Origin of the sequence: Streptomyces sp. NPDC002935, from assembly GCF_040611295.1 — a bacterium.
Lineage (GTDB): Bacteria > Actinomycetota > Actinomycetes > Streptomycetales > Streptomycetaceae > Streptomyces.
The window spans coordinates 230687-287538 of record NZ_JBEXNW010000004.1 but is presented as its reverse complement, the minus strand read 5'-3'; the positions used below and the strand labels follow the sequence as shown (position 1 = coordinate 287538).

The 56852-nt window shown below is 70.5% G+C and carries 48 protein-coding genes, 2 tRNA genes and 3 pseudogenes (2 of these 53 running past the window's edge); 30 read left to right on the top strand and 23 right to left on the bottom strand.

What is annotated here, in order from left to right; translation table 11 throughout:
* Positions 1-227, top strand: partial view of a VOC family protein gene (locus ABZX90_RS07150; RefSeq protein WP_351122562.1) — the 3' portion only. The gene continues 133 nt to the left of window position 1, outside the view; only the last 227 of its 360 coding nucleotides appear in the window; its start codon lies off the left edge, out of view; it ends in the stop codon at positions 225-227.
* A 51-nt stretch (positions 228-278) separates the two neighbouring features.
* Here ABZX90_RS07150 and ABZX90_RS07145 read toward each other — a convergent pair whose 3' ends face one another.
* Together ABZX90_RS07145 and ABZX90_RS07140 are read right to left on the bottom strand one after the other, a co-directional pair.
* On the bottom strand, positions 279-788 hold the full coding sequence (locus tag ABZX90_RS07145) for a levansucrase (RefSeq protein WP_351122559.1): 510 nt from the start codon (positions 786-788) through the stop codon (positions 279-281).
* A 77-nt stretch (positions 789-865) separates the two neighbouring features.
* Positions 866-1375 carry a hypothetical protein gene (locus ABZX90_RS07140; RefSeq protein ID WP_355202165.1) on the bottom strand — a complete coding sequence of 170 codons (510 nt, stop codon included), beginning with the start codon at positions 1373-1375 and terminating at the stop codon, positions 866-868.
* A gap of 207 nt (positions 1376-1582) precedes the next feature.
* On the opposite strand from ABZX90_RS07140, the gene ABZX90_RS07135 reads away from it, so the two are divergent.
* Positions 1583-2542 carry a helix-turn-helix domain-containing protein gene (locus ABZX90_RS07135; protein ID WP_355202162.1) on the top strand — a complete coding sequence of 320 codons (960 nt, stop codon included), beginning with the start codon at positions 1583-1585 and terminating at the stop codon, positions 2540-2542.
* Between the two features lie 149 nt (positions 2543-2691).
* Here ABZX90_RS07135 and ABZX90_RS07130 read toward each other — a convergent pair whose 3' ends face one another.
* The 10 genes from ABZX90_RS07130 to ABZX90_RS07085 all read right to left on the bottom strand — a co-directional run bounded on the left by ABZX90_RS07130 (position 2692) and on the right by ABZX90_RS07085 (position 16635).
* A complete protein-coding gene (locus tag ABZX90_RS07130) occupies positions 2692-2994 on the bottom strand; it encodes a hypothetical protein (protein WP_351122550.1) in 303 nt (100 codons plus the stop codon).
* A gap of 324 nt (positions 2995-3318) precedes the next feature.
* A complete protein-coding gene (locus tag ABZX90_RS07125) occupies positions 3319-4671 on the bottom strand; it encodes a DNA cytosine methyltransferase (RefSeq protein ID WP_355202159.1) in 1353 nt (450 codons plus the stop codon).
* Between the two features lie 9 nt (positions 4672-4680).
* The gene (locus tag ABZX90_RS07120) at positions 4681-6525 is read right to left on the bottom strand and encodes a DUF6339 family protein (protein ID WP_355202156.1); all 1845 of its coding nucleotides are present in this window, start codon (positions 6523-6525) and stop codon (positions 4681-4683) included.
* Entirely contained in the window at positions 6525-7352 is an 828-nt protein-coding gene (locus ABZX90_RS07115) for a hypothetical protein (protein WP_355202153.1), read from the bottom strand. Before ABZX90_RS07115 ends, ABZX90_RS07120 begins: the two co-directional genes overlap by 1 nt.
* A gap of 65 nt (positions 7353-7417) precedes the next feature.
* Complete coding sequence (locus ABZX90_RS07110; protein WP_355202150.1) at positions 7418-9406, bottom strand: hypothetical protein; 1989 nt, start codon at positions 9404-9406, stop codon at positions 7418-7420.
* On the bottom strand, positions 9403-10425 hold the full coding sequence (locus ABZX90_RS07105) for a PD-(D/E)XK motif protein (RefSeq protein WP_355202147.1): 1023 nt from the start codon (positions 10423-10425) through the stop codon (positions 9403-9405). The genes ABZX90_RS07110 and ABZX90_RS07105 overlap by 4 nt, the downstream gene beginning before the upstream one ends.
* Positions 10422-12974 carry a Z1 domain-containing protein gene (locus ABZX90_RS07100; protein WP_355202144.1) on the bottom strand — a complete coding sequence of 851 codons (2553 nt, stop codon included), beginning with the start codon at positions 12972-12974 and terminating at the stop codon, positions 10422-10424. The genes ABZX90_RS07105 and ABZX90_RS07100 overlap by 4 nt, the downstream gene beginning before the upstream one ends.
* Before the next feature lie 270 nt (positions 12975-13244).
* Complete coding sequence (locus ABZX90_RS07095; protein ID WP_355202141.1) at positions 13245-13637, bottom strand: very short patch repair endonuclease; 393 nt, start codon at positions 13635-13637, stop codon at positions 13245-13247.
* A gap of 154 nt (positions 13638-13791) precedes the next feature.
* Positions 13792-14802 (bottom strand): SEC-C domain-containing protein, encoded by a 1011-nt coding sequence (locus ABZX90_RS07090; RefSeq protein WP_355202138.1) that lies wholly within the window; start codon positions 14800-14802, stop codon positions 13792-13794.
* A 357-nt stretch (positions 14803-15159) separates the two neighbouring features.
* Entirely contained in the window at positions 15160-16635 is a 1476-nt protein-coding gene (locus ABZX90_RS07085; protein WP_355202135.1) for a glycoside hydrolase, read from the bottom strand.
* Between the two features lie 398 nt (positions 16636-17033).
* On the opposite strand from ABZX90_RS07085, the gene ABZX90_RS07080 reads away from it, so the two are divergent.
* On the top strand, positions 17034-17861 hold the full coding sequence (locus tag ABZX90_RS07080; RefSeq protein ID WP_355202132.1) for a class E sortase: 828 nt from the start codon (positions 17034-17036) through the stop codon (positions 17859-17861).
* 107 nt (positions 17862-17968) lie between these two features.
* On the opposite strand, the gene ABZX90_RS07075 is transcribed toward ABZX90_RS07080, so the two are convergent.
* The gene (locus ABZX90_RS07075) at positions 17969-19378 is read right to left on the bottom strand and encodes an MFS transporter (RefSeq protein ID WP_355202129.1); all 1410 of its coding nucleotides are present in this window, start codon (positions 19376-19378) and stop codon (positions 17969-17971) included.
* 312 nt (positions 19379-19690) lie between these two features.
* On the opposite strand from ABZX90_RS07075, the pseudogene ABZX90_RS07070 reads away from it, so the two are divergent.
* From ABZX90_RS07070 to ABZX90_RS07055, 4 genes and pseudogenes are all read left to right on the top strand, one after another.
* Positions 19691-20209: pseudogene (locus ABZX90_RS07070) on the top strand (helix-turn-helix domain-containing protein); the annotation flags it as partial.
* A 216-nt stretch (positions 20210-20425) separates the two neighbouring features.
* Positions 20426-20734 (top strand): DUF6412 domain-containing protein, encoded by a 309-nt coding sequence (locus ABZX90_RS07065; RefSeq protein WP_355202126.1) that lies wholly within the window; start codon positions 20426-20428, stop codon positions 20732-20734.
* Positions 20735-20901: 167 nt separating this feature from the next.
* Complete coding sequence (locus ABZX90_RS07060) at positions 20902-21660, top strand: YidC/Oxa1 family membrane protein insertase (protein ID WP_355202123.1); 759 nt, start codon at positions 20902-20904, stop codon at positions 21658-21660.
* A 197-nt stretch (positions 21661-21857) separates the two neighbouring features.
* The gene (locus tag ABZX90_RS07055; RefSeq protein WP_355202120.1) at positions 21858-22715 is read left to right on the top strand and encodes a fumarylacetoacetate hydrolase family protein; all 858 of its coding nucleotides are present in this window, start codon (positions 21858-21860) and stop codon (positions 22713-22715) included.
* Between the two features lie 368 nt (positions 22716-23083).
* On the opposite strand, the gene ABZX90_RS07050 is transcribed toward ABZX90_RS07055, so the two are convergent.
* Positions 23084-23557, bottom strand: coding sequence for a heme-degrading domain-containing protein (locus ABZX90_RS07050; RefSeq protein ID WP_355202117.1), 474 nt, complete (start codon positions 23555-23557; stop codon positions 23084-23086).
* A complete protein-coding gene (locus ABZX90_RS07045; protein WP_355202114.1) occupies positions 23554-24639 on the bottom strand; it encodes a Gfo/Idh/MocA family oxidoreductase in 1086 nt (361 codons plus the stop codon). Before ABZX90_RS07045 ends, ABZX90_RS07050 begins: the two co-directional genes overlap by 4 nt.
* Before the next feature lie 87 nt (positions 24640-24726).
* On the opposite strand from ABZX90_RS07045, the gene ABZX90_RS07040 reads away from it, so the two are divergent.
* The 13 genes from ABZX90_RS07040 to ABZX90_RS06980 all read left to right on the top strand — a co-directional run bounded on the left by ABZX90_RS07040 (position 24727) and on the right by ABZX90_RS06980 (position 37744).
* Positions 24727-25869: an ROK family transcriptional regulator gene (locus ABZX90_RS07040; protein ID WP_355202359.1), complete on the top strand. Its 1143-nt coding sequence runs from the start codon at positions 24727-24729 to the stop codon at positions 25867-25869.
* Between the two features lie 335 nt (positions 25870-26204).
* On the top strand, positions 26205-27092 hold the full coding sequence (locus ABZX90_RS07035; protein WP_355202111.1) for a hypothetical protein: 888 nt from the start codon (positions 26205-26207) through the stop codon (positions 27090-27092).
* 45 nt (positions 27093-27137) lie between these two features.
* Positions 27138-27896, top strand: a complete 759-nt coding sequence (locus ABZX90_RS07030) for a GntR family transcriptional regulator (protein WP_351122483.1) — start codon at positions 27138-27140, stop codon at positions 27894-27896.
* A gap of 156 nt (positions 27897-28052) precedes the next feature.
* Positions 28053-29177, top strand: a complete 1125-nt coding sequence (locus ABZX90_RS07025) for a TIGR03364 family FAD-dependent oxidoreductase (RefSeq protein WP_355202108.1) — start codon at positions 28053-28055, stop codon at positions 29175-29177.
* Positions 29178-29182: 5 nt separating this feature from the next.
* Complete coding sequence (locus ABZX90_RS07020) at positions 29183-29896, top strand: phosphonatase-like hydrolase (protein WP_355202105.1); 714 nt, start codon at positions 29183-29185, stop codon at positions 29894-29896.
* Positions 29893-30945, top strand: coding sequence for an ABC transporter ATP-binding protein (locus ABZX90_RS07015; protein WP_355202102.1), 1053 nt, complete (start codon positions 29893-29895; stop codon positions 30943-30945). Before ABZX90_RS07020 ends, ABZX90_RS07015 begins: the two co-directional genes overlap by 4 nt.
* Positions 30946-31120: 175 nt before the next feature.
* Complete coding sequence (locus ABZX90_RS07010) at positions 31121-31915, top strand: 2-aminoethylphosphonate ABC transporter permease subunit (RefSeq protein WP_355202356.1); 795 nt, start codon at positions 31121-31123, stop codon at positions 31913-31915.
* Positions 31902-32699, top strand: a complete 798-nt coding sequence (locus tag ABZX90_RS07005) for an ABC transporter permease subunit (RefSeq protein ID WP_355202099.1) — start codon at positions 31902-31904, stop codon at positions 32697-32699. Before ABZX90_RS07010 ends, ABZX90_RS07005 begins: the two co-directional genes overlap by 14 nt.
* A 58-nt stretch (positions 32700-32757) precedes the next feature.
* Positions 32758-33849, top strand: coding sequence for a 2-aminoethylphosphonate ABC transporter substrate-binding protein (locus ABZX90_RS07000; protein ID WP_355202096.1), 1092 nt, complete (start codon positions 32758-32760; stop codon positions 33847-33849).
* Between the two features lie 145 nt (positions 33850-33994).
* Positions 33995-35476 carry an alkaline phosphatase family protein gene (locus ABZX90_RS06995; RefSeq protein ID WP_355202353.1) on the top strand — a complete coding sequence of 494 codons (1482 nt, stop codon included), beginning with the start codon at positions 33995-33997 and terminating at the stop codon, positions 35474-35476.
* A 138-nt stretch (positions 35477-35614) separates the two neighbouring features.
* Positions 35615-36394 (top strand): HAD-IIA family hydrolase, encoded by a 780-nt coding sequence (locus tag ABZX90_RS06990; protein ID WP_351122465.1) that lies wholly within the window; start codon positions 35615-35617, stop codon positions 36392-36394.
* A gap of 131 nt (positions 36395-36525) precedes the next feature.
* A complete protein-coding gene (locus ABZX90_RS06985; RefSeq protein ID WP_355202093.1) occupies positions 36526-37077 on the top strand; it encodes a hypothetical protein in 552 nt (183 codons plus the stop codon).
* A gap of 1 nt (position 37078) precedes the next feature.
* Entirely contained in the window at positions 37079-37744 is a 666-nt protein-coding gene (locus ABZX90_RS06980) for a class F sortase (RefSeq protein WP_351122459.1), read from the top strand.
* A gap of 326 nt (positions 37745-38070) precedes the next feature.
* Here the strand turns inward: ABZX90_RS06980 and ABZX90_RS06975 are convergent, their stop codons facing one another.
* Complete coding sequence (locus ABZX90_RS06975; protein ID WP_351122456.1) at positions 38071-38424, bottom strand: ANTAR domain-containing protein; 354 nt, start codon at positions 38422-38424, stop codon at positions 38071-38073.
* A gap of 339 nt (positions 38425-38763) precedes the next feature.
* Here ABZX90_RS06975 and ABZX90_RS06970 point away from each other — a divergent pair, with 339 nt between their 5' ends.
* Positions 38764-39780 (top strand): glycoside hydrolase family 6 protein, encoded by a 1017-nt coding sequence (locus ABZX90_RS06970; protein ID WP_351122453.1) that lies wholly within the window; start codon positions 38764-38766, stop codon positions 39778-39780.
* 85 nt (positions 39781-39865) lie between these two features.
* On the opposite strand, the gene ABZX90_RS06965 is transcribed toward ABZX90_RS06970, so the two are convergent.
* The 3 genes from ABZX90_RS06965 to ABZX90_RS06955 all read right to left on the bottom strand — a co-directional run bounded on the left by ABZX90_RS06965 (position 39866) and on the right by ABZX90_RS06955 (position 44254).
* Positions 39866-41803, bottom strand: coding sequence for a kelch motif-containing protein (locus tag ABZX90_RS06965; RefSeq protein ID WP_351122450.1), 1938 nt, complete (start codon positions 41801-41803; stop codon positions 39866-39868).
* On the bottom strand, positions 41800-43746 hold the full coding sequence (locus ABZX90_RS06960; protein ID WP_355202088.1) for a glycosyltransferase family 2 protein: 1947 nt from the start codon (positions 43744-43746) through the stop codon (positions 41800-41802). Before ABZX90_RS06960 ends, ABZX90_RS06965 begins: the two co-directional genes overlap by 4 nt.
* A 434-nt stretch (positions 43747-44180) precedes the next feature.
* A tRNA-Lys gene (locus ABZX90_RS06955) sits at positions 44181-44254 on the bottom strand.
* A 185-nt stretch (positions 44255-44439) separates the two neighbouring features.
* Here ABZX90_RS06955 and ABZX90_RS06950 point away from each other — a divergent pair.
* The 8 genes from ABZX90_RS06950 (at position 44440) to ABZX90_RS06915 (ending at position 54019) form a co-directional block, all read left to right on the top strand.
* Entirely contained in the window at positions 44440-45801 is a 1362-nt protein-coding gene (locus ABZX90_RS06950) for a peptidoglycan-binding protein (RefSeq protein ID WP_355202085.1), read from the top strand.
* A 60-nt stretch (positions 45802-45861) separates the two neighbouring features.
* Entirely contained in the window at positions 45862-47046 is a 1185-nt protein-coding gene (locus ABZX90_RS06945; RefSeq protein WP_355202082.1) for an SPFH domain-containing protein, read from the top strand.
* Positions 47047-47183: 137 nt separating this feature from the next.
* Positions 47184-47822 (top strand): lytic polysaccharide monooxygenase, encoded by a 639-nt coding sequence (locus tag ABZX90_RS06940; protein WP_351122438.1) that lies wholly within the window; start codon positions 47184-47186, stop codon positions 47820-47822.
* Positions 47823-47955: 133 nt separating this feature from the next.
* Positions 47956-48426 carry a DUF3592 domain-containing protein gene (locus ABZX90_RS06935; RefSeq protein ID WP_351122435.1) on the top strand — a complete coding sequence of 157 codons (471 nt, stop codon included), beginning with the start codon at positions 47956-47958 and terminating at the stop codon, positions 48424-48426.
* Positions 48427-48498: 72 nt separating this feature from the next.
* On the top strand, positions 48499-50193 hold the full coding sequence (locus tag ABZX90_RS06930; protein WP_355202078.1) for an AMP-binding protein: 1695 nt from the start codon (positions 48499-48501) through the stop codon (positions 50191-50193).
* Between the two features lie 120 nt (positions 50194-50313).
* Positions 50314-51609 carry a sensor domain-containing protein gene (locus tag ABZX90_RS06925; RefSeq protein ID WP_355202075.1) on the top strand — a complete coding sequence of 432 codons (1296 nt, stop codon included), beginning with the start codon at positions 50314-50316 and terminating at the stop codon, positions 51607-51609.
* Positions 51603-52247: a response regulator transcription factor gene (locus ABZX90_RS06920; RefSeq protein WP_351122428.1), complete on the top strand. Its 645-nt coding sequence runs from the start codon at positions 51603-51605 to the stop codon at positions 52245-52247. Before ABZX90_RS06925 ends, ABZX90_RS06920 begins: the two co-directional genes overlap by 7 nt.
* 470 nt (positions 52248-52717) lie before the next feature.
* Entirely contained in the window at positions 52718-54019 is a 1302-nt protein-coding gene (locus ABZX90_RS06915; protein WP_355202071.1) for a M18 family aminopeptidase, read from the top strand.
* 78 nt (positions 54020-54097) lie between these two features.
* Here ABZX90_RS06915 and ABZX90_RS06910 read toward each other — a convergent pair.
* From ABZX90_RS06910 to ABZX90_RS06900, 3 genes and pseudogenes are all read right to left on the bottom strand, one after another.
* Positions 54098-54171, bottom strand: a tRNA-Lys gene (locus tag ABZX90_RS06910).
* Between the two features lie 180 nt (positions 54172-54351).
* Positions 54352-55110, bottom strand: coding sequence for an IclR family transcriptional regulator C-terminal domain-containing protein (locus ABZX90_RS06905; protein ID WP_351122425.1), 759 nt, complete (start codon positions 55108-55110; stop codon positions 54352-54354).
* Between the two features lie 253 nt (positions 55111-55363).
* Positions 55364-55498: pseudogene (locus ABZX90_RS06900) on the bottom strand (L-cystine ABC transporter ATP-binding protein YecC); the annotation flags it as partial.
* On the opposite strand from ABZX90_RS06900, the pseudogene ABZX90_RS06895 reads away from it, so the two are divergent.
* Positions 55497-55655 (top strand): annotated as a pseudogene (locus ABZX90_RS06895) (DUF3830 family protein); the annotation flags it as partial. The pseudogenes ABZX90_RS06900 and ABZX90_RS06895 sit on opposite strands and share 2 nt — an antisense overlap.
* Positions 55656-55679: 24 nt before the next feature.
* On the opposite strand, the gene ABZX90_RS06890 reads toward ABZX90_RS06895, so the two are convergent.
* Positions 55680-56852: the 3' portion of an amidase gene (locus ABZX90_RS06890; protein WP_355202068.1), read on the bottom strand. 234 nt of this gene lie beyond the right edge of the window; only the last 1173 of its 1407 coding nucleotides appear in the window; its start codon lies beyond the right edge, outside the window — the gene reads right to left on this strand; the stop codon is at positions 55680-55682.

Sequence of the window (56852 nt, the reverse complement as noted above, 5' to 3'; positions counted from 1 at the left end):
CGTCCAACCCCACCGCCCAGATCAGCTTCCTCACCGAGGAACGCACCGCCCCCGTCGTCCCCGACCTGAGCGTGGAGGTCGAGGACGTCGACGCCGTGTACACGCAGGTGATCGCGTCGGGTGCGGAGATCCTGCGGGAGCTGCGGGACGAGGAGTGGGGCGTACGACGATTCTTCGTACGGGATCCGAACGGGCGGGTGGTGAATGTGCTGGGGCATCGGGAGTGAGGGCGCGACGGTGCGGGCACGTGCGCGTCGCGCCGGGCAAGTCCCCTGCTCTCACTGGCCGTAGAAGTAACGCGAGCCCTTCTCGTTGAAGTACGAGGCGTAGACGCGTCCGAGGACCGGCTTGCCGCGGTACATCCCCACGTACTGGCGCGAACTGTCGACCACGACGGGCCGGGTCATGCAGGCGAACTTGACCCGCTGCTGCGCCTCCGCCCACTGCACGGCCGCCGGATCGACCCGGTCGCTGACCATGAGCGGGAAGGCGCCGATGCCGTTCTGCATGCCGACGGGCAGACCGCCCTTGGTGTCCTTGGCGTACCGCATCACCTGGTCGGTGAAGGCGGAGATGGCCGGCACGGTTATCTCCGGGACGGCCGCGGCCACCGTGAACAGGTGCAGCTTCGTCGCCATCCAGCGCATCCGGAACTCGGCCCGCCGCCCGACCAGCACGGGCACCCCGGCCCAGTCCTCCCACCGCGTGGCGCATCCGTCCGCGGTCAACTGGCGTTCCACGAGGGCCAGGTAGGTGCCCGGCGCCGACTGATCCTGGTGTGCGTCCATGCGCGGGATCCTAAGCCCCGGGGGTGGGCTCCGGGAGGAGCTCGGGGCGGGCGAGCGGAATTCTCGGCGGGGTCGCGCTAGGCCCCTGTCGTGGACCCCGGCCGGATGATCATCAGGACCGTGACGGTGGCCCACAGCAGGTTGAAGATCCCGGTGAACATGGCGAGCCGAACGGTCGCCGCACGGTCTCCAGCCCCCTCCGGCACCGCCTCCTCCGGAACCGCCCCCTCCGGGGTCACCCGCTCCAGGCTCGCCCCCTCCAGGATCGCGCTCTGCCGGGGCAGCACCAGCGCAGCGAGGACCACGGCCGCGAGCCCGGTCAGGGCGATCGAGACGATCAGCCAGGTGTCGCCGAGCACGCCCATGTTGCTCGCCGTGGCGAACCCGAAGACGGGGACGACGACGCCAACGACGGCGTACGCCCGGCAGACGCGGTGCAGCAGCCGGGTCGTGGCGAGGGCGTCCGCGTCGTCCGGCGCGTCGAGAAGCTTGCGGGCAGCCGGCGGGAACATGCTCGCGGCGACCGTGACGGGCCCGATGGCCACGATCGCGGCGATGACATGAACGGCGAGGAGGAACTTGGTCACGAGGCGACGGTAGGAGCCGCGCGGATCTTGGAGAAGTGGCACTTTTGCCATGCAATAACGGATTCCGGCCAATGCCTGATGGCTGGGTCCAACTGGGCTCCATGTCCGGTCCGACCTGGGTTTGGTTCTGTTCGTACTGGTGTGCGCTTGGTTGCTCGGTAACTTTGCCGGGATGACGGGAATCCGGTGTAGGCCTACGCTCCAGCCATGCACACCGTGGCCGTTCTGGCACTCGACCAGGTCATCCCGTTCGATCTCTCCGCCCCGATCGACACCTTCGGCTGGGCCCGGCTGCCCGACGGCCGGCCGGCGTACCGGACCCGGGTGTGCTCGGTCACGGCCGACGCGGAGGTGAGCGCGGGCCCGTTCACGCTGCGGGCCCCGTACGGCCTGGAGGCGCTGGCCGAGGCGGACACGATCGTCCTGCCCGGTGTCGCCGACCCGTCCGCCCCTCTCCCGCCGGGCGTCGCGGAGGCGCTGCGCGCGGCGGCCGCGAACGGCACCCGGATCGCCTCGATCTGCGTCGGCGCGTTCGTCTTCGCCGCCACCGGCCTGCTGGACGGACTGCGCGCGACCACGCACTGGCTCGCGGCCCGGGAACTGGCGGCCAGGTACCCGGCGGTGACCGTCGACCCGAACGTGCTCTACGTCGACAACGGCCAGTTCCTCACGTCGGCGGGCGCGGCGGCGGCCCTGGACCTGTGCCTGCACATGATCCGCAAGGACCACGGCTCGGCGGTCGCCGCACACGCGGCCCGTCTGTCGGTCATGCCGCTCGAACGGGAGGGCGGCCAGGCGCAGTTCATCGTCCACAGCCAGCCGCCGGTACCGGCGGGCGCGACCATGGAGCCGCTCCTCGGCTGGCTGGAGGAGAACGCGGACCGGGAGCTGACCCTAGAGGACATCGCCGGCCACGCCGGTATGAGCACCCGCACCCTCAACCGCCGCTTCCGCGAACAGACCGGCACGACACCGCTCCAGTGGCTGCACCGGGCGCGCGTGCGGCGCGCCCAGTACCTCCTGGAGACGACCACGTATCCCGTCGAACGCATCGCCGCCCAGGCGGGATTCGGCTCACCGACGGCGTTCCGGGACCGCTTCAAGAGGGTGGTGGGGACGAGCCCGTACGCGTACCGGCGGGCGTTTCGGGGGGTGGGGGCGCCCTGACGGGGGTTCCGTGACCGGGGCTCCCTGAAGGGGGAGGGGAGCCGAGTCGTTCAGGCCGGCCGGTCGACGTATGGCCCGGGCACGCCGGCGGCGCGTCACAGAGCCCCGCCGGTCGGCCAGCCGCTCGGGCCCGCCGGTCAGCAGATCGTTCAGGCCCGCCGGTCGGCCACGGCCCAGGAGGCGAGGGCCATGGCACCGGCGACGCCGAAGACGGCGGGCCAGGCGCCCACCTTCTTTGCCAGCGGATGCGACCCGGCGAAGGCGGCGACGTACGCGGCGGTCAGCGCCCCGGCGGCCTTCCCGCCGGCCTGCTGCTTCCACTGCTGCGCGGCGGCAGCCCCGGCGGCGGCCAGCACGACCCCGCCCAGCTGCCGCTTCTTCGTCCAACGGGCGACGCCATACCCACCGACCAGCCCCCCGGCGGCCACCATCGCGGCCGGTACCTTCGCCATTGCTGCCTCCTGCTCACGGGGTCGTTCCGAACGGGTCGAGGCTAACGCGCGGGTGGAATTGAGTGGACGGGTGTCAACCTTTCCGGCACGTCGGAGAGGTCCGCCCCGCCGCTCGCCCGGGCCCAGATCATCGGCCTCAAGCCCGCGACCGCCACCGATTCGGCCATCCAGTCGGCCGTCACAGCGGCCAAAGCGATCGGCTGTCCACCGCGGTGGACGGGTTGCCGGACGGTGTGTGACTGCCCCCCTCTGCCCGTGAGTTCTCGCCGGCGAACCTGTTGGGTGCGGCAGCGGAGTGAAACGGGAAGCCCGCAGTCGGCTTGGTCAACCGCACAGATAGGCGTGGATGGCCGAGGCGATGGCCGTACCGAGAGGGATGGGAACGGCATTGCCGATCTGTCGGGCGATGTCGGTTTTCGAGCCGCACCAGCGGAAGTCGAGGGGGAAGCCCTGTATCCGGGCGGCCTCGTAGTGGGTGATCGGTCGGTCGGCGGTCGGGTGAAGGTAGCGACCCTTCTCGGGCTTGAAGAACTCGGTTCGGATGGTTACCGAGGGCTCACCCAGGCGCAGTCGACCCATGACGTCTCCGGTGCCCGTGTTGTGCTTGTCCCAGCTGTCGGTGGAGAGGGGTCCGACCGGTGTCTTCACGCCCGAAGGATTCTGGGTTTCGAAGATCTGGATTTCGCCGCCCTCGTCCACGGTGAACCATTTGTTGCGAAGATCCTTGCGGTTTCCGCCCGGTGGGATTGCTTGGTAGCGGGCTCGTGAAAGCGGTTCAGGGTTTCGGCCGAAGTGGAGATCGCGTGTCGTGAAGATTCCGGAGACCATGGCGGCCACCTCGGAAATGTAGTCTTTGCCGTCCGGAAGTTCGGTCCCCTGCAGGGGGAGCCGCACGGACTCGTCGAACACCCCGTCGACCGAGCGCCAGTAGGAGTTGTCCGTGTCGACGCCGTCGAGCGGCTGAGCAGAGGCGTCGGAGGCGCCCTTCGGGCGTCGTACGTGTGTCTTCGCCGGGTAAGTCATGGAACGGCCTGCGTCGATGTCTCGACGGACGCCGATGACGATGGCGCGCCTTCGTGCCTGGGCCGCGCCGTAGTCGGCGGCGTTGAGGAGGTAGCGCTTGTGCTTGCGTTCCTCGGTGTCGGTCGGTACGTGCCCGGGGGGATCGATCAGTTCGTATTCGCTCAACAGGCCGCCCTGTTTCACCTCGCTGAGCAGGTTCTGGAATTCGTCCGACTTGAGAAAGCGATCGACATTCTCGATCACGAATACCTTCGGGCGAATTTTTGCCACGATACGAACGTATTCCTCCCACAGGCGGTTGCGTTCTGCGCCCATCTTGTGACGGTTCAGGGCCGAAAAGCCCTGGCACGGAGGACCTCCGACCACCACGTCCGCGTGGAGGGCTTCCTCCGACGGCTTCCATTCCTCGATGTCTTCGAGGTGCACGCGGGCGGCCGGAAGGGTCTTGTCCGGGCGATGACTTCCGAAGTTCACGGCGTAGGTGGCAGCCGCAGCGAGGTCGTGTTCGACCGCCGCGACGCTGTGGAACACGGGCCCGCCGTCCTTTGCCCTCTCGGGGCGGAACTCGTGGAACCCCTGGGTGAAGCCGCCGCACCCGCTGAACAGGTCAAGGACGGTGATGGGCCGGGGGTCGAGGGGGCGGGGCGTGTGCATGGGCCGATCTTAGCTTCGGAGTGCGGCCGCGACGGCCTGTCCCACGGCTGTCGCCAGAGGCGGTGGCATCGCGTGGCCGATCTGTCGGTACCTGGATGTCTTGCCGCCGAAGAAGCGCCATTCCGCAGGGATGGCCTGGATCGTCGCGGCCTGGTCGACGGTCAGCTTGGGTTGACCGTCCGAGGGAAAACGCGAGTCGGGGGGTTCGTCGCCGAGACTGTTGCCGTTCACGCCGAGCGAGGCCCACGCCTTTTTGCTGCCGGTGGGGCCGAGGTCGGCACCGCCACGCCGGTCGGAGCCTCCGACAAGGGCGGGTGCGATGCGATCGGCGCCCTTGATCCAGCGTTCCGCTCCGGGCCACCCGTCCGCGGACATGGAGGGGCCGAGTGCCTGGCCGACGGTCGGGGGAGGCAGCGCGTCCCGCTCGGGCCAGACGAATCGAGAGAAGTACGGGTCCTTCAGAGCGACGAGGAAGCCGCTGCTGCGGTTCTGCGGCACGCCGAAGTCCGAGGCATTGAGGACTCGCCAGCTCCAGTGGTAGCCCGCGTTGCCGAGCTCCGCTTCGATCCACGAGCGATCGGTGTTGAAGTCAGGGCTCTCGACGAGGTCCGGAACGTTCTCCAGGAGCACGGCTTTCGGGTCGATCTCGCGTATGAGCCCGATCACCGCCCTGAGGACGCCACGCTCCTCCGTGTCCTCGGAGCGACCCACGGTGGCGGAGGACTTCACCCGAGGGAGTCCACCGCTGACGAGATCGACGCCCCGAGCCTCGGGGCGCATGCTTGGGTGGAAATGCGCCACGTCCATGCAGATCACGTCCCACCCCGGTCGGTTGAGATCGATCGTGAAGCAGGCGTCGGCCTTGCTGTCGATGAGCAGCACGGGGTCGAATCCGGCACGTTCGAGTCCGAGCGCCTGGGCCCCGGACCCGGCGCAGACTTCCACCGAGCTGAAGCGCCGAGGTTCGATGGGCGTCGTCGCGCCGGACTGCGGAGTGGGTTGCTTCCCGGCCGACGCGGCCATGGGTGACTGTACGTTGGCGATGCCGCTTCGATCAGCATCTCGTCCGGTCTCCGTGGACTGGTCTTCGGTGGGCGGGGAAGTCGCGCGTTGGGCGTCGACCGACTCCTTGGCGACGGCCCGCAGCTCGTCGTCCAGAGCCCGTTCCTCAATGCCGTCGAAGATCACGAACGGGGCGAGTCGCAGCAGCCGCTTGAGGAAGTCGCGCAGGGTCTCGCGTTCGTTGAGGCCGGTGAAATCGAGGTCCTTCCAGACGCGGAGGATGGCTCGGACCATGTGCGGGCTGCCACCGAGTGCGGCACGGCGTGCGTAGATCTGGTCGAATGCGGCCTCGCCGAGGATCTTGAGGGCGCTGTACGGCTCCGGGTCGTCGGAGGAGCGCACGAGCTGAGCCCGCCACCACAACCGGCCGAAGACATGGCGGGTGAGGTCCGTGCCCAGGACACGGTCTCCGGGTGGCTGCGGATAGCGCCAGAAGGCGACATCCGGGAGCAGGACCAGCGCAAGGAAGGCCCAAACGTCCCTGGAGGCGGCCTCGGCGGGCACCATGCCCATCTCGGCATGCAGAAGGGCCGCCAGCTGGAGGTCGAAGTCGGCGTTGCGAGCGCGGTCCGACTCGTCGGGGAAGCCGGCGCGTTTGGCAAGGTCGATGACGCCGGTACGCAGTTCTTGAAGCTGATGGGAGGAGACTCGGTCGCCACCGGTGGCCACGTACACAGCTGATTCGTGGGTCACAGAAACTCGACCGACCAACTCGGCGGTCGTCAGGTGTCGGTATTCCTCGAAGAGGGGTCTGGCCTGTTCGGCGAGCAGCCGCGGGTACAAGAAACTCATCACGACACCTCGAAGATCTTGACCGCCGCCTGCAGGTCCGACGCGAACAGAGCGGGCGACTGATGTCGACGCAACCGGATGTCATTGATCGACTGCCCGGGGAAGAGTTGGTCGAACAGGCTCAACAGCGTGGCGCCCAGTGAGCCGTCGGCGAAGTCTGCGTCCTCAGCGAAGTCATCGTGATTGAGGGCGTGCTCGACCATGGTTCGAGCGGCATCCGCGTACACCGCGGAGAGCACGATTCGATCCACCTGGCGAGGCTTGCCGGCGTTCTCGAACGCCGTGGCGGTAACGGTGTTCCGCTCGTTGACCAGCAGGAGCAGCGACCCCATGGTGGCGCTCTCCAGACCTCCGCTGATCTGCAGATGCCAAGCTGCGGTATCGGGAAAGGAGGTTCGGGCGAAGTCGATCACGGCCATGGGGAACTGCGGCGCGTCTCCTTGGAGACGCAGGGACTCCCGATCGCTCCACAGCACGGAGCCGGCCCGCCGGGGCGAGGAGGGGCGGGCGTCCCTCCGGCGTTCGGCCAGGACCAGGGCGGTGTCCAGGAGAAGAAGGCCGCCCAGATCGGCGCCCCGCAGGCGGACATCCAACTCCACCTTCTCCGTCCCGCCGGCGGTCAGGCGCACGTGCCGCGCCGGTCCGCTCAGGTTGGACCCAGTGGCCGTCCAGACGACCGCGAGCATGAGCGTTGTGTCGCTTGGAAGGCCCGACTGCGAGCGGGCCTGATCCAGGTCGACACGAACGGTCCTCCGCAGCTGCAGGTCCATGTGGTAGTCCCAGTCCGGCAGCGCTTCGGGCAAGTCGATGTCGCCGTCCTCCGTCACCAGCGACCACGGCTCAGCCGCAATGACGTCCTCTGTCGGGACGCGGTACGGAAGAACGCGCCGAGTCACGTTGCTTTCACCGCCTCGACCTTGATGTCGATTTCGGTCACGGTGTCCGGGGCCGGGCGCACGAGCGCGCGCCAGACGGACTCGCTGCCATCGATCACGAAAGTTTCGGCGGTGTACAGGCGACCGTCGCCGTCCTCCCAGCCGACGAGCACGGGCATGCTCGCCCCGATGGGTGGATCCGTCTCACGACCGCCAGTACCGGGGAGTGTGACGGCAAGGTCGATACGCACTCGTTGCGGTCCCGGCACGGGCAGTCGGAAGTCCTGGACGAGTACAGAGGCGTCGCCGCGGTCGTCGTAGTAGGGGTCGCCGACGTACTGGACTCGTGGACGACGACGTGTCGTGCTGGCTTCGCCGGTCCCCGATGCGTCCGTGAACGACTGACCGTTGTCATCGAAACCGGCCGAGCCTGTCGCTCCGCCGGACGGGAGTGACCCTGTACGGGACGTCGGAGCGGGACGGCCCGATGCCGAAGGACGTGTGCTCTCTTCGATGTCGTCCGGCCGTGGGATTCGCACGGCGGTGCTGCCCGGCTTGGAGTACGCAGTGCCTCCGCCGATCCCCCAGGCTCCCCCCACCAATCCGGAGAAGAGTGAACTGGCCGCGCCCAACGCGACATTGCTGGCTCCCGAACGCGCGACGCCGCCGAGGGAGAGGAGCTGGGCCTGAGCCTCTGCGATGCGTGTGAACGTCGTGTGCACGAAGGTGCTCTCGGGCTTGTCGAGCGACTGAGGGTTCCAGGCGTCGTGCGTGGGTGGCTCGGCCTTTGCGTAGATCTCGTCCATGTCTTCGTCTGCGCGGAAAACGCCGGCGTAGCCCTGGTTCACGCTGGGGGGCTTCGGCCCGGGCTGGTACCTGACGACAAGCTCTGCGGGGCGCATCAGGCAGACATGATGGACAAGGTCCTCGATGTCGAGCATGCGGGAAGCACGGGTCGGTTCCAGCGGCGGCATGATCCTTTTCACCAGCCCGAGGCGCCCCAGATACCTCTTGGGCCTCATGCAGTGCAGATCGCTGCCGTCCGTGCCGGTCATGGTCTCGTAGGCGGCGACGAACATGTTGAGCGGGCGGGTCTCCCGTGGATCCGGTACGGAGTGGTGGACGCCGTCACACGTGACGGAGAAGTTCATGGCGGGTGGTCTGTCATCCGTCGAGATCATCTTCGGCCAGAGGTGCCAGGTGATGGTCTCTGCCAAGTAGTCGGCTGCATGCGCCGGTTCGAGCTCGTCCAGATTCGGATCGATGACGACGACGGTCGTCCCCGTCTCCTCAGGACCGAAGGACCTGAGACCGAGACGTTGAGCAGTGGCGTCCGCCTCTTGGCCGATCAGGGGTTCGACGACATCTCCCGACATGTCGCCCCACCAATGCCGACCCGTGTAGCGGCGCCTTCCGGAGGGTTCGGCGGCCGTGTAGCTCTTCCAGAGAGTGCAGCCGATGAGACGAGTCTCGTGACCTCCCCGAGCTGTGCGGCAGCGGGAGTGGACCAGGACTGTTCCGGACTTGGACAGCAGATAGAAGATGCCTTTGCCGAAGCCGTAGGTGCCACCGCCCAGAGCGGTGTCGCGTGGCTCGCCGATGTTGCGGATGAACGAGACGAAGTCACGGTCGGAGCCCACGGCGTCGTCTGCACGGGTTGGCCCTCCAAGCCCTCGCGTGCCTCGGTCCGAGACGGCCAGGACTCGTATCGGGCCATGCCTGAGGGTCTCCCGCAAGGGGAATGTCTCGGCGCCGGCGGGTGCGCCGTCGGTCAGAAGCTCTCGCCATGCGCCGGTGTGGGCCGGGCCGACCGTCCACATGTCGATTCGGTAGTCGACCGCAGAGGCGGACTGCGTGACACGGGCATCCCAGCTGTTCTGGGCGGACTCGCGCACGAGAATGGTGAGGAGATCGAGTTCCGGCCGACCGAGCTGGTTGCGGATGCCCTCGGCGGCGCTCGCGCCTTCCGGTGGATAAGGCTGGGAGAACCAGCGAGGCCTGGTCACACAGACTCCTGGATCAGGTTTTCGACCACATGGGACACCTCATCGGGGGGCAGCGGAGCAGGTGCCTCGCCGGACAGGTCGATGGTGTACTCGACGTCCAGAGCCGACACGGACAGGCCTGCCGACTTGAGGGCCAGGCGCGTGAGCCCCGGGAAATCGGCACCGACTCGGTACCAGCGCTCCTCACGGACCGCGAAGCGCACGTCGTGGTACCGCTCGGAGTCGGAAAGGTGGTAACCGGCTCCGGCGAGCAGCTCGAGGAGCGTGCCCTCGTCGTCGCACAGGTGAAGCGCTCGATCGACCATTTCCACGAATGCGGTACCCGAACCGTTTGCGGTTGTGCGCTGCAGGCGGAGCCAGGCCAGGCAAAGCGTCCCGCCATCCGGCGCCTCGAGTTGATCAAGCCCGTGTATCCGGGGCCTTCGTCCCTCGCCCTCGGCGGTCGATTTGACTTCGATGGCATTGACCCCGGCCGAGAAGTCGTGACGGTGACCCTCGGGACCGCTCCACAGTCGATGCGCGCTCGGGTCCTCCGCGAGAAGGCGGTTGAGGATGACCAACTCGCCGAAGAGCCCGGCGAGCTGCTCCGGCCCCAGTGGTGTTCCCTGCGTTTTGAAGAGGGCCTTCCACCGGTCGAGAACGCGATACAGCGCCTTGATCTGGTTGTCGGGCAGCTCGCCGGTCGCGCCGAGCACGTCCACGCACAGCTCGGTGAACAGATCGCTGAGGTCGTCGCGGAGGCAGGCGAGGTCGGCATAGGCCTGGTAGGTCTGCTCGTCCTCGAGTATTCGTTTGTGCAGCCTGAGTACTGGACCGTCCAGGCCAGGACGGACCTTGCGGTGCGAGTGGATCGGCACCAGAAGATGGCGGTGCCCGTCGTGGTCGACGGCCACGGTCAAGGGGTCCTTCGCGGCGACAGGCAGTTGGGCGACGCGCAGGCGTCGTTCCCCCGTGGTCTGCTCGGCCTCGAGCGCGGTCCAACGCTCCTCGACGAGTGTGCGGAGCGCGTCGTCGTTCATGCCTCCTCACCGTCGACCAGGCTGTAGTCCTCGTCCTCGATCCTCACGTTGGACAGGTCGGCCGAAATGTACTTCTTGACCGTGCTGTCCTCGTCCCAGGGCTTGGGGAAGACCAGGCCGACGCCGATGACGTGCTCATCGGCGTTCAATGGAACACGACGATTCTTCGACGGGCTCGGCTCGGACACCTTGTCGATCGGATACAGAACCAGCAGGCCGGTGTCCGGGAGCTGGACGCGACGCTCGCCCATGATGGCCTCCTCGGGCAGCGTGGCGGTGTCACCGACCAGATCCACCGCGGCATCGCGGCGGCTCATCAGGGTCTTGATGTCCGCGAAGTCGGGTGTGGGGTTGGGGAGATCGAGGCGTGCGCGGATGTTGCGCCCGACGGTCACGTGGTCGGCGAAGTCGAAGTCCTCCCCACGTGGGTTGCCGACAATCGCGACGTTCCACCGACGGAGTGAGCTGGCCGTCGCCACCCGTTTCCTGATGTAGTCGATGATTAGGCCCGCGTCGTTCTCAGGGGACTTCTCATGGAACTGGTAGGTCGACAGGAAGTCGATGACGACGTCGTGGGGCACGTCACGGAAGACCCATCGACCCTGAGCCGAGCGATCCTCCACCTTGACCGCGTTCGCGACCGAGGCGGCGACCAGGACGCGTGCAGCCTTGATGTTCCTCTTCAACCAGTCGGAGTTGGTGTGGAAGTAGTGAGTCTGGATCCGCTTGCCGCCGTACGACGAGGCCGCCGTGACGGCGTCGCGCATCTTGGCGGCGGCGGTCACTCGTAGATTGGGGTGGGTGCGGAGACGCACGGCGAATGTCCGAGGGGTCTCGTCCTCGGTCATGTAGATGTCGATGTCGCGGCGCATCTCAGTTTCCACCGTGGCCAGGTGACGGAACCATTCGGCCAGTTCGTCGGTCATCCAGATCCGAGGCAGATCGGCATATCCGTTCCGGAAGCCGAACCAACGTCCCATCTGCAGCAGTGTGTCGTACGCTGATACGGCGCGGACGAAGTAGCTGACCGACAGGCCTTCCAGCGTCAGCCCTCGGGAGAGGGTGTTGCCGCCCACCGCGATCGCCACGACGGGACCGTTCTCGTAGTCGAGCCGGTCCTCACTGCCGGAGTTGTCCATGATGACGCGACAGTTGTCCAGGACCTGCGGGAGTTCCGGCACCAACTCCTCGAACGGCACCTTCGATTCGCCGAAGTCCTCGGCCGGAACGCGCTCGGTCTCCCGCTCCCACAGGTCACGCAGTCGGGTGAGGAAGGCCGCGTCGGTCAAGGACCGGGCGGACCGGTCGCGCAGATGCCTCAGCGGCCTCTCGAAGCTGTTGTGCACAGACGTGTTGACGCTGGTGTGGATCAACATCGTGCTGTGCGGATTGCCGGTTCGGCGCACGCGACGGGCCGCCGTGACGAGCCAGAAGTACTCGACTGCGCCACGCAGGGTCTCGGTGATGACGGGCTCGAAGCCTTCGATGTCGGCCCTGGTCTCAGGGCGTACACACGGAACGTCGTCCTCGGGGACAGACCGGATCATGTCGTATCCGTCGTCGACCTGCTCCGGATCCTCACCGTCGAGCGCGTAGCGGCCGAAGAGCACCTCGGTGCCGAAATGCCCGTCCGGCTTGGGGAGATTGACGACGAAGTCCTTGGGATACAGATCCTCGGCGCTCGGGTCGATCAGCAGATTCGCGAACGGAGAGGCCGTGTACCCGACGTAGGCGCTCCTCGGCAGGGAGCTCATGATGTCGAGGATCAGCGGGTTGATCGACTTGGTTGCCACCGTGGCCTGGTCGGCCTCGTCGTCGATGATCAGAGCGGGGCAGTCCTCAAGGTAGTCGGAGGCCTGCTCGAGCCAGCGGGCGAGCTTGCGCAGTACCGTGGCGTTCTTTTTCACGACGCACAGCACGCGCGTCTTGTTGCTCTTCCCGAAATAGGAGGCCGGATTCTCCTGTGGGGTGAAGTCCTTGTCGAGGCCGGTCAGTTGAGACCACATGGAGGGGTTTGGCTCCACCAGCTGCTGCACCAGTCTGGCTTGCGTCTGGCGCCGGAGGCCGTTGTGGATGCCGGCCAGGACGATGAACAACTTGTAGCCGCGGTCGGCCGCTTTGGCCACGACCGAGGTGAAATTGGTCGTCTTGCCGGACTGCACATAACCCACGACCAGGCCCCGAGTGGAGAAGGCCTTCTCCTTCGGGTGGTTCAGCAGAGAGACGATGCGGGTGGAGGCTTCGTCGAGGCTCCTGATCGTGGGGTCCTCGGGCCAGCCGTCCTTGCGGAGCAGGTTCACGATCGCGGGCCAGCATTTGTCCCTGGCCTGCGGTCCTGTGTACCAGGTGTCGCGGTTGCCCAGAATCACCGCATGTGGCTCTTCGAGTTCCTTGATGCGTATCGTCTGCAGCTCGTGCCGCTCACGGATCTGCTCGACCACTTCGGGACTAATGCCGAACTGCTCGAGCCGCTTGATCGCTTCCGTCGGAGGGAACGCGTCCAGGAGCGCCTTGAACGTCCCGTACATGCCATCGAATTCGTCGGTCATGAGTATCGACCGTTCCCCCGCTCTCGTTCCCTGAAGCCGCCGTGCCACCGCCCCCGCCAACAGTCCCTTTGGCGGTGTGGCCCCCGAAGGGCGAGTAGGCGCGCCGATCTCGCACAACTCCTACACACTATTGGTTGCGGTGGGCACCGATAAGTGAAACGAAGGCCCCATTGTGTCGAGTTCTCGAAAATATCAAGCCCACGGTGAATATTTGTACCGTTCGTGCAATTTTGAGTGCTCGATGGGCGACGTCACCGACGGCCGGTCGGGTCAGGGCTCGTGCGGAGATGGTTGTTGGGCTGCGAGAGCGGCCTGGATCCGGCGGGTGACGTCCTTGCTCGACTCGTGCTCCCAGAACCTGAGGACGGTCCACCCTGCTGCGAGCAGGTGATCGGTCGTCTCGCGATCGCGGGCCATGTTCTTGTCGAGCTTGGCGCGCCACCACTCGGCATTGGCCTTGGGGTGAGTCGCGTGCTCGGGGCAGCCGTGCCAGAAGCAGCCGTCCATGAAAATGGCGATCTTCGCCTTGCCGAACACGATATCGATCGTGCGGCGTGGCAGGCCGGGCACGGGAACGTTCACCCGGTAGCGCAGCCCGGAGGAGTGCAGGAGGCGGCGAACCGCGATTTCGGGCGCGGTGTCGCGGGAGCCTTGACGACTCATGCGAGCAGACACCGCGGGAGAGGAGGGAACAGCATCAGCCACGGGAACATTCTGCCGGCGCCGTCGGCATCACGTCCGGCATGTGTCCACGAGACGAAACGCCCCCGGGCGCCGAGTGTGCCTGTGCGTGGCGCCCGGGAATGAGTCGCCGAACTCAGACCCCGTGGCACTCCCCATAAGCCGCCCCCGACCCGCACCAGCAGTTGTTCGTCCGCTGCGGCGGCCAAGCAACCGCCAACCCCCGGGCCGCCAAGGTCGTCGCGTACTGGGGGAGCAGGGTCGTGTCCGATGGGGGCGAGGCTTCTGAGGCGGCGAAGGCTTCGTAGGAGGGGACTGTGGCGGTGACGATGCCGAGGTTCGGGGTGCCGGACATGGCCAGTTCGCGCAGGGACGCCTCTATCGTCGCGAGGTGTTCCTCGTGGGAGGGGTACTCGGTGGTGAGGTCCGGGTACCCGGCGGTCAGTTCCGCGAGTTCGGGGGCCGACCAGTGGAGGACCGCCACCGGGAACGGGCGGGAGAGGGCTTCGCGGTAGGCGCCCAGTTCCGCCTGGAGGCGGGTGATCTCGGCCTGGAGTTCCGCCGGGTTGTCCGAGCCCAGCGACCAGACCCGCTTCGGGTCGTGGAGTTCGTCCAGGGAGATCGGGGACGAGTGGAGGGTGTCGGCCAGCGCGTCCCACTCGTCGTGGGCCGCGCCCAGCATGCGGCGTACGCGGTGGCGGCCGAAGAGGAGGGGGAGCGTGGCGTACGGGGGCTCCGGTACGTCGGTCAGGAGCAGGACCGCGCCTTCCGTGAAGGTGTCCTGCGCCGCTTCCAGTTCGTCGTGCGACTCCAGGGCCTCGGCCACGATCACCCAGGGGGCCGGGTCGCGGGGGGCCGCGGCCCTGACTCCGTCGATGATCGCGCGGGCCTCGGCCTCGTGGTCGTACTCCCACAGGTTCGACGCCTTGAGGGCGCGTACCAGATACGGCTTCTCCAGGGGAGTGTCCGAGGCGAGGAGGCGGTCGTAGAGAGTGCTGGCGCCGGGGCGGTCGCCGGCCAGTTCGAGGTGGGCCGCGGCCTGCAGGAGCAGGTGTTCGGCGTCCTCCGGATACAGGCCGGCGGTCCGCTCCAGGCGAGCCGCTTCGGCGGTGTGGTCGACGTTCTCGGCAGGCGTGTCGGGGCGCATGGGTGACACCGTACTGCCGCCGGGCCGCCAAGGAGAGAGACCTGCAGGCCAGAGACGCGGGAGTCCCCGGGGGCATATTCCGGGATCGTGTGTGTGCGCCCCGCGTCGGCCGAGGGGCCCTGCCGGACAAGACATCGGCGGCGGGGCCCTGTCTGCGGAGGGCCCCGCCGGCTGAGGACCTCGGCGGCGGTCGAGGGTTCGGTTCGGAGGGGGCCCGTCGACCGGCGGCCGCGATGACTCGGTTCGCCGTGACCCGGTTCGCTGTGACCTGGTTCGCAGTGAACTGGTACGTGACGACATGGTTCGCGGTGAAATGGTCTGTGATGACCCGGTCCGCCGTGGCCCGTCAGTTCTGTCTCACACCGCCACCCCGTCCACCTGCATCGTCTGCACCGCCCCGGCCGCGAAGGGCACCGCGAGGGACTTGCCGTTCAGGTGGGTGTCCGTGTGGGAGGTATAGAGGTCGCCGCCGCCGGACGTCAGGGTGTTCCAGCGGGGGACCAGTCCGCCCGTGCCGCCGGAGACCGTGGTGAAGCGGGAGAGGTCGAAGGTCAGGGTCTGGGCGGACGTGGCTTTGTTCGCCGCGACGATCACCAGGCGCTTCGCCGTCGCGTCGTACGCCGCCACCGCGTAGTCCACGCCCGTGTCCACGATCGTCATTCCCGGGCGGATGTGGCGGCTGAACTGGGCCATCACATAGAGCTTCGTCTCGACCGCGCCGGCCGTCAGGGTGGTCGCGTCGTACTTGATCATGCCCCAGCCCGCCGTCGGGTCCATGACCTGCCAGTAGACCCAGGCGGTCGGGTGCAGCCAGCGGAAGTCGAGGAGGAGGTTGCTCGCCATGGTCAGGCCGGTGCCGTCGCCGTCGCCGTACTCGGAGTTCCACAGCGCCTTGCCGGAGGACGTCACGGCATCCGTGTACAGGAGGTCCCGGCGGCCGCCCGAACCCTGGTAGCCGTGCACGTTGACCCGGTTGACCAGGGCCTTGGTCGTCGAGCCGAAGGAGTTCCATGTCGTACGGGCCAGGTCGTAGCTCGTCTCGTCCGACGCGGAGATCCTGGTGCCCGTCAGGCCCCGCTTGTCCAACTCGCTGCGCAGATAGGGGAGTACAGCCGCCTGGACGGACGCGTCCATGTGGCAGCCCTCCTGGGTGCCGGTGGACGTCCACCAGCTGGAGGCAGGCTCGTTGAACGCCTCCACGGTGGCGAAGTTCACGCCCCAGTTCGTCTTCGCGTAGAGCGCTACCGCCGCGAGGTGGGAGGCGTGCTGGCGGTAGTTCCAGGACTGGAGGTTGTTGCCGCCGCCGGACGCGCCCGACGGATTGTGGTTCAGACACATCCACCACATCGGGGAGTTGGCGAACAGCTCGCTCGACGCGCCGCGCGCCGTCGCCTTGGTGAGGGCGGCGCGCTGGGTGGCGTCGGCCGTCCACTTCCAGGCCGACGACGTCGGGTCCTCGTTGTTCCAGTCCTGCCAGTAGCCCTCGATCTGCTTGAAGGAGGGGATGCTGGCGGATGCGGTCATGCTCTCGCCGCCCACGGAGTTCCAGCTGCACGCGCCGAGGTTGTAGCGGGCGATCGTCATGCCCAGGCCGGGGCGTGAAGCACCGTTGTACGTGGTCGACTTGGTGGTGAAGAAGAGGTCGGCGAAGTCGTCGCGGGCGCCGAAGACGTTGGCCCACCAGGCCAGGGAGGTGCCCCAGCCCTCCCATTTCCCGTACGTCGTCGCGGGGTTGACGGCGATCGTCGCGTCCGCGCGGGCGGTGCCCGTCGCCAGGGCGCCGCCGAGGACCGTACCGCCCGCGGCGGTCAGAAGTGTTCTGCGTCGGATCATGGCTGGCTTCTCCGTCCGTCTCAGCACAACTGCCGGTCGTCCCACCGGTGTTGGCCGTCGATTGCGACTCGACTTCGACTCGGTCGCCGGTTCGTTCCCCAACCGGCGCTTGCCCGTCCCGTTGATGCCATCAGGAAGCATCGGGTGTGGCGTGTGGGGTTGTCGAGTGTTGTGACAGCCCTTTCTAAAACCGGTGGAGGAAGCCTCGTCGGTGAGCTGCTCGCTGGGTTGCCGGTGAACTGCTCGCTGGGTTGTCAGTGGGGTGTCGGTGGGTTGTTCGGTGAGCTGCTCGGGGGCCGCTCGGTGGAACGGGAGCATCGGTGCGTACGGGAGTCGCGCGGGGCTGGTGAGTTGGCGGGGCGGCGCCTATCGTGCGGCCCGGCGAAGGGGGCGTACGGATGCGGGCTCCGGGGATCGTGCACCACGGCACGCGGCGACGGCGGGCCGCGTTCCGGCGCGCTGCCTGGAGCGGTGCCGAGGTGCTCGTCACCGTCGGAGTGGTGCTGCTTCTCCTGGTCGTGCACCAGCTCTGGTGGACCAACCGGCAGGCGCAGCACAACGCGGAACGCAAGGTGCAGGCGCTGGAGCGGGAGTGGGGGACCCCGGCCTCGGGGAGCGACTCCCCTGACGCGAGCGCCAGTAGCGGCACCGGGGTGACCGGCGGCGGGGAGGCCGACGCCGGGAAGACCGATGCGGGGGAGACCGGTACCGGGGGTGCCGGGCGGCGTTCGTCGTCCGGTGCCGGGGTCAACAGTGGTCAGGCGCAGCCTCGTTGGTCGCAGGCCTACGCCGTCCTCAGCATTCCCCGGCTCTCCCTCCGGGTGCCCGTCGCCGAGGGAGTCAGCAAGCCGGACGTCCTCAACAAGGGGTACGTCGGCCACTACAAGGGCACCCAACAGCCGGGCCAGGCAGGGAACTTCGCGCTCGCCGGGCACCGGAACACACATGGTGAACCCTTCCGGTTCCTCCCGAGGCTCCGGCGCGGAGACACGATCACCGTCGAGACGAGGGCCGCCGTCTACACGTACACCGTCGACCGGACCCTCGCGCAGACCTCCCCGCGGGACGGCGGGGTCATCCGCCCGGTGCCCCGCAGCACCGTCCGGCCGTCGTACGGGTACAGCGAGCCCGGGTACTACATCACGCTCACCACGTGCACCCCCGAGTACACCTCCAGGTACCGCATGGCGGTGTGGGGGAAGCTCACCGCCATGCGGCCCCGATGACCACGCCGGGCTCCGGGTCCGCGTGACTCAGGCCGGGTTTCGCCGGCCCGCACCCGGCACCGTTGCCTCACCATCGGCTGGACCGGCCCCCGCTCGGTCCCCTCGGCTCACGTCCGGTCCCGCAGCACCAGCACGCTCGCCGCCGCCAGTGCGGCGAGCCCCGCCGAGACGGCGATCGCGATGTCCGCGCCGCGGGCCGTTCCGCCGCTGGAGGTGACGAGGGCGATCGTGAGGGCCACCCCGGCGCACGAACCGATGTAGCGGAAGGTCTGCTGGGCGCCCGAGCCCATCGCGGCGCGGGTCGCGGGCACGGATTCGACGGCGAGCAGCGGCAGCGCGGCGTTGAGCAGGCCGCTGCCCACACCGGAGATGACGAAGCCCGGGAGCAGACGGGTCCAGGAGTCGGCGCCGATCGCGCCGAGCATCGTCAGGACGCCGGCCGCGTGCAGCGCGAAACCGAGGGCGAGCTGGTGACGGTGGGAGACCCGGCCGGCGAGACGGCGGGCCTGGAGGGCGACCGCGAAGGAGAGGCCGGACCACAGCAGGAACAGCCAGGCGGTGTCCATCGCGGACAGACCGAGCGTCCGCTGGAGCAGCGCCGGCAGGAAGCTGAACAGGCCGATCACCGCGAGGCCCATGAAGAGCCCGCCCGCCGACGAGGCGAGGAATCGGCGGTGCCGGAGCAGGCCCAGGTCGATCATGGGCGTCCCCGTGCGGCGTTCGACGAGGACGAACACGGACGTCAGGACGAGGAACGCCGCCAGCAGCAGCCCCACCGGCGCGCGCAGCCAGCCGTCGCGGCCCAGCGTCAGCGCGGCCACCAGCGACACCAGCGCGAGGCCGAAGGTCAGCGCCCCCGCGAGGTCGGGCCGGCCGCCGCGGGGTGCCCGGGATTCGGTCAGGGAGCGGGTTCCGAGGAGGGCGACGACCAGTGCGGCGGCGCCCAGGACGGCGTACGCCATCCGCCAGTTCCAGCCCGCTATGGCCCCCGCGAGGAGCGGGCCCGCCGCGATGCCGCCGCTGACGAACGCGCCCCACACCCCCGTCGCGTGCAGTCGCCCGCGCGGGGTCGGGAAGGCGTGCACGATCAGCCCCAGGCTGCTGGCGAGGATCGCCGCGCTCGCCGCGCCCTGCGCGACGCGGGTCAGGGTGAACAGCCAGGTCGAGCCCGCGAGCGCGCCCAGGGCGGTGGTGAGGCCGAGGGCGACGGTGCCGGCCAGGAAGATCCGGCGGCGGCCGTAGTCGTCCGCGAGGCTGCCCGCGACCAGGAGGAGCGCGGCCAGACCCAGCGGGGTGCCGTTGAGCAGCCAGGCCTGGGCGGAGACCGAGGTGTGCAGCGCGGCCGCGGTGTCGGGGAGCGTGACCATCGGGGCCGTGTACGTCATCAGGGCCACGGCGGTGGCGGCGCTGGTCAGGGCGAGGGTCGCGGTCGGCCGGGGGGCGCTCTCCGACGGGGTGGCCGAGGAGACCGGCGAGGTAGGGGAGGCAGGGGAGGCAGAGGAGGCGGGAGAGACCACTGAGGTCTGAGAGGCCGGGGGGACCGGAGAGGCCGAGGGAGGCCCGGGGGTCGAACCGGTCGGTGAGGTCGATGTCACAGCGCCCCCGGAGGGTGCGGTGGCATGCGTGGGCTGCGTGCTGGTGTCGGTCCGGTCGAGCCGGGTCATGGCCTGCCCTTTCGAAACGGTGGAACGGCGAACGGCGAACGTCGAACGGCGAACGTCGATACGGAGCGGCGTGGGTTCGGTCATTGAACCTTCCTCGCCGGTAGACCGTAACACCCTAGGTTCATTCACTGAACCAACATGTCGGAAAGTGGCTACAGTGGGGGCATGGCTCTGGGCAAGGACTATGCGACGCAGGAGTGCTCGATCGCCCGCGCGCTGGAGGTCGTCGGCGAGCGCTGGACGCTCCTCGTCATCCGCGACGCGCTCTACGGCGTACGGCGCTACAACGACTTCCTCGTGCACCTCGGCATCCCGCGCGCCGTGCTCGCGGCCCGCCTCCAGGCGCTCACCGCCGAGGGCATCCTCGAAAAGCGCCGCTACCAGGAGTCGCCGCCCCGTGACGAGTACGTCCTGACCGACCGGGGTATCGCCCTGTGGCCCACCGTGCGCTCGCTCGGCCTGTGGGGCCGCGAGCACTTCTCCGAGAGTCGCCTGCGTTACTTCCGGCACGCCGTCTGCGGCACGGAACTCGGCCCGTACGGCGAATGCCCCCGCTGCGCCATGGTCGTACCCGTCCCGGACGTCGAGATGACACCGGGCCCCGGACTCGACCGGGACCCGGCGGATCCGGTCAGCCGGGCGCTGCTCGGGCCGAGGCGGCTGCTGGAGCCGGTCGAGACGGACTCCCAGAAGCCGGCCGTGTCGGTTTCTCGGGAGTCGGCCGGGGCGGACCGTCGGGAGCGGGTCGGCGCGGACCCCCGGGGGACCGCCGAGGCGGACCGTCGGGAGCCGGGCGGGGCCGATTCCCGAGGGTCGGCCGAGAAGCATCCTGTATAACGAACGGAAGGACACGCGCACCACGTACGAGGGGCGCACCACGTACGAGGGGAGGGGCAGCCGATGATCCGCACCTGGGCCAACGCCCGCCCCGCCGCCGTACTGCTGCTCATGCTCCTCGAGGTCGCCCTGCTCGACACCGGCAGCCTCACCGCCACCGTCGCGCTCGCCGCGACCGCCGCGGCCGGGTCCGCCTTCGCCGCCTGCTCCCTCATCGTGTCGCGCTGCGCGCCCGCCGTGCCGCCCACCCGGGTGCGTACGGCCATCCGCGACCGCGCCCGCCGCACGGCCTTCCTGCCGCAACGCGATCCGGACGCCAGCGGGCGGCCGCGGCCCAGGGCACCCGGACACGCCCTCCCGGCGACCGCGTAGGGCACCCCTTCACCTCACCTCTCCATCCCCGGTGATCTCTGTCCCGGTGGACTCTTCGTCCCGGTGGACCTTGATCTCAGGTGGACCGTCGTTACAGGTGACCCCGCGCGGGTCGTCATGCCGTATTCCGTACTCCCGGCACGACGAGACCCCCGGAGGGCTCACCCATGTCCACCTTCATGTCCGCTTTCGCACACCTGGTCGAGCGGTTCGCCGACCTGCTCCAGCCGCTGTTCCACGCCTCGGCGGCCGCTGCCGCGATCGTCCTGTTCACCGCGCTCGTACGACTCCTCGTGCATCCCCTGTCGAGGGCGGCGGCGCGCGGGCAGCGGGCGCGCGCCGCGCTTCAGCCGCAGATCACGGAGTTGCGGAAGAAGCACGGGAAGGACCGCGAGAAGTTCCAGAAGGCGCTGATGGAGCTGCACGCCGAGGAGAAGGTGTCGCCGCTCTCCGGATGCCTGCCCAGCCTGTTGCAGATGCCGGCCTTCTTCCTCCTCTACCACCTGTTCTCCAGCTCGACGATCGGCGGCGGGGCCAACACCCTGCTCGGGCACACGCTGTTCGCCGCGCCGCTCGGGGGCCGCTGGACGGACGCGCTCGGCGACGGCGGGCTGTTCGGGCCGGCCGGGCTCGTCTACCTGGCCCTCTTCGCCGTCGTCGCGGTCGTGGCCGGCTTCAACTACGTGCGGACAAAGCGGATGACCGCCGCCGCGCCCGCGGTGAGCGACGGTGAGCAGGTGCCCGGGCTCGCCTCGGTCACCAAGCTCATGCCGTTCATGTCCTTCTTCACGCTGTTCACCGTGGCCGTGGTGCCGCTGGCCGCCGCGCTGTACGTGGTGACCAGCACGACCTGGAGCGCGGTGGAGCGGGCGGTGCTCTACCGGGACATGCCCGGGGCCGCGCCCGCGACCGCGGCTCTCGTCTGACGGCGGCGCTTGTCGGAGAGGGGTCCTTGTCCCATGGCGCGCCTTGTCGGACGGCGGCCCCTTGTCGGAGGCCCGCACTCGCTGGTCCAGTCCGTGAACGGGGTCTTGCGGACTGGACGGTGAACTTGGAGGATCGACCAGTCCTCCGGTGGCTGCACCCGTCGGTCGACGGCCCGCGATCGAGGGAGACGGTGACCATGAAACTGCTGCGAGTCGGTACGGCGGGGTCGGAGCGGCCCGCGTTGCTCGACGCCGAGGGGACCCTGCGGGATCTGTCGGGCATCGTCGCCGACATCGACGGGGCGCTGCTCGCCGACGACGCGGCGCTCGGCCGGATCCGGTCCGCCGCCGAGGCTGGTGAGCTGCCCGTGCTGGACGCGGCCGGACTGCGCGTCGGGCCGCCGTTGGCCCGGATCGGCAAGGTCGTGTGCATCGGGCTGAACTACCACGACCACGCCCGGGAGACCGGAGCCGAGCCGCCCGCCGAGCCGGTGATCTTCTTCAAGGCGGCGGACACCGTGGTCGGGCCGAACGACACGGTGCTCGTGCCGCGCGGGTCGGTGAAGACCGACTGGGAGGTCGAGCTCGCGGTCGTCATCGGCCGCACCGCCCGCTATCTGGAGTCCGAGGAGGAGGCGCTCGCCCATGTCGCCGGGTACGCGGTGGCGCACGACGTCTCCGAGCGCGAGTTCCAGATCGAGCGCGGCGGCACCTGGGACAAGGGCAAGAACTGCGAGACGTTCAACCCGCTGGGTCCGTGGCTGGTGACCGCGGACGAGGTCCCGGACCCGCAGGCGCTGTCGCTGAGGCTCTGGGTGAACGGCGAGCTCAAGCAGGACGGCACGACGGCCGAGCAGATCTTCCCGGTCGCGGAGGTCGTCCGCTACGTCAGCCGGTTCATGACGCTGTACCCCGGCGATGTCATCAACACCGGGACGCCGGCCGGGGTGGCCCTGGGGCAGCCCGAGCCGAAGCCGTTCCTGCGGGCGGGCGATGTCGTGGAGCTGGAGATCGAGGGGCTGGGACGGCAGCGGCAGGAATTCAAGAACGCGTAAGCGCTCCGCTGGGTTCGCCGGTATGGGTCCGCCTGTGTCGGCGCGCGTTCTCGATCGCGGGTGCGTGGTGGCTTGGCCCGCGGATGCGCGCCCCTGGCGGGGCTGCGCTGTCCGTGGGTCGCCGCGGGTGCGTCGTGGCCGGTCGCGCAGTTCCTCGCGCCCCTTGGAGGGGCGCGGTGTCCGCTGTTGGCTGTGGGCTCGTCGTGGCCGGTCGCGCAGTTCCCCGCGCCCCTGAACGGGGCTGGCGTTCGTTGTGGTCCGTCGGCACCTCGCGCCCCTGAACGGGGCCGCTGTCCGTTGTGGTCCGCGGACTCCCCGCACCCCCGGACGGGATGCGCGGCCCTGGTGGGGGCGCGGGGAGCGTCTTGTCAGGCGGAGAGGTGTTTCTCCAGTGCCTCCACCACCAGCTGGTGGTCCTCGACCTGGGGCAGGCCCGAAACCACCACCGTGCCGATGACGCCCGCGCCCGTCACCGCGATCGGGAACGCGCCCCCGTGGGCCGCGTACGTGTCGGGGTCGAGGCGCGAGGACTCCTCGAAGGTCGTGCCCTTCGCGCGGAAGCGGGACCCGACCAGGAGCGAGGAACAGCCGTAGCGCTCGACGACATGGCGCTTGCGGTCGATCCAGGCGTCGTTGTCCGGGGTCGAACCCGGCAGCGCCGCGTGGAAGAGCTGCTGGCCGCCGCGGCGGATGTCGATGGCGACCGGCGCGCCCTGCTCGCGGGCGAGCTCGACGAGGAGCGTGCCGAGGGCCCAGGCGTCGTCAAGTGTGAAACGAGCGAGCGTCAGACGGCGCTCCTGCTCCTCCAGCTCGGCGATCTCCGGTGCGACGGGCGCGTTCACAGTGACACCACCACTCCCTCGTGGGCGGAGCGGCGGGCCGCCTCCAGGACGTCGAGGGCGGCCGCGGCCTCGTGCGCGGTGACCGGGCCTGGGCCGCCGTCACGGATGGCGGCCGCGACGGCCGCGTAGTACGCGGGGTACGCGCCCGGAACGGTGGGCGCGGGGCGACCGCCACCGGTCAGCGGGGACTCGCCGGAGCCGACGCGGCCCCACAGGGCCTCCGGCTCGATGCCCCACGAGTCCGTGCCGCCGGGCCGCTTGCCGTCGCGCAGCTCGGCCTCCTGCGGGTCGAGGCCGTACTTGACGTAACCGGCCTGCGAGCCGAGGACGCGGAAGCGCGGGCCGAGCTGCGCGGTGGTCGCGGAGACGTAAAGGTGGGAGCGGACTCCGCTCACGTGCGTGATCGCGATGACCGTGTCGTCGTCGGTCAGCGCGCCCGGGCGGCGGATGTCCGACTCGGCGTACACCGAGGCGGCGGGGCCGAAGAGGACGAGCGCCTGGTCGACGAGGTGGCTGCCGAGGTCGTAGAGGAGACCTCCGATCTCTGCCGGGTCGCCGGACTCGCGCCAGCCGCCCTTCGGCTGCGGGCGCCAGCGCTCGAAACGGGACTCGAAGCGCCAGACGTCGCCCAGCTCGCCCTCGGCGATCAGCTCGCGGAGGGTCAGGAAGTCGTTGTCCCAGCGGCGGTTCTGGAAGACGGAGAGCAGCAGGCCGCGCTCGTCGGCCAGGGCGGCCAGCTCGCGGGCGTCGGCCGCCGTACCGGCGATGGGCTTGTCCACGACCACGGGGAGGCCCGCCTTGAGGGCGGCGGTCGCGATCGGGACGTGGGTCTTGTTCGGGGACGCGATGACGATCAGGTCGAGTTCGTCGGCGCGTGCCAGCAGTTCGTCGGGCGTGGCGGCGAACCGGAGTCCGTCGCCGAACTCGGCGCGGGCCTGCGCCTGGCGCTCCGGATGGGTGGTGACGACCGTGTCGAGGGCGAGCCCTTCGGTCGTGGCGATCAGCGGGGCGTGGAAAACGGAACCCGCGAGGCCGTAGCCGACGAGACCCACGCGGAGGGGCGTACCAGTCATGCCTGTCATGGGTCCTACTTTCGCAACGCTGTTGCCAAAGTGCAAGCGCGGGGGACAATGGGTGATGTGAACAGGACCAATGAGGGTGGGGCCGGGATGCCGGGGATCCCCGGGAAGCCGGGGGCTGTCGCGGGTGGTGGGGTGGTCGGGGTGAACCTGCCGGCCCTGCGCAGTCACAACGCGGCGCTGGTGCTCGATCTGCTGCGTACGGCGGGGGCCGCGGGCATCAGCCGCCTCGAACTCGCCGAGCGGACCGCACTGACCCCGCAGGCCGTCAGCAAGATCACCGCGCGGCTGCGGGCGGACGGTCTCGCGGCGGAGGCCGGGCGCCGCGCGTCCACGGGCGGCAAGCCCCGTACGGTGCTGCGGCTCGTACCCGAGGCGGGTCACGCGGTCGGGCTGCACCTCGACCGCGACGAGCTGACCGTGGTGCTCTGCGATCTCACGGGCGCCGTGGTCGCCGAGCGGCGCGCGCCGCTGGACCTGGGGGCCGGGGCGGACGCGGTGGTCGAGGGGGCGGCCGGGGAGGTGTCTGTCCTGCTCGGCGGGGTGTCACCGCTGGGCGTGGGGGTCGCGCTGCCGGGGCCCCTCGACCACACGCTGGGGGTGCTGCACCGGGTCACGGGGTTTCCCGAGTGGGACGGGTTCGCGCTGCGGGACGCGCTGGCCGGGCGGCTCGGGCTGCCGGTGGTGGTGGACAAGGACACCAACGCGGCGGCGCTCGGGGTCGCGGTGGGGTCCGGCACCCGGTCCGGCTCCGGCTCCGCGGGCGCCGGATCGTTCGCGTATCTGCATCTCGGGACGGGCCTGGGAGCCGGGCTCGTGATCGGTGGAGTCGTGCACCGGGGGGCCCGTACCGGGGCCGGGGAGTTCGGGCATCAGGTCATCCAGCTGGACGGGCCGCTGTGCGAGTGCGGGAACCGGGGGTGCATCGAGGTGCTGTGTCTGGACGCGGTGGGGCGGGGGACCGTGGACGAGGCGGCCCGGGTGCTCGGGGCCGGGGCGGCGAACCTGGTCGGGCTGCTCGACATCGACCTCGTCCTGCTGGGCGGTCGCACGGTCGCGGCCCACGAGGAGGTCTTCGTGCGCGGTGTCGGCGCCGTTCTGGACGAACGCGCCCGGCGTGAAGGGGGCGGCGCCGCGGTGCCGGTCCGGGTGGCCCCCGGCGGGGCACGGGGAGTGGCCGAAGGCGCGGCCCAACTGCTGCTGGCCCCGCTGTTCGGACGGGGAGAGGGCTGAGCGAAGGGGACGCGGACCGGGCGAAGGGGCTGTGCGCGCCGGGCGATGGCGGTGTGGGCCTGGTGGGTGACTGTGCGCCGGGCGGGCGGAGTTCGCGCTCGGCCAGGGGTCCGGCGAGGGGCCCGGCGAGGGGGTTGGGGGCCGGCCAGGGACTCGGGCCCCGTGTGGGGCTTGGGCCGGGTGGGGGGAGTTCTGCGGCCGAACGGGGTGACTTCGGGCGGGGCGGTCCGTCGGAGGGGGTGGCGCGTGCCAGGGTCGCGAGGCCATTGCCCGGCACCGACTGACGCTTTCGGTCCTCCCGATCCCCCCACCCTCCGATCGGCCAAAGGCTCCTCATGCGACTGCGTACGTCCCACCCGCTCGCCCCGACCGCCCTCGCCCCGACCGCGCTCGCCCTCTGTGTGACGCTCACGCCGACCCCGGCCCACGCGCTGGACCCCCGCCCGGCCTGCGTCTCGTCCGACACCCGCGACTTCCCGATCAGGACCCGTATCCACGGTGGCCCCGACGCCTACCAGGCCGGCGGCGACTTCGGGACCTGGTACATCGACCTCACCAACACCACGGCGCACACCTGCAGCGCGATCCACCCGGTCGTCGTCCTCGTGGACGCGAAGCGGACGTTGCGGCCGGAACAGGCGCGGCTGGAGTTCTACGAGGGGGACCGGGCGCATGCGGTGACGTTCGAGAGGACCGACCAGGACGAGAACGTGGCGCCGTTCGACGACGGTTTCCCCGGGTTCACCGTGGCACCCGGGCGCACCCTCACCGTGAAGGTGCGGCTCTCCCTGACCTCCGGCGCGACCGCGCCGAACACCATCCTGGCGAACGCGGCCGTCGTGCAGCGGCACGAGGACGACGGCGACTGGGTGGGGGAGTCGAACGACTACCGGTTCCGCGTCGAGGACGACGACGCGGACCCGGACCCGGAGAAGGGCAAGGACACGGACGAGGGCGGCACCGCGGACGCCGGTGCCGACGCGAGTGCCCGTGCCAGTGCCGGTACGGGCACGGCGAGCGCGGGCACCGGCAGCGGGACCACCGGGGGCGGGACGACCGTCGGCGCGACCGCGGGGACCGGCGCGGCGGCACCGTCCGCGGACGAGCTGGCCAGGACCGGACCCCGCACACCGAACCGGCTGGGACTGGCCGCGCTCGCCCTCGCGCTGCTCGCCTCCGGAGCCGGACTGCTCGCCCTGTCACGGCGGGTGCGCCGGCGCTGACACCTGGAAGCCGCGCCGGTAACGCCGTCTGCGACGATCGTTTCCGTGGACTATCCGAACGACCAGGCCCCCGGCGCCCCCGTCCGCTCCGGCATTCCGGAGCACGGCCGCATCCCGAAGTACTACGCGGTCAAGGCGCACATCGCCCGGCTCGTCGAGGAGTTGGGCGAAGGAGGGCTCCTGCCCACCGAGCGAGACCTCTCGGAGACGTACGAGGTCGCCCGCGAGACGGTGCGACAGGCGCTCCGTGAGCTGCTGCTGGAGGGGAAGCTGCGGCGGCAGGGACGCGGCACGGTGGTCGCCGGACCCAAGCTGGAGCAGCCGCTGTCGCTGGCGAGCTACACCGAGGGCGTACGGCGGCAGGGGCGCACCCCCGGTCGTACGCTCATCTCCCTCGACCGGTTCCCCTGTCCGGAATCACTCGCCACCGAGGCGGGACTCCGGCGCGGTGAACCCGTCTGGCACATGGAGCGGGTGCTGCTCGCGGACGACGAACGGGTCGGCCTGGAGAGCACGTACGTGGCGGTGGGCCGGGTCCCGGACCTCGACCGCGACTTCGACCCCGACTCCTCGTTCTACGCGTACCTCCACGACCGGCTCGGCGTGGCGTTCGGCGACGCGGACGAGCGGATCGAGACCGTGCTGGCCACCCCGCGCGAGGCGCTGCTGATCGGCACACCGCCCGCGCTGCCGATGCTGCTGATCCACCGGATCTCGCGGGACACGGACGGGCGGCCGCTGGAGCGGGTGCGGACGCTGTACCGGGGGGACCGGTTCTCGTTCACCGCGCACCTAGGCGATTGATCCGGGCGATCGATTCCAGCCAGGTCGAGGCGGGCTCCGGTCCGCCTCTCTTTATAACGACAAGATAACGGGTCTAGCCCAAACGTGATGGGCAGTTCACCATCTGGTTGCTGGCCGGACCCTTCCGATTCCCCCGTCCCGAGGAGCGTGGCCGTTGTGAGAGTGATAGTCGTCGGAGCCGGCGTGGTGGGCACCCTGCACGCCTGGCATGCAGTGGAGCGCGGCCACGAGGTCGTACAGATCGAGCGTGAGGCGGAGGCCCGCGGGGCCTCGCTGCGCAACTTCGGGCAGATCTGGGTCAGTGGTCGCGCCGGAGGAGCGGAGCTCGAAACCGCCCTGAGGGCACGGGAGTTGTGGGAGGAGATCGGGGCGCGCGTCCCCGGTCTCGGCTTCCGGGCCTGCGGGTCGCTGACCCCGGTGCGCAACCCGCGCGAACTCGCCGTCGCCGAGGCCGCCCTGGCCCGCGACGACGCCGCCGCCCGCGGCTACAAACTGCTCACCGCGGGCGAGGCGCGTGCCGTGAACCCCGCGCTGCGCGGCGCCTTCGAGGCGGCCCTGTACTGCGAGCGCGACGCGGCCGTCGAGCCGCGCACCGCCCAACTCGCCCTCCGGGCAGAGCTTTTGAAGTCCCCGAACTACACCTTCCGGCCGGGCCGCGAGGTCCGTGAGGTGATCGGCGAGCACGCCGTCCGCGACGACCACGGGGACGTCCACAGCGGTGACGCCGTGGTGCTGTGCACGGGGGCCTGGCTCGGCGGTCTCGTACGGGAACTGGCGGGTCCCGAACTGCCCGTGCGGCGCGTACGGCTGCAGATGATGCAGACCGACCCACTGGGCGAGCCGCTCACCACCTCCGTCGCGGACGCCGACAGCTTCCGCTACTACCCCGCGTACCGGAGCCCGGCCCTCGACGAGCTCAACGCCGGTCAGCCGCAGGCGCCGACCGCCGCCGAGCACCGGATGCAGCTGCTCATGGTGCAGCGCGCGGACGGCGGGCTGACCATCGGCGACACCCACGAGTACGAGCACCCCTTCGCCTTCGACACCCTCGAAGACCCCTACGACCACCTCACCGAGGTCGTCGAATCCTTCCTCGGCCGCCCGCTGCCGAAGATCCGGCGCCGCTGGGCCGGGGTGTACGCGCAGTGCACCGACCCGAGCAGGGTCGTGCACCGCCAGCGCGTGCGGGACGGGGTGTGGCTGGTCACCGGGCCCGGCGGGCGCGGCATGACCTGCTCTCCCGCCATAGCCGAGACGACCGCCGACGAACTGGGATGGTGACCGAGTTGAACGACATACGCGACCTACATCTTGTGGTGCTCGACATGGCCGGCACCACCGTCGCCGACGGCGGCCTCGTGGAGCTGGCCTTCGCCGCGGCCGCCGGGGAACTGGGCGTCGAGCCCGGCTCCGCGGACCACACCGAGAAGCTCGACTACGTCCGGGCCACCATGGGCGAGTCCAAGATCTCCGTCTTCCGCCACCTGTTCGGCGAGGAGTCCCTCGCCCGGCGCGCCAACGCCGCCTTCGAGAAGGCGTACGGGGAACTCGTCGACGGCGGGCGCGTCGCGCCGATCGAGGGTGCCCGCGAGGCGATCGAGGAGCTCCAGGGCGGCGGCCGGACCGTCGTCCTGACCACCGGGTTCGCCCGCGTCACCCAGGACGCCATCCTCGACGCCCTCGGCTGGCGGGACCTGGTGCCGCTCACGCTGTGCCCGGCGGACGCCGGGGGCCGCGGACGCCCCTACCCCGACATGGTGCTGGAGGCGTTCCTGCGGACCGGGGTCGCGGAGGACGTCCGCCAGATCGCCGTCGTGGGCGACACCTCGTACGACATGCTCAGCGGCGTACGCGCCGGGGCGGGCGTCGTCGCCGGCGTGCTCACCGGGGCGCACGACGACACGGCGCTGCGCGCCGCCGGGGCCGGGCACGTACTCGGCTCGGTGGCCGAACTCCCCGCGCTGCTCAGCGAATTCGCCGCCGCCGGAGCCGGACGATGAGCAGCGGCATCCGCTTCGAGGGGGTGTCCGTCGCCTACGGCGGCACCACGGTTCTCGACTCCTTCGACCTGACGGTCGAGCCCGGCGAGGTGATGGCCCTGCTCGGGCCGTCCGGGTCGGGGAAGACCACCGCGCTGCGGGCCGTCGCCGGATTCGTGCGGCCCGCCGCCGGGCGGGTGTTCATCGGCGACCGCGATGTGACCGACCTGCCGCCCCACCGGCGCGGGATCGGCATGGTCGTCCAGCAGTACGCGCTCTTCCCGCACATGCGGGTCGAGGACAACGTCGCCTTCGGACTCAAGGCGCAGAAGGCCCCCAAGGGCGAGATCCGCGGGCGGGTCGCCGAGGCGCTGGAGATGACCGGGATGGCGGCATACGCGCGGCGCCACCCGCGCGAGCTGTCCGGCGGACAGCAGCAGCGCGTCGCCATCGCGCGGGCGCTCGCCATCCGGCCCGGCGTCCTCCTGCTCGACGAGCCGCTGTCCGCGCTCGACGCCCGGCTGCGCACCGGGATGCTCACCGAACTCGCCCGGCTGCACCGCGAGTTGCCGGACGTGTCCATCCTGTACGTCACCCACGACCAGGTCGAGGCACTCACCCTGGCCGACCGGATCGCGGTCATGGACAAGGCGCGGCTGCGGGACGTCGGCACGCCGCGGGAGCTGTACCGGGCGCCGCGCACCGAGTTCACCGCGACCTTCGTCGGCAACGCGAACCTGTTGCCGGTGACGGTGGGTTCCGGCGCGGTGTCCCTCGCCGGGACCGAGTTCAAGGTTCCGACGGGGGGCGTCGCTTCCGGTGCGACCGCGACGCTGTGCGTACGCCCGCACCTCGTCGGCCTCGGCCCCGGGCCCAACCAGGTCACCGGGGCCGTCGTCGAGGTGCAGTGGCGGGGGGCCACACACCGGCTGTACGTCGATGTGGCGGGCCACCGGATGATGGCCGACCTCCGTGAGCTGCGGAGCCCGCCGGCCCCGGGGGAATCGGTGGACCTGCACTTCGCGTCGGAGGACGCCGTGCTGCTCGCCGGAGGGGTGACCGGTGGGTAGGTCCAGTGAACCTCTGACGACAAGTGGCCCGGCGCTGTCGGCTGTGCCCACCCGTTCCGCCCTGCGGAACGATTGCCCACAGCGGGAGCAGTCGGAGCAGTCAACACCTCCCGACGGCGGGACGGCGAAGACGGGTCGGGGTTTCCGGCGTCGGTCCGGCGCTCCGCTCTGGGCCCTGCCCCCCGTAGCCGTGCTCGGGCTGGTGTTCCTCTATCCGCTCGCCCTCGTCGTCCAGCAGTCGTTCCAGCCCGACACCGGGGGGACCTCGGCCCAGGCCTACGGGGACGTGTTCGCCTCCACCGCCTTCCGGGAGGCGCTCGGCACCACCGTGTGGCTGGCGCTGGGCTCCACGGCCGGATGCCTGGTCCTCGGGTTCGTGCTCGCCCTGGTCATCGCCTTCGTGCCGTTCCCCGGCGCGAAGGCGGTCGCCCGGTTCATCGACGTCTTCCTCTCCTTCCCGTCCTTCCTGATCACGCTCGCGCTGCTGTTCGTCTACGGCACCGTCGGCATGGCCAACGGGCTGTGGACGGGCGCGACCGGGGCCGCCGAGGGCCCGTTCCAGTTCCTGACCACACCGTGGGGAGTGCTCCTCGCCGAAGTCACCTACTTCACCCCGTTCGTGATGCGGCCGCTGCTCGCCGCCTTCTCGGGGATCGACACCGGTCAGCTGGAGGTGGCGTCCTCGCTCGGTGCGCGGCCCGCGCGGATCGTGCGGCAGGTGATCCTGCCCGAGGCGCTGCCCGCGCTCGCCGCCGGCGGCAGCCTCGTCCTCGTGCTCTGCCTGAACGAGTTCGGGATCGTCCTGTTCACCGGGGCCAAGGGGGTCACGACCCTGCCGATGCTCGTGTACAGCAAGGCGATCCTGGAGTCGGACTATCCGGGAGCCTGTGTGGTCGCCGTCGTCAACGTCCTGATCTCCGTGGGGCTCTACGGCCTCTACCGGGTGGTGAGCCGCCGTGTTGGTGCATAGCCGCAAGGGGAGATGGGCCGCCTGGGCCGTCTTCCTCGTCCTCTTCCTGCCCCTGTTCGCCCTGCCGCTGATCGTCGTCCTCGCCGCGTCGTTCGCCACGAACTGGTCGAGCGCGTTCCCGTCCGGCTTCACCACCGGCCACTACACCGCCGCCACCCGCGGCGCATCCCTCCAGGCACTCACCACCAGCCTGGTCACCGCCCTCACCGCGAGCCTGCTCGCGCTGGTCGTCGGCACCTGGGCGGCGCTCGCCGGGCACGCCCTGAAGAAGCGCGGCAGACGTTTCCTGGACGCGCTGTTCATGCTGCCGGTCGCGGTGCCCTCCGTCGTCGTCGGGCTCGCGGTCCTGGTCGCCTTCTCCAAGCCGCCGATGCTGCTCAACGGCACCCGGTGGATCGTCATCCTCGCGCATGCCGTCCTGGTCACGGCGTTCGCCCACCAGTCGGTGTCGGCGGCCGTCGTCCGTCTCGACCCGGCCTACGAACAGGCCGCCGCCTCGCTCGGCGCCCGGCCCTCCTACGTCCTGTGGCGGGTGCGGCTGCCGCTGCTGCTGCCCTCGCTGACCGCCGCCGCGGGACTCTGCTTCGCCCTGTCCATGGGCGAGCTGAGCGCCACCGTGATGCTCTACCCGCCGGACTGGACCCCGCTTCCCGTCCAGATCTACGCGGCCACCGACCGCGGCGCCCTGTTCACCGGGTCCGCGCTCGCCGTGGTCCTCATGACGGCGACGGTGCTCGTCCTGTTCGCCGTCTCCCGGATCCGTACCAAGGCCTCCTACCGCTGATCCGTCCCACCCTCAGAAGCCCCCGAGAACACCGACAACGCAAGGAGTTCACCTCGCCATGCCCAGAAACGCTCGCCCGCGCCGCCTCGCCCCGATCGCCGCCGTCATCGGCAGCCTCGCCCTCGCCGGCTCCCTCACCGCCTGCGGCGGGGACTCCGCCGCCTCCGACGCCAAGGTCGTCACCGTGTACAGCGCGGACGGCCTGAAGGGCGAGAACGGCGACGGCTGGTACGACCAGGTCTTCAAGGACTTCGAGAAGGAGACCGGGATCAAGGTCGAGTACGTCGAGGGGGGTTCGGGCGAGATGGTCCAGCGGGCCGTCCGTGAGAAGACCAACCCCCAGGCCGATGTCCTCGTCACCCTCCCGCCGTTCATCCAGCAGGCCGACGGCAAGGGACTGCTCCAGAAGTACCCGCCCAAGGGCTCCGACCAGGTCGACGGCGCCGACAAGGCCGCCGACGCCACCTGGACCTCCGTCGTCAACAACTACTTCGGCTTCGTCTACAACAAGAAGGAGCTGAAGCAGGCCCCCACCACCTGGGACGAGCTGCTCGACGGGACGTACAAGAACAAGCTCCAGTACTCCACCCCGGGCGTCGCCGGAGACGGAACCGCCGTGCTCATCAAGGCGATCCACGACTTCGGCGGCAAGGACGCCGCGCTCGCCTATCTGAAGAAGCTCCAGGCCAACAACGTCGGCCCGTCCGCCTCCACCGGCAAGCTCGCCCCCAAGGTCGACAAGGGCGAACTGCTCGTCGCCAACGGTGATGTCCAGATGAACTACGCGCAGTCCAAGGACATGCCGAACCTGGGCATCTGGTTCCCGCAGGCCACCGACAAGGCCACCGACGCCGCCGGGAAGCCGACCACCTTCGGGCTCCCCTACGCCGCGGGCCTCGTCACCAAGGCCCCGCATTCCGAGAACGGCAAGAAGCTCCTCGACTTCATGCTGTCCGCCAAGGCCCAGCAGCAGGTCAGCGAGATCGGCGGCGGCTTCTCCGCACGCGGCGACGTCAAGGCCGTCGACGCGAACGCCATCGCCCTGACCAAGCTCATGGACGGCGTCGAGATCTTCGAGCCGGACTGGGCCGACATCGACAAGAACCTGACCACCTACGTCGAGGACTGGAAGTCCGCCACCGGCAGCTGACCCCGGTCCGGCAGGCGACTCCGCCCGCCCCGCGACGCCCCTGGAACCACCGGGGGCGTCGCCGTGCCCGAACACCTCACCTCTCGCCGTTCCATCCGTGCCCCACACCCTCGTCCCCCTTCCGGAGGATCACGTGTCGACACGCATGTCCCGTCGTTCGCTGCTCGCCTCGGCGGCCGGCCTCGCCCTCGCCGCCGGCCCGCTCGCGGCCGTCGCCCGCGCCGCCGCCAAGACCCCCAAGGTCCTCGTCATCGGCCTCGACGGCACGCTGCTGAGCCGCGTCAAGGACGCCGACGCCCCCAACCTGGACGCCCTCATGGCCGCGGGCCTCACCGCGCCCAGCAGCATCTACGCCAACCCGTTCGCGCCCACGCTCTCCGGCCCCGGCTGGTCCACCATCATCACCGGCGTCTGGCCCGACAAGCACAACGTCAAGGACAACACCTTCACCGGCCAGAAGTTCGCGCAGTACCCGGACTTCCTCACCCGGATCGAGACCGCGAAGCCGTCCCTGAACACCTACGCCGTCTCGTCCTGGGCACCACTCACGGACACCGTCTTCTCCTCCAAGGTCGACACCCGGGTGTCCACCCCGAGCGCCGAGTACGACACCGGCACCACCGCGCGCGCGGTGGCCCGGCTGCGCGACACGAACCCCGACGCGGTCTTCGTGCAGCTCGACAACGTCGACCACGCGGGCCACAGCTACGGCGCCGCCAGTCAGCAGTACCTGGACGCCGTCCACGGCGTCGACACCCAGGTCGGGCAGATGGTCGCCGCGGTCAAGGCCCGCGCCACCTACGCCACCGAGGACTGGCTGATCATGATCACCGCCGACCACGGGCACACCGACGCGGGCGGCCACGGCGGCTCCAGCTGGCCCGAGCGGCAGACCTTCATGATCGCGACCGGACCGACGCTGGCCCCCGGCTCCGTGCGGTACGACGTCAGGATGCCGGACATCGCCGCCTCCGCCCTCGCGCACCTGGGCGTCGCGATCGACCCGGCCTGGGGGCTCGACGGCCGGCCCGTGCAGCAGCCCTCCCCGGACGACTTCGACACGCTGCGCCCGCTGCTCGGGACCCGCGTCGACGAGACCGGCATCGGCGCCTCGGTCGTCGGCTTCACCCACACCCCGCCGAGCGGCTGGTCGGTCGACAACTCCGCGATGGGGACGGGCGGCGTCACCGAGTGGCGCGGCTGGTCGTTCACCACGGACGAGTTCTGGACGAAGGCGCAGGCCGACCAGAGCCGCGAGGGCAATGTCCGGGCCCGTGGCGTCTTCGCGGTGGCCGACGGCGACGAGTGGAGCGACAAGTCCTTCTCGGGCAGCTTCGACTCCACCCTGATCAGCCCCGCCTACCCGGTCACCGGAGGCACCGCGGCCACCCTCACGTACACCACGTACTACCGCCAGGAGTCCCCGCAGAAGGGCGAGGTGCTCGTCTCCTACGACGGTGCGGCGCCGGTCAGCGTGAGGACGTACACCGCCGATGTCCCCTCCCGCGTCGAGAAGGTGACGCTCCAGGTGCCGGCCGGTGTCTCGACGGCGCGCGTCCGGTTCCGCTACACCGGCGGCAACAACTGGTACTGGGTGATCGACGGTGTATCGGTCAAGCCGGTCTGACCGGACCGGGACAACCGCATGATCCCGGCCAGGCCGGTATCGCGCCGTCCTGACTAGGCTGGGGGCGTCGGCACAACGTCGTTCCGGCGCCCCCGGATCGAGTGCGTACGTACGCCAGGACGGCAGGAGACCCAGCACATGTCAGAGCGCAAGCCCATCGAGTCGTGGCTCACCGACATGGACGGCGTCCTCATTCACGAGGGCGTGCCGATCCCCGGCGCCGACGCCTTCATCAAGAAGCTGCGGGAGTCCGGGAAGCCCTTCCTGGTCCTGACCAACAACTCGATCTACACGGCGCGCGACCTGCACGCCAGGCTCAAGCGCATGGGCCTGGACGTGCCGGTCGAGAACATCTGGACCTCCGCCCTCGCCACCGCCAAGTTCCTGGACGACCAGCGGCCCGGCGGCACCGCGTACGTCATCGGCGAGGCCGGCCTGACCACCGCGCTGCACGACATCGGGTACGTCCTGACCGACCACGAACCGGACTACGTCGTCCTCGGCGAGACCCGTACCTACTCCTTCGAGGCCATGACGAAGGCGGTCCGGCTGATCAAGGGCGGCGCCCGGTTCATCGCCACCAACCCCGACGAGACCGGCCCGTCCACCGAGGGGCCGCTGCCCGCCACCGGAGCGGTCGCCGCGCTGATCACCAAGGCCACCGGAAAGCAGCCTTACTTCGCGGGCAAGCCGAACCCGCTGATGATGCGGACCGGGCTGAACGCCATCGGCGCGCACTCCGAGACCAGCGCCATGATCGGCGACCGCATGGACACCGACGTCCTGGCCGGCCTGGAGGCGGGGATGCAGACCTTCCTCGTCCTGACCGGGCTGACCACGCCCGAGGAGATCCAGCGGTACCCGTACCGGCCGTCGAAGATCGTCGACTCGATCGCGGATCTCGTCGACCGCGTCTGAACCCCGGGCAGGACCGATCGGATCCGAAACCCGCGGCGCCGCGTACGCACCCGTACGGAGCAGTCGCGGCCCCTCTGAAGATGCGGGCCGCCGCCCCGAGGGGGAGTCTCCAGATATCTGGAGGTTTCACGATGCGCTCAATGCGACTCACTCTCTGCACCGGGGCGGTGGTCGCGGCCGCGTTCACGCCCGCCGCGTACGCGGCCGACGCGGGACCGGCCGGTATCACCGTGACACCCGCGGCCCCCGGCCCCGGCACCGACATCCAGGTGCGGGCCATGGGCTGCGCGGGCCGGACGGGCACCGCCGTCTCGGACGCGTTCGTCTCGGACGCACGGCTCACCGGCGGAGGAGGCGGCGGACTGGTCGGCGAGACCCGCGTCCGTACCTCGCTCCACCCCGGCACCTACGACATCGAGGTCGACTGCGACGGCCGCTCCGGCCGGGTCAAGGGCACGGTCACCGTCGCGGCACCGGACTCCTCTCCGAGCGTCTCCGCGCCCGCGTCGCCGCTCGCGCCCGTGCACGCGGGCGGCGGTGGCACCGCGCGTCTCGCCGCGGTGGACGCCCGGGCGGCCGGACCCGGCACCCGGCAGGCCGTGGTCGGACTGGTCCTCGCGAGCGTCGCCGCGGTCGCCGTCGCGGTCCGCAGCGCGCGCCGGGGCCAGGACGGCCGCGACTGACATGGCCGAACGGGAGCGTTCCCCGGGCGTCGGCCGTCTGCTGACCGGCGTGGCCTGGCTGGTGCTGCTGCTCGGGCTGTGGCTGTGGGGCCGTGAGGTGACGGACCTGCGGCTGGGCATATCGGCGCCGACCACCGGGGACATCGCGGCCGTCGGACGTCCGCCGGAGGTGCGGCTGCCCCCCGCGCTGAAGCCCCTCGGGAACGCCCGGCCGCAGCGCGTCGACATTCCCTCGATGGGAGTGCAGGCCCCCGTCGTGGCCCGCGGGCTCGACCCGCGCGGCGGGATCGATCCGCCGCCGTACGACCAGCCGGGCGTCGTCGGCTGGTACGCGGCCGGGGCGAAGCCGGGGGCCGCCGGGACCGCGCTCATGGTCGGGCACGTCGACACCGAGACCCGGCCCGCGGTCTTCTACAAACTCAGCGCCGTCAAGCCCGGCGACACTGTCCGGGTCGTCCGCGACGACGGGACGGTCGCCGAGTTCACCGTGGACGACGTCCAGGTGCTGGCGCGCGACCATTTCGACGCCCAACAGGCGTACGGCGTAAGGCAGTCGGGGCGAGCCGAGCTGCGGCTGATCACGTGCGGCGGAACCTTTGACCGGAAGAGCGGCAGCTACACGGCGAACGTGATCGTCTCGGCGTATCTCACGGGCAGCCGGCTGTGAGCGGTGACCGGGTACGGGTGCGCGTTACCGGGCCCGGTCGACGACCCGCTCCCCCGAAGCCGCCGACCGGGCTGGTCCTCGACCGCGCGCGCACGGGTTGCGGGAGAAACCCGGCGCCGGCGCGGGAGGTCTGGGTGCCCGTCCGCCGGAGTGGGCGGTCGGGCCGGGGTGACTGGCCGGGGGCCGGGGCCACTTGAGGCCACCTTAGAACAGATGAGCGGCCCGGCCGATAGGCTGTTTGACGCCAAGTCGACGACGGATCGCGCTGGGTGATGCCCGCAGGTCGGGCGCGGTCGCCCTGGAAGCCTTCCCGGCTGGGCGGATGACTATGCGTTCGGTTCGTCCCGGTCCATGGTGCCGTCCAGGACCCGGCGTGCTGCCTCGTCCAGGGGGAGCCGCTGCCGGCGCGCGTACCTGCGCAGCGCCACGAAGGCCTGGTCGACTCCCGTGCCCCGGCGCTCCGCGAGCATGCCCCTCGCCTGCTCGACGCGCACCCGGCTGCCGAGAGCCGTCTGCAACTGACCGGCCAGGACCCGGTACTGCGCGTGGAGCCGCTGGTTCTGCAGGCCCACGGCCGCGGCGTCGGCGAGGACCTGGGCCACCCGCACGCCTCCGTCGCTCCAGTCGGCCCCGTCGCCCGCGGGCCGGGCGCCGTGCTCGGGTAGGGCGGGCGCGAACACGTTGAGCGCGCCGAGCAGGGTCTCCCGGCGGCGCAGCGGGACCGCGAAGGTCGAGGCGATGTCGTGGTGCAGGGCCCGTTCGGTGAAGTCGGGCCAGCGGGAGGCGGCATGGGCGGCGCCGATGGCGACGGGCGGTACGGGCCGCCCGGTGCCGTAGCTGTCCGGACAGGGCCCGCCCCGATTTCTCCGTCCCCCGCCGCCCGCATTCCCGTCACGTCGCGCGTACCCACGGTGCCGGGGCTGTAACAGCTCTCCGACAAGGGCCCGGCGGGCCTCGTGGGCCGAGCGGAGGGTATGTCAGGATTGAGACTTAGGACGGTGCACCCGAGGGGGAGTTGGATGTACGGCAACAAGGGTGCCGGGGCACGGGCGTCCATGGCGGTGCTGGGGGCGGCACTGCTGTTCGCGGGGTGTTCCTCCGGGGGCGACGGCGGCAAGGACGAGGGTTCCGGAGCCAAGGTCACACAGCAGCCGAAGAACGTGGACCCGTTCTGGGTGAATCCGGACGGGAACGCGGCCGAGCAGGTCGCCGCCTACGCCGAGGCGGGCAAGGACGACGACGCCGAGCAGATCCGCAAGATAGCCGAGCAGCCCACCGGTGAGTGGATCGGCCCGGAGAACCCGGAACGGGAGGCGCGTGGCTTCACCGAGGCCGCCGAGAAGGCCGACCGGGCCGCGATCCTCGTCCTCTACAACATCCCGCACCGCGACTGCGGCCAGTTCTCGCAGGGCGGTGCCGCCGACGGTGCCGCCTACCGGACCTGGATCGACGGGGTGGCGGCGGGCATCGGGGACCGCCCCGCCACGGTGATCCTGGAACCGGACGCGATCCTGCACCTGGTCAACCAGTGCACTCCGGAGGAGTACCACGAGGAGCGCTACGACCTCCTCAAGGGCGCCATCGGCAAGCTCAAGTCGCTGAAGAACACGAAGGTCTACCTGGACGCGGGCAACGCCGGCTGGGGCCACCCCGACCAGATCTTCCAGCCCCTGCAGTGGGCGGGCGTCGACCAGGCCGACGGTTTCTCCGTCAACGTGTCCAACTTCTACTCGACCGAGGACTCCATCGCCTACGGCAAGCAGTTGGCCGCGAAGGTCGGTGACAAGCACTTCGTCATCGACACCAGCCGCAACGGCAACGGCCCGTACACGGGCGGCGAGGCCGACGAGAACTGGTGCAACCCGCCGGGCCGCGCGCTCGGCGAGAGCCCGACGACCAAGACCGCCGACACGCTCGTCGACGCGTATCTGTGGGTCAAGCGGCCGGGTGAGTCGGACGGCACCTGCAAGGGCGGCCCGAAGGCGGGCGAGTGGTGGGCGGAGTACGCCCTGAAGCTCGCGAAGGCGTCCAAGTAGCCGCACCCCGTACGTGACTGGGGGCGCCCTCCGCTTCTCGCGGAGGGCGCCCCCAGTCACGTACACGCGTACAACTCCCGGGGGATCAGGGAACCTTGACCCACTGGGCCTTGCTCGGCGTGCCCTGGTCGTCCGTCACGAACAGCATGTACCAGCCGGACTCGACCAGATTCCGGTTCTTCGGCACCGTCACCGAGATCCCGGTCTTCGTCTTCGTGAAGTCCAGGGCGATGGACCGCTGGTCGACGTCGGTGACATGCGTGGACGCGCTCGGCCGGATCAGCCGGGCCGTCTTGATGGACGAGGTGTGCGCCGAGGTGAAGGTCGCCGAGGCGCCGCGGGCGATCGTCTTCGGCCCGCCTGACAGCGACGGCCGCGAGTCCCGGTACAGGTACGGCGGCGTGTAGATCTCGATGCGCTGCTCGAAGGTGGCGGGCTTGGTGTTGGCCTTGTCCGCGTAGAGCGAGTTGGAGCCGAAGAACATCACGCGCCCGTCGGGCAGCAGGATCGAGCCCGAGTGGTAGTTGCGGCCCACCAGCGGATCCGCCACCCGGTCGAAGGAGTTGTCCTTCGGGTGGTAGATCCGCGCCTGGAGGATGTTGGAGTCGCCGCGCCCGCGGTAGTCCTCGGAACCGCCGGAGACCAGGACGGTGTCGTCGGGCAGGATCGAGGACTGCGGATAGCGGGTCCCCTTCTCCAGCTCGGGCCCGTCCACGAACTTCGGGTTCTTGTCCAAGAGGTCGATCAGCCGGGTCTTGCTGCTGGACAGCTTGGACTCGCCGACCCCGCCGCCGCCGATCACCATGTACTTCTCGTCCTGCGCGGGCGGCAGCAGCACGGTGCCGGACGTCTCCATCATGTTCGGGTCGCTCAGGCCCTTGAGTTTGCTGAACTTGTTGCTCGCCAGGTCCCAGACGCCGGGGTCGCGGCCCACGTCGTCGGGGCCGTAGCCGGCGTTCGAGCCCGAGTAGAAGAGCTTGCCGTTCTGCATCAGGGATATCGCCGGGTAGGTCGGGAACTGCCGGATCCCCTTGGTGTACGTCCACTTCCTGGTCTTCGGGTCGAAGACCTCGTTCTTGCCCGGGACGAGCTGGCCGATCTCGTCCAGGCCGGAGAGGCTGAGGACCTTGCCGTCGCTGAGGGTCGTCAGCGTCGGGTACCAGCGCGCCTCGTTCATCGGGTCGACCTTGATGTACCTCTCGGCGACCGGATCGAACTCGTAGGCGTCCCGGATGCCTTGGAAGTCCTTCTTGTCCAGGGCGAGCTTCTGCGCGATGCCGTACGTGTTGCGGGCGTCGGTGCCGGTCAGCCCCTGGATCCGGTAGTTGTCCTGGGTGCCGGTCTCGTGCTTCTGGCCGCTCTGGTGCGCCTCGACATAGATCCGGCCGAGGCCCGGGTCGTTGCGCACGAACGCGCCGGTCGCCTTGTCGAAGACCTTCTTGGCGCGCGGGACGAGCACCGGGTCCTTCGACACGAACGTCTTGCCGTTCTTCTTGCCGGTGAACTTGGTGCCCGCGGGCAGCGTGATGGGCTTGTCGGGGTTCTCGTTGTGGACGACCATCAGGCCGCCGGCCTTGGTGACGTCGCCCTTCAGCGTCTCGTACCGCTTGGTGCCGCCGGCGATCAGCAGGTTGCCGTTGGCGAGCTGCGTGTGTCCCGTGCAGAACAGATCGGCGGGCGTCGGGATCTTCTTGATCGTGCCCTTGACCGGGTCCCAGATCCGCGTGTCGAACTTCTTCGCGTCGAAGTTGTCCTGGTTGTTGCCCGAGCCGGCGATCAGCAGGATCTTGCCGGTGTGCAGCAGGGCCGCGTGGATCGTGTTGAGCCGGTACTCCTCCGGGAAGTCGACGATGTCCCAGTGGCCGTTGTCGGCTTTGTACTCCGGCTTGTTGATCGTGTACTGGTGGTACTTGTTCGTTCCGAAGCGATACAGCCACGGCCCGTTCATTCCGGCCAGCGCGAGCACCACCACCCCGGTTATGCCGAGGCGGCGGGCGCGGCGGCGACGGGCACCGTCTTTCATTTCTTACGTCCCCCAAGGGCTATCTGCATGGTCTGGTCGCTCTGCCCGTTCGCGGCGGCCCAACTGGGCTTGTGCTGCGGCGCGTGCGGGGCGTGCTCCTGCTGCGGCGCGGAGGCCTGCTGTGGAACGCGGACGTCCTCGGGCGGCGTCGGCGGCTTCTTCCGCTCCTGGCGCAGGGCCCATTGCCAGGCGAGGATCGGCGAGGCGGTGATCAGCAGGGCGAAGACCCCCCAGGTGATCATCGCGGGGTGGGAGTGCCCGAACACGAAGCCGGCGGTGATCGAGCCGGCGAAGACCAGGATGAAGAACAGGTGGATCCGGAAGGTCCCGAACAGCGTGTCGGGGCTGGCCGAATCGCCCTTGGGCGTCACCACGAACTTGCTCTTGCGGCGCAGCACGGCGTCCATGAGGGACCGCGCGTAGATCGGTGCGGACAGCGCCGACATCACCATGCCGGCGACACCGCCGGAGCCCTCCGGCTCGTGCGGCGAGACATTGTGGCGGCGGTTCCAGATGTACAGGCCGATCTGGAGCGCCGAGGCGTTGCCGTAGAGCATCAGCCAGACCGTCGGGTCGATGTTCACGCCGGACGCGCCGAGCCCGAGGAACAGGGCGCAGCTCAGCGCCGCGAGGATCCAGTTGAGCGCGGACATCGGATAGAAGATGATCATCATCGTGTAGTTGAAGAGCTTGCCCGGAGGCATCGAGAAGAAGCCCTTCCAGTACTGCTTGAGGATCGTCTCGTAGGTGCCCCGCGACCAGCGCAGCTGCTGGGTGAAGAAGTCCGTCCAGGCGCCCGGACCCTCACCGACGGCCAGGACGTCCGGGGTGTACACGGACTTCCACTTCCGGCCCGTCGCCGGGTTCTTGGCGCGGTGCATCTCGAAGCCGGTCGCCATGTCCTCGGTGATCGAGTCGTACAGGCCGCCGATCTGCTTCAGCGCCTTGATGCGTACGGCGTTGGAGGTGCCCACGAACATCGGGGAGCCGTAGAAGTTGCCGGCCCGCTGGATGAGGGCGTGGAAGAGGAACTGCTGCGACTCCGCTGCCTTGGTGATGGGGTTGTCGTAATTGCCGTACACCTGCGGGCCGATGACGAATCCGACGTTCGGGTCGCGGAAGAAGCCGAGCATCCGCTCCAGGTAGTTGGGCAGCGGAACATGGTCGGTGTCGACCGAGGCGAAGTAGTCGTAGTCGTCGCCGTGGGCTTCCAGCCAGGCGTTGTAGTTGCCGTGCTTGGTCTTGGCGCGGTGCGGGCCCTTGGCCTGGTTCCACTTCGCGACGCCCTTGCGGGAGAAGTGGTGCACGCCCAGACGCTCGCAGACCTCCTTCACCTCCGGGTCGTCGCCCTCGTCGAGGAGCCAGATGTGCAGAAGGCCCCGGTGGCGCAGCTTGACGGCCGCCTCCAGGGTCTTCGTCACCATGGCGAGGGGTTCCTTGCCGGGTACGAACGAGGTGAGGAAGGCGACTCTCGTGCCGGTTTCGGGCACCACCGGGACCGGGTCGCGGGCGACCAGGGTGGCGTGCGCGTTGGACAGCACGTTCATGCAGCGGAAGAACTCGATCAGGCCGATCGAGACGAGCATCACGATGTCCAGCGCCGGCAGGAAGTCGTAGGCGGGATAGTCGCGTTCGGTCCAGTGCTCGGGCTGGAGCAGCCAGCCGAGCAGGATCAGCGAGAGAAGCGGTGCCGCGCCCAGCATGAGAGCCGCGCGTATGCGGTGCGGCTCCTGCGAGAGCAGGGAGCGGTACTGCACCTTGTAGGGCTTGTTGGGATCGGGCTGCGTGAGGGGACCCGCGAGCCGGCTGTAGTGCTCGTAGTCGTACCTCGGCAGGGTCTTCCTGATCCTCTTGAAGCTGCCCGTCCGGTGCGACGGCATACGGAGCTGAGTCGTCTCCGAACTGTCGAATTCCTGCCGGGCGCCCGTCGGCGTCGACGTCATGAGTCATCCCCCCGCACGCACCGTCGGTGCGTGTTCGTCGGTTCTTGATCGTTCGCTCGGGTCCCCCTCGACCGTCGCGGACGCAGTCCCTGGCCGGCCGGCGTCACCACATCATTCACACCATATAGACATGGAACTACGGCCCTCCGGTTGCACGATGCCCCCCTCGGCATCGATCACGGACGGGCCCCCAGCCCCCCGTGGCGCATCCGGCCATGCCCCCGCCTGTCTCAACTGCCGTAAAAGGGCAGTCCTTTGAAGCCCAGGGTTCTACGTCGTCCGTCATGATCGCAAGATGCGAAACGCGGTGTTAACCGGTCATACGAGTTCATTGGGACGCGAGTACGAAAAGGGGACCCGGTGCCGGCTCCGTCGACGGCCCTCCGGGTACGACGACGGGCCCCCTCGCCGCTGCGAGGAGGCCCGTCCGTCGGTGCGCCGCCAGGGACTCGAACCCCGGACCCGCTGATTAAGAGTCAGCTGCTCTAACCAACTGAGCTAGCGGCGCCTGCTGACGCGAAAACTCTACCCGACCCGCGAGGGTGCTTCCGACCGCGGGGGAGGGTTCCGTGCCAGGTGGGAGCGGTCCCGTACATCATTCGGACCGTCAACGTGCGACACCGGATGACAGTTGAGAAACTGACGAATGTGCAGAGATGCGGACATTTCCATCTGGAGTGTGAGGGGCAGCGCATGAAGACTCCGGTATTCGAGGAACTCGATCCCGCGAGTGACTGCGACTGCCCCGGATGCGTTCACTGGCGGCGCGTCCTGCCTTTTTCCTCACGGTTCGGGCCCGCCGGCCCCGTGGGCCACCCGGCGGCCCGCGCCCACGTCCTCGCCCGGGCGGGGAGAACCCCCATGGCATTCGCGCTGGCCGCCACGGCGGGCACCGTCCTCGGCGCGGTGCCGGCGGTCGCGGTCGTGCACGGACCCGTCCGGCCCGGCGGTCCCGCGGCCGACGAGCCCGACACCCCCCAGGGGCGCAAGGAGCCGCTGCACGGTCCCGCGGGGAAGCCGGCGCTTCCGGCCGGGCCGGGACAGACGGTCAAGGTACCGACCACCACGCGCGCCGAGATCATCAACCGCGCCAGGACATGGATCGACGCGCGGGTGCCCTACAGCATGAGCCAGTACTGGTCGGACGGGTACCGGCAGGACTGCTCCGGCTACGTCTCGATGGCCTGGAGCCTGCCGGGCAACGAATGGACGGGCAGCCTCGACAGCTTCGGGGTGCGGATCTCCCGCGACCAGCTCCAGCCGGGCGACATGCTGCTCTTCCACAACCCCGCCAATCCCGAGAGGGGCTCGCACGTCGTCATCTTCGGCGGCTGGACGGACTACACGCACACCTACTACGTGGCCTACGAGCAGACCCCGCCGCAGGCCCGGAAGCAGTCCACCCCGTACGCGTACTGGACGAACTCGGACCACTACGTGCCCTACCGCTACAAGGGGCTGGTGGAGGGCGCGGGCGGTCCGGGGCCCTCCACGCCGGGCACGACGACTCGCTATCCGGGGGCCGCGTACTTCGGGACCGGCGCGAACAACGCGTATGTCACCCAGCTCGGCCGGCTCCTGGTGGACCGGGGCGGACGCCGTTTCTACACCAGGGGACCGGGGCCGCGCTGGTCGAGCGCCGACCAGCGGGCCACCCAGGCGTTCCAGCGGGCGCAGGGCTGGACGGGGGCGGACGCGGACGGGCTGCCGGGGCCGACGACCTGGTCGTACCTGGTCGGGAAGAAGGGCAGGAACATCCCCGGGACGGGGAGCCCGGGGTCTCAGAAGCCACCGGCCCCGGGGACCTCTCCCACGGTGCCCGGCTATCCGGGGCGCGCGGTGTTCCGGCCCGGAGCGAACAACGCCCATGTCACCCAGCTCGGAAAGCAGCTGGTCAAGAAGGGGTTCGGCACGTACTACACGACCGGTCCGGGGCCGCGCTGGGGCGAGGCGGACCGGCGCAACGTCGAGGCGTTCCAGCGGGCCCAGGGCTGGCGCGGCGGGGCGGCGGACGGCTATCCGGGACCGGAGACCTGGCGGCGGCTCTTCTCCTGAACCGGCCGGGTCCCCACCGCTCGTGAACACACTTCCAGGCGCGGAGGCATGGAGGCAGCTATGAGTACGACGACGTCACACACCCCGGAGCCCGAGGGACCTCCCTCGGTCGAACCCCGGTCCGACTCGGCGGCCGAGGGCGGCGGTCCGCGGTCCGCCCGGCTCATCCAGAACGAGGTGACGACCGAGATCCCCGTCCACCTGCTCTTCCGCGACGACCCCGAGCCGGTGTCCGTGCCGCTCGCGCCCGCCGTCGTGGGCCGCCGGCGCGGCACCGGCGAGCAGCCGAGGATCCGGCGGCCCGCGTCCGGCAGACCCCCGCGCCCGGTGCCGGAGGTCGACCCCGAACTGGTGGAACGGTCCGCACGGGTACTGCCAGGAGCGGCGGGTGTGCTGGCCGGGGCCTGTGGGCTGGCCGGATGTGCCCTCACCACCTGGTGGGCGGGTGTGCTGCCGCCCTCCGTGTCCGCCGCGCTGGAGCTGCCCGGCCATGCGGGCGCCGGGCTCGGGCCCGCGCAATGGGCGGCGTACGCCGGAGCGGGCGCCCTCGGCCTGTTCGGCTTCGGCGGTCTCGCCCGCGGCCGGACCGGGCGGGCCTCGGTGCTCGGTCTGTTCGGGCGCTACCGCGGCACGGTCCGGCGCACCGGACTGATGTGGGTCAACCCGCTGGTGCTGCGCCGCCGGGTCGACGTACGGCTGCGGCACTGGCGCAGCGAGCCGATGTCCGTGGTCGACGCGAACGGTGTCGCGCTGCGGGTGGTCGTGCTGGTCGTGTGGCGCGTCAGGGACACCGCCCGGGCCACGCTCGCGGTCGACGACCACCAGACGTATCTGCGCGAGTGCGTGGAGGCGGCCCTCTCGCGGGTGCTCTCGCAGGTGCCGGCCGAACTGCCGCCCGCCGTGGTCAAGGACCTGACCCTGCGCAACACGGACGCCGTCGGCGAGGCGCTGACCCGGATGGTGGCCGCGGACACGGCCCCGGTCGGTCTGGAGGTGTTCTCCGCGCAGCCGACCCGGATCGAGTACGCGCCCGAGATCGCCGCCGTGATGCAGCGCCGCCGGATCGCGGCCCTGGACGCCCAGCACCGCGACAGCGTGCTCGGCTCGGTCGTCGACTCGGTGGAGGACACGGTGACCCGGCTGACCCTGCGGGGGCTGGTCGAACTGGACGACTACGAGCGCAAGGCGTTGGTGAAGGACCTGACGGTGGCGTTCTGCACGGGGCGCGGGGAGGTGTCCTCGTAGGCGGCCGACGGGACGGACGGGTTCGCTATTGGTATGGACATGTTCAACTACCCGCAATAATCTGGGACTTGGTCTAGACCTGAACATCGCGCGCACAGCTCACGGGAACATCCCCCACGTCCTCCAGGAGCGGCAGCATGCGCATACGGACGAACCAGTCCCTCACCAGCACGAAAGTGAAGATGTACGCGGCGGCGCTCGGCCTCGCCACGGCGGGCACCTTCGTGCTCTCCACCGGCGGAGCCAGCGCCCACGGCTACACGGACCAGCCCCTCAGCCGGCAGAAGATGTGCGCCGCGAACGGCGGCATCGTCGCCAACTGCGGTGACATCCAATGGGAGCCGCAGAGCGTCGAGGGCCTCAAGGGCTTCCCGGCGGCGGGTCCCGCCGACGGCCGGATCTGCTCCGCGAACCACACCAACTTCAGCCAGCTCGACCAGCCCAGGACCCCCGCGGGGACGGCCTGGCCGACGACCAAGGTCACCGCGGGCCAGAGCTACAGCTTCCGCTGGCAGTTCACCGCGATGCACGCGACGACCGACTTCAAGTACTTCATCACCAAGACCGGCTGGAACCAGAACCACGCGCTGACCCGCGCGGACCTGGAGACCACCCCGTTCCTGACGGTCCCCTACAACGGACAGCGCCCGCCGTCCACGCTCTCGCACACCGGCACCCTGCCGAGCGGCCGGAGCGGACACCACATCATCCTCGGGGTGTGGACGGTCGCGGACACGACGAACGCGTTCTACTCCTGCGCGGACGTCACGTTCTGAGGCCCGCACGTCCAAGGCCCCGGTTCTGAGCATTTGTTGAGGCGCGGGTGCCTCCGGTGCGGGTATGTTCCCCGCACGTCGACTCGACCAGGTCGGCGTGCGGGGAGCCGTATCCGACCACCGGGGGATTGCCATGAGTGTGTTCTTCTATGCCGTGCCCAGCCTGATGATCGCCTTGGTGCTGTTCCTGGCGGCCAAGGTGGTCCGCCGCTCGCTGGAGGTGCGCAGCGCCTGGAGCAGCGGACTGACCGCGGAGGGGCGCTGCCTGCGCTCGTACACGACGGTCAGCGGGGGCGGCCACGACACGTCCGTCACCACGACCCTGCACCACGTCTACGAGTTCACGACGCGCGACGGCCGTGCGATCCGCTTCGAGGAGAGCAACGGCCGCCCGACGGTCGTCGAGGGTGACATCGTCACCGTGCACTACACCGCCCAGCACCCCGAGAAGGCCACGGCGCACGCGCCGAGCCCGGTCAGGGCGGCCGCGGGCACCGTCTTTATCGTGGCGTTCTGCGGTGTGATCGTCGCCTTCTGCGTCGGCTTCATGATCACGTACCACGAGATGTCCGCGGGCGGCGACGCGCTGTTCGGCGGGATCTGAGGCACCGCACACCTGAGCCGAGGCGCGTACGCCCCTCTACATCTGACAGTCCGTCAATTATCGTGCGCTGCCATGGATTCCAGCAGGCGCACCGTCGGGGAGCTCGTGCAGGAGCGGTGGGGCGACCACCGGCCGGGGCTGTGGTTCGAGGGCCGGGCCATCAGCCACCACCAGGTGGCGGCGGGCGCGGCGGCCCGGGCGGCGCTGCTCAACGAGCTGCTGCCGCCCGGCGCCGAGCCGCATGTGGGGGTGCTGCTCGACAACACCCCCGAATATCCCCTGTGGTTGAGCGCGGCCGCCCTCTCCGGCGCCGCCGTCGCCGGGGTCAACCCGACCCGGCGCGGCCCCGAACTGGCCCGCGACATCCGGCACACCGAGTGCCGCGTCCTGATCACCGAGCGGGCCCACCTGCCCCTCCTCGACGGACTCGAACTCCCCGGCGTACGCGTCCTGGTGACCGACACCGACGCCTACGCCGACCTCCTGAAGCCGTACGAGGGCGCGAAGCCCGACGCGGGTGGGGCGGGCCCGGACAGCCGCTTCCTGCTGCTCTTCACCTCCGGATCGACCGGCGCCCCCAAGGCCGCGATCTGCACCCAGGGCAGGATCGCGGCCGCCGGTCTCTCGCTCGTCGACCACTTCGGGGTGCGCGCGGACGACACCCACTACATCTGCATGCCGATGTTCCACGGCAACGCGGTGATCGCCGACTGGGCCCCCGCGCTGGCGGCCGGCGCGGGGATCGCGCTGCGGCGCCGCTTCTCGGCGTCCGGGTTCCTCCCCGACGTACGGGCCTGCGGGGCCACGTACTTCACCTACGTCGGCCGGGCCGTGCAGTATCTGCTGGCCACGCCCGCCCGTCCCGACGACCGCGACAACCCGCTGCGCAGGGGATTCGGCACGGAGGCCGGCGCGGTCGACGCGGCCGCCTTCGAGAAGCGCTTCGGGGCCCGGCTGATCGAGGGGTACGGCTCCTCGGAGGGCGGCGCCGCCATCCAGCGCACACCCGGCACACCGGCGGGGGCGATCGGACGGGCCGCGCCCGCCGACGACCTCGCGGTGATCGACCCGGGGACCCGGCGCGAGTGCCCGCCCGCCGTGTTCGCCGAGGACGGACGCCTGCTCAACGGGGCCGAATCGATAGGGGAGTTGGTGAACCGTGGCGCCAGTCCCTTCGAGGGGTACTGGCGCAATCCCGACGCCGACGCCGCCCGGCGCCGGGGCGCGTCCCCCGGGCCGGACGACGCCGAGGCGGGGGAGGACTGGTACTGGACCGGCGACCTCTTCTACCGCGACGCCGACGGCTTCCTCTACTTCGCCGGACGCTCCGACGACCGGCTCCGCGTCGACAGCGAGAACCTCGCCGCCGCGATGATCGAGAACATCCTCGCCCGGTACGAGGACGCCGCCGCCGTCGCGGTGTACGCCGTGCCGGATCCGGTGGCGGGCGACCAGGTGATGGCGACCCTGGCCCTGAAGGAGGGGGCCCGCTTCGACCCGCTGTCCTTCGCCGGGTTCCTGCGCGCCCAGCCGGACCTGGGCACGAAGATGGCACCCCGGTTCCTGCGGATCGTGGAACGGATGCCCGTCACCGCCACCAACAAGATCCACCGGGTGGGCCTCAGGCGCGAGGGCTTCCGCTGCCCGGACCCGGTGTGGTGGCGGCCCCCGGGCGAACCGGCGTACCGGACCCTGCTCGCGGCGGACACGGACGGGCTGGTGGCCCAGTACCGCGCGCACGGTCGGGAGGAGCTGCTGACACGGTAGGCATCCGGGCGGGCAGGGGGTCCGGACGGCTCGGCGTCCGGGTGGGCAGGGGCGGCCCCACCTCGCGGACACCCCCTGTCCGTATGGCCCATGGGGGCGGGCCGCGCCTACGGTGGCCGCATGATCCGTCCGGTGGCGTACGCGGGATATCTCGTGGGCGGGGTGCTGGTCGGCGCACCGCTGTCGGTGGGACTGCTCGTCCTCGGCGCCGTCGGCGCGGCACTCACCCCCGTCCTCGTCGGGCTGCCCCTGCTCGGGCTGCTCGCGCTGACCGGCATACCCGTGGGGGTGGTCGAACGGCGGCGGCTGCGATGGGTGGACGCACCGGCCGCGACGGGCCCCGCCGAGGGCACCGACCATTCCAGGAGTCCCGCAGACCCGCACCGCACCCCGGACGAGCCCGGACTGGCGGCCTGGGCCGGAGTCCGGTTCGCCGAGCAGGCGACCTGGCGCGAACTGGCGTACGCCGTGCTGCTCGCCTTCGTGCTCTGGCCGCTGGACCTGGTGGTCCTGGCCGTGGCTCTCGGAATCCCCGGCGCGATGGCCGGAGCACCCGTCCAGCTCGCGCTCTCCGGGGGCGACACCCGGATCGCCAAGCTGTGGCTGGTCGACACCTATGGGACGGCTTTCCTGTGCGCGGCCTGCGGACTCCTCCTGCTCCTCGTCCTCCTGTGGCCGCTCGCGCTGTACGCCCGGGGCCGCGCCGCCCTCGCCCGGCTGCTGATCGCCCCGCGCGAGGCGGAACAGCGCCTCGCCGAGGTTACGGAGTCCCGGGCCCGGCTGGTGGCCGCCTTCGAGGCCGAACGGCGGCGGATCGAACGGGATCTGCACGACGGGGCCCAGCAGCGGCTGGTCGCCCTGAGCATGACGCTGGGGCTGGCCCGGCTCGACGCCCCGCCCGAACTGGCCGGGCGGCTCGCGGCCGCACACCGGGAGGCGGACCAAGTGCTCGGCGAGCTGCGGGAGTTGATTCACGGCATCCATCCCCAGGTGCTCGCGGACTACGGACTCGCGGACGCGATCGCCGACGCCGCCGATCGGTCCGCCGTCCCCGTGGAGGTGGATGTCGCCCTGCCCCGGTTCACCGAATCCGTCGAGTCCGCCGCGTACTTCGCGGTGCGGGAGGCACTCGCGAACGTGGGCCGGCACAGCGGCGCGGACCGAGCATGGATCAGCGCCGGATGCGGGGAGGGGGACCGGCGGGGGCGAGGGGGAGGGCGGGGGCGGCGGCTGTGGATCGAGGTGCGGGACGACGGGCGGGGAGGCGCCGCACCGTCCGGCACCCGCCGCGTCACGGGCCATGGCGGCTCCGGCCTCACCGGTCTCGCCGACCGGCTGGCCGTCCTCGATGGAACACTGACCGTCGACAGTCCACCGGGCGGTCCCACCGTGCTGCGTATGGAGATCCCTTGCTGAGAGTCGTACTCGCCGAGGACAGCGTGCTGTTGCGGGAGGGGCTGGTGGGGCTCCTGGACCGCTTCGGACATGAGGTGGTCGCGGCCGTCGGCGACGCGGAGGCGCTCCGGGACGCCGTGTCGGCGTACGCCCCCGACCTTGTCGTCACCGACGTACGGATGCCGCCCGGTTTCCAGGACGAGGGGCTGCGCGCGGCCCTCGCGCTGCGCGCCGCCGATCCGCGCCTTCCGGTGCTCGTGCTCAGCCAGTACGTCCAGCGCGCGTACGCGGCCGAACTCCTCGACACCGGGGACGGCACCGGCGTCGGCTACCTCCTCAAGGACCGCGTCGGACAGGTCGAGCAGTTCGTGGAGGCGGTGGAGCGGGTGGCGGCGGGCGGGACGGTCGTCGACCCCGAGGTCGTACGGCAGTTGCTGCGCCGGCGGCGTGATCCGCTGGACGCGCTGACACCCCGCGAGCGCGAGGTCCTCGGCCTGGTCGCCGAGGGCAGGTCCAACGGCTCGATCGCGCGGGAACTGGTCGTCACCGAGGCCGCCGTCGGCAAGCACATCGGCAACATCCTGGGGAAGCTGGGGCTGCCTCAGGCCGCGGGCACGCACCGCCGGGTACTGGCCGTACTCGCCTATCTGCGGGCGTAGTCGACGCCCGCCGATGCCCCTCGACGTCTTGCGAACGACGTCGAAGCGATGCATCCCGGCCGGTTCCCGCGGGGAGGATATCCGGGCGCGTGCGCCGAGGAGGCCCGTGCGCCAGAGCCCGAGCCGAGGGAAGAAGGGCGTTGCGTTGCCTGATCCGGGTCGCGGACACGGAAGCCGCCGGGCGATCCCGCCCCGGCTCACGTCCGGGCCGGCGACGACAAGGCCGGCGACGACAAGGCCGGCGACGACAAGGCCGGAGACGACAAGGCCGGAGACGACAAGACGGGTGACGGCGGGGCCGGCGGCGACACGGCGGATGACGACAGGGCCCGGCCCCACCCACCGTCTTGTCGTGCCCCTGCTGGTCCGGCCGCCTCCGGGACGGACCGTCGCTCCGGCCGGACCGTGCGCCCGGCCGGGCGGTCCGGCGGCCCCCACCCCCAGCCCTCGACAGCACCCGAAAGGCACTCATGTCCCCCACGCATGACACGCTCGACCGCGGACACAACGACGATCTGCTCGCCTTCGTCAGGGCCAGCCCCTCGCCCTACCACGTGGTGGCGAGCGCGGCGCAGCGCCTGGAGAAGGCGGGCTTCGCGGAGTTGCGGGAGCGGGACGACTGGACGGCCGGGGCCGAGGGAGGCCGGTACGTCGTCCGCGGGGGAGCGCTGCTCGCCTGGTACGTCCCGCCGGGCGCTCCCGCCCGCACCCCGTTCCGGATCGTCGGCGCCCACACCGACTCCCCGAACCTGCGGGTCAAGCCCACGCCGGACACCGGCTCGGCGGGGTGGCGGCAGATCGCCGTGGAGATCTACGGCGGCGTGCCGCTCAACACCTGGCTCGACCGTGATCTGGGCGTCTCGGGGCGACTGGCTCTGCGCGACGGTTCGACCCGGCTGGTCTGCGTCGACAAGCCGCTGCTGCGGGTGCCGCAGCTCGCCATCCACCTCGACCGGACCGTGAACGAGGGGCTCGCCCTGGACCGGCAGCGGCACATGGCCCCGCTGTGGGGGCTCGGCGGTCCCCGGCCCGGCGCCCTGCTCGGCCGGATCGCGGACGAGGCCGGCGCCGACGCCGCCGAGGTTCTCGGCTGGGACCTGATGCTGCACGACATCCAGCCGCCCGGGTACCTGGGCGTGGACGAGGAGTTCATCGTCGCGCCGCGCCTCGACAACCAGATCTCGGTGCACGCGGGCGTCACCGCCCTGGTCGCCGCCGCCGGCGCCGCACGGCCGCCCGCGTCCGTCCCGGTGCTCGCCGCGTTCGACCACGAGGAGGTCGGCAGCGGAAGCGACTCAGGCGCCCAGGGCCCGTTCCTGGAACGGGTGCTGGGCCGTACCGTGTCCGCCCGCGGCGGCGGGGCGGAGGACTTCAACCGCGCCCTCGCCGGCGCCCTGTGCGTCTCCTCGGACATGTCCCACGCCGTCCACCCCAACTTCGCCGAACGCCACGACCCGGACCACGCTCCGCTGCCCAACGGCGGCCCCGTGATCAAGGTCAACGTCAATCAGCGGTACGCCACCGACGGCACCGGTGTCGCGGCCTTCGCCGCCGCGTGCGAACGGGCCGAGGTGCCGTGGCAGCCGTTCGTCTCCCACAACGCGATGCCGTGCGGGACGTCGATCGGCCCGATCACCGCGGCGCGCCTCGGCGTGGCGACGTTCGACGTGGGGGTTGCCGGACTGTCGATGCACTCGGCGCGCGAGTTGTGCGGGGCGCGGGATCCGGGGCTGCTGGCGCGGGTGCTGACCGAGTTCGTCACGTCGGAGTAGGCGGGTCCCCAGGGTCGTACGGACGTCCGGGACATACGTGAAAGGCCCCCCACATGCGTGGAGGGCCTTTCACCAAGGTGCGCCGCCAGGGACTCGAACCCCGGACCCGCTGATTAAGAGTCAGCTGCTCTAACCAACTGAGCTAGCGGCGCATGACTCTCGCCTCCCGCTTCGCGGGCGGCGACAAAAGAAATACTACCTGGTCCGCTGGGGTGCTTCCGACCACCCGCTCGGCCACCCGTCCGACCGCGTGACCGGCTTCCCGGCCGACCGCCGGGCGGATCGGGCCGCCGACCCGGTGCGGGCCCGGTGTGCGCCCGGTGCGGCGGCGGTCAGATCGCGAGGGAGAGCAGCACCGGAGTCGCCCCGCGGTTCAGCGTGTCCGCGGCGCGGCGGAGCCGGTGGGCATGCTCGACCGGGAGGGAGAGGGCGAGACAGCCGACGGAGGAGCCCGCGGTGATCGGGACGGCCGCGCAGACCGTGCCGATCGCGTACTCCTGGAGGTCGAGCACGGGCACGGTGGCCGGCTGCGAGTCGAGGCGGGACAGCAGGAGCCGCTCGCTGGTGATGGTCCGCGAGGTGAGGCGGGCCATCTTGTGGCGGGAGAGGTGGTCACGGCGGCCGTTGTGGTCGAGCTGGCCGAGCAGGCTCTTGCCGACCGCGCTGGCGTGCGCGGAGGAACGGAAGTCGACCCATTCGTTGACCGCGGGGGTGGCCGGGCTCTCCGCGTACTGGGTGACGTGCACCTCGCCGTCGATGTACCGGCTGATGTAGATCGCGGCACCGACCGAGTCGCGGAGCCGGTCGATCGTCTGCTGGAGTTTCTCGCGCAGGGCCTGGTCGCGGCCCTGCGCGGAACCGAGGCGGCTCAGGGCGGCGCCGGTGACGTACGCCCCGTCCGTGACCTGCTCGACGTAGCCCTCCCGGCGGAGCATGCGCAGCAGTGCGGTCAGCCGGTCGGCGCCGAGGCCGGCCTGGCGGGCGAGTTCGGCCTCGGTGACGCCGGTCGTGTGTTGCGACACCGTCTCCAGGACGCGGAGAGCGTCCTGGGCCGAGTGGTACGGCGCGGTCGGCTCGTTCATCAGCGCCACGGTTTCCCCCTGCGCTTCATGGCCCGGCTCAAAAATGACGTCGGCCCGGACAGCTGGGCTCACTCCACGATAGCCGTCAAGAAGCCATCAGTGAGCGTGTGTTGACGAGATTGGTGGTGCGCTCCACGCCTCTCAGCAGGAACGCACCACCCTGGCATATGCCAAAGGCATGGCGCATCGGGCATGCCCCAGGGGTCGGACCTCGCGCCTTCCCGGATGTGCTCCCCGTCCGCCCCGCGTTCACTCCCGGACTTCAGAGGACCGCGCTGAGGAATTCCCTGGTCCGCTCGTGCTCCGGATCGCTGAAGATCCACTCCGGGGGACCCGACTCGATGACATGGCCGGAATCGAACATCAGGACCTGGTCCGAGATGTCCTGGGCGAAATTCGAACGCAACAACCTGCTCCTCAACGGGGACGTGGGCTGGGTCCCGGGCATCGTCTGGGGCCAACTGGTGGACGGCCTCGACGCGATGGCCGAAGCCTGCAACGACCTGTGGCGCTCCGGCGCCGCGGGGGAGACGCTCAGCTTCCGGCGCCTCTGACCTGGATGCAGTCGCGGAGCACGACTAGCGCAGCGGCGACGGGGGTGCCACCCCGGCGACTCCCGTCTCGTACAGCGCGTGGGCCGTCCGCAGGACGAGGTCGTCCCGGTGCCGGGCGGCGACGATCTGCAGACCCACCGGCAGACCGTCGCCGTCCCGGCCGACCGGGACCGTCGCCGCGGGCTGCTGCGTCAGATTGAAGGGGTACGTGAACGGGGTCCAGCCCGTCCAGCGGGGCAGACCCGACCGGGCCGGGACCTCGACACCCGCCCCGAAGGCCGTCAGCGGCAGGGTGGGGGTGACCAGCACGTCGTACGAGGTGTGGAAGAGGCCCATCCGGCGGCCGAGCGCCATCCGTACGTCCGTCGCGGCGAGATAGTCCAGCGCGCTGAAGCGGGCGCCCCGGCCGCAGATCTCCAGCAGCCCCGGATCGAGCAGGGCCCGCTGACCGGGCCCGAGCCGCTGGGTCACCCGGGCCGCGCCGCTGAACCACAGGGTGTGGAAGGCGTCCGCCGGATCGGCGAAGTCGGGGTCGGCCTCAGTGACATGCGCGCCGAGGCCCGCCAGGTGCTCCACCGCCCGCCGTACCGCCGCCGCGACGGCCGGGGAGACCGCGACCTGCCCGCCGAGCGAGGGCGAGTAGGCGACCCTCAGACCCCGCACCCCGCCGTCGAGGGCGTCCACGAACGAGCCGCCGGCCGGCCCCAGCGCGGACCAGTCGCGGGCGTCCGGTGCGCCGATCACGTCCAGCATCAGCGCCGCGTCGGCGGCGTCCCGGGTCATCGGGCCCACATGCGCGAGCGTCCCGAAGGCGCTGGCCGGATACAGCGGGACCCTGCCGTACGTGGGCTTCAGTCCGAAGATCCCGCAGAAGGCGGCCGGGATCCGGACGCTGCCGCCGCCGTCCGTGCCGAGCGACAGCGGGCCCGCGCCCAGCGCCACGGCCGCCGCACTGCCTCCGCTGGAGCCGCCCGCGGTGCGCGTGACGTCGTACGGATTGCGCGTCACCCCCGACAGCGGTGAGTCCGTGACGCCCTTCCAGCCGAACTCGGGCGTGGTCGTCTTGCCGAGGAACACCGCCCCGTGTTCACGCAGCCGGGCCACGGACGGCGCGTCCTCGTCCCAACGGCCCCGCGTACTCGTGGTCCTGGAGCCGCGCAGCGTCGGATGCCCGCGCAGCAGCAGGATGTCCTTCAC

Bases quoted from the DNA above. Each gene is read 5' to 3' on its own strand.
- ABZX90_RS07045 (WP_355202114.1), bottom strand. From the start codon at position 24,639: ATGACAGGCATGACTGGTACGCCCCTCCGCGTGGGTCTCGTCGGCTAC.
- ABZX90_RS06980 (WP_351122459.1), top strand. From the start codon at position 37,079: ATGGCCGAACGGGAGCGTTCCCCGGGCGTCGGCCGTCTGCTGACCGGC.
- ABZX90_RS07035 (WP_355202111.1), top strand. From the start codon at position 26,205: ATGCGACTGCGTACGTCCCACCCGCTCGCCCCGACCGCCCTCGCCCCG.
- ABZX90_RS07125 (WP_355202159.1), bottom strand. From the start codon at position 4,671: ATGCACACGCCCCGCCCCCTCGACCCCCGGCCCATCACCGTCCTTGAC.
- ABZX90_RS07065 (WP_355202126.1), top strand. From the start codon at position 20,426: ATGATCCGCACCTGGGCCAACGCCCGCCCCGCCGCCGTACTGCTGCTC.
- ABZX90_RS07000 (WP_355202096.1), top strand. From the start codon at position 32,758: ATGCCCAGAAACGCTCGCCCGCGCCGCCTCGCCCCGATCGCCGCCGTC.
- ABZX90_RS06945 (WP_355202082.1), top strand. From the start codon at position 45,862: ATGAGTACGACGACGTCACACACCCCGGAGCCCGAGGGACCTCCCTCG.
- ABZX90_RS07060 (WP_355202123.1), top strand. From the start codon at position 20,902: ATGTCCACCTTCATGTCCGCTTTCGCACACCTGGTCGAGCGGTTCGCC.
- ABZX90_RS07085 (WP_355202135.1), bottom strand. From the start codon at position 16,635: ATGATCCGACGCAGAACACTTCTGACCGCCGCGGGCGGTACGGTCCTC.
- ABZX90_RS06950 (WP_355202085.1), top strand. From the start codon at position 44,440: ATGAAGACTCCGGTATTCGAGGAACTCGATCCCGCGAGTGACTGCGAC.
- ABZX90_RS07040 (WP_355202359.1), top strand. From the start codon at position 24,727: ATGCCGGGGATCCCCGGGAAGCCGGGGGCTGTCGCGGGTGGTGGGGTG.
- ABZX90_RS06915 (WP_355202071.1), top strand. From the start codon at position 52,718: ATGTCCCCCACGCATGACACGCTCGACCGCGGACACAACGACGATCTG.
- ABZX90_RS07055 (WP_355202120.1), top strand. From the start codon at position 21,858: ATGAAACTGCTGCGAGTCGGTACGGCGGGGTCGGAGCGGCCCGCGTTG.
- ABZX90_RS07080 (WP_355202132.1), top strand. From the start codon at position 17,034: ATGCGGGCTCCGGGGATCGTGCACCACGGCACGCGGCGACGGCGGGCC.
- ABZX90_RS06965 (WP_351122450.1), bottom strand. From the start codon at position 41,803: ATGAAAGACGGTGCCCGTCGCCGCCGCGCCCGCCGCCTCGGCATAACC.
- ABZX90_RS07090 (WP_355202138.1), bottom strand. From the start codon at position 14,802: ATGCGCCCCGACACGCCTGCCGAGAACGTCGACCACACCGCCGAAGCG.
- ABZX90_RS07015 (WP_355202102.1), top strand. From the start codon at position 29,893: ATGAGCAGCGGCATCCGCTTCGAGGGGGTGTCCGTCGCCTACGGCGGC.
- ABZX90_RS06935 (WP_351122435.1), top strand. From the start codon at position 47,956: ATGAGTGTGTTCTTCTATGCCGTGCCCAGCCTGATGATCGCCTTGGTG.
- ABZX90_RS06940 (WP_351122438.1), top strand. From the start codon at position 47,184: ATGCGCATACGGACGAACCAGTCCCTCACCAGCACGAAAGTGAAGATG.
- ABZX90_RS06985 (WP_355202093.1), top strand. From the start codon at position 36,526: ATGCGCTCAATGCGACTCACTCTCTGCACCGGGGCGGTGGTCGCGGCC.
- ABZX90_RS07145 (WP_351122559.1), bottom strand. From the start codon at position 788: ATGGACGCACACCAGGATCAGTCGGCGCCGGGCACCTACCTGGCCCTC.
- ABZX90_RS06995 (WP_355202353.1), top strand. From the start codon at position 33,995: ATGTCCCGTCGTTCGCTGCTCGCCTCGGCGGCCGGCCTCGCCCTCGCC.
- ABZX90_RS07095 (WP_355202141.1), bottom strand. From the start codon at position 13,637: ATGAGTCGTCAAGGCTCCCGCGACACCGCGCCCGAAATCGCGGTTCGC.
- ABZX90_RS06930 (WP_355202078.1), top strand. From the start codon at position 48,499: ATGGATTCCAGCAGGCGCACCGTCGGGGAGCTCGTGCAGGAGCGGTGG.
- ABZX90_RS07100 (WP_355202144.1), bottom strand. From the start codon at position 12,974: ATGACCGACGAATTCGATGGCATGTACGGGACGTTCAAGGCGCTCCTG.
- ABZX90_RS07135 (WP_355202162.1), top strand. From the start codon at position 1,583: ATGCACACCGTGGCCGTTCTGGCACTCGACCAGGTCATCCCGTTCGAT.
- ABZX90_RS06990 (WP_351122465.1), top strand. From the start codon at position 35,615: ATGTCAGAGCGCAAGCCCATCGAGTCGTGGCTCACCGACATGGACGGC.
- ABZX90_RS07120 (WP_355202156.1), bottom strand. From the start codon at position 6,525: ATGAGTTTCTTGTACCCGCGGCTGCTCGCCGAACAGGCCAGACCCCTC.
- ABZX90_RS07130 (WP_351122550.1), bottom strand. From the start codon at position 2,994: ATGGCGAAGGTACCGGCCGCGATGGTGGCCGCCGGGGGGCTGGTCGGT.
- ABZX90_RS06970 (WP_351122453.1), top strand. From the start codon at position 38,764: ATGTACGGCAACAAGGGTGCCGGGGCACGGGCGTCCATGGCGGTGCTG.
- ABZX90_RS07105 (WP_355202147.1), bottom strand. From the start codon at position 10,425: ATGAACGACGACGCGCTCCGCACACTCGTCGAGGAGCGTTGGACCGCG.
- ABZX90_RS06925 (WP_355202075.1), top strand. From the start codon at position 50,314: ATGATCCGTCCGGTGGCGTACGCGGGATATCTCGTGGGCGGGGTGCTG.
- ABZX90_RS06960 (WP_355202088.1), bottom strand. From the start codon at position 43,746: ATGACGTCGACGCCGACGGGCGCCCGGCAGGAATTCGACAGTTCGGAG.